This is a genomic window from Nocardia brasiliensis NBRC 14402, assembly GCF_000308475.2.
Classification (GTDB): domain Bacteria; phylum Actinomycetota; class Actinomycetes; order Mycobacteriales; family Mycobacteriaceae; genus Nocardia; species Nocardia brasiliensis.
Genome location: NZ_BAFT02000037.1, coordinates 57,672 through 101,870, shown reverse-complemented (window position 1 = coordinate 101,870; position 44,199 = coordinate 57,672). Strand labels below are relative to the sequence as shown.

General features: G+C 68.3%; 40 protein-coding genes and 2 pseudogenes (1 of these 42 cut by a window edge). 15 read left to right on the top strand and 27 right to left on the bottom strand.

Annotation, left to right across the window (positions count from 1 at the left end):
• From TY25_RS11425 to TY25_RS11415, 3 genes and pseudogenes are all read right to left on the bottom strand, one after another.
• Positions 1–307: pseudogene (locus TY25_RS11425) on the bottom strand (protein translocase subunit SecD); the annotation flags it as partial.
• A 99-nt stretch (positions 308–406) separates the two neighbouring features.
• Entirely contained in the window at positions 407–760 is a 354-nt protein-coding gene (gene yajC, locus TY25_RS11420) for a preprotein translocase subunit YajC (protein ID WP_042255890.1), read from the bottom strand.
• A 190-nt stretch (positions 761–950) separates the two neighbouring features.
• Positions 951–2,441: a flavin-containing monooxygenase gene (locus TY25_RS11415; protein WP_042255889.1), complete on the bottom strand. Its 1,491-nt coding sequence runs from the start codon at positions 2,439–2,441 to the stop codon at positions 951–953.
• Between the two features lie 36 nt (positions 2,442–2,477).
• On the opposite strand from TY25_RS11415, the gene TY25_RS11410 reads away from it, so the two are divergent.
• On the top strand, positions 2,478–3,143 hold the full coding sequence (locus tag TY25_RS11410) for a TetR/AcrR family transcriptional regulator (protein WP_081868814.1): 666 nt from the start codon (positions 2,478–2,480) through the stop codon (positions 3,141–3,143).
• Between the two features lie 148 nt (positions 3,144–3,291).
• Positions 3,292–3,888: a DivIVA domain-containing protein gene (locus TY25_RS44555; RefSeq protein ID WP_042255887.1), complete on the top strand. Its 597-nt coding sequence runs from the start codon at positions 3,292–3,294 to the stop codon at positions 3,886–3,888.
• Here the strand turns inward: TY25_RS44555 and TY25_RS11400 are convergent.
• Positions 3,885–5,081 carry a pyridoxamine 5'-phosphate oxidase family protein gene (locus tag TY25_RS11400; protein ID WP_052382927.1) on the bottom strand — a complete coding sequence of 399 codons (1,197 nt, stop codon included), beginning with the start codon at positions 5,079–5,081 and terminating at the stop codon, positions 3,885–3,887. The genes TY25_RS44555 and TY25_RS11400 overlap by 4 nt on opposite strands.
• Positions 5,082–5,486: 405 nt before the next feature.
• On the opposite strand from TY25_RS11400, the gene TY25_RS11395 reads away from it, so the two are divergent.
• Entirely contained in the window at positions 5,487–6,311 is an 825-nt protein-coding gene (locus TY25_RS11395) for a ribosomal RNA small subunit methyltransferase A (protein ID WP_042255886.1), read from the top strand.
• A gap of 64 nt (positions 6,312–6,375) precedes the next feature.
• On the opposite strand, the gene ruvB is transcribed toward TY25_RS11395, so the two are convergent.
• The 4 genes from ruvB to TY25_RS11375 all read right to left on the bottom strand — a co-directional run bounded on the left by ruvB (position 6,376) and on the right by TY25_RS11375 (position 9,434).
• On the bottom strand, positions 6,376–7,461 hold the full coding sequence (gene ruvB / locus TY25_RS11390; RefSeq protein ID WP_042255885.1) for a Holliday junction branch migration DNA helicase RuvB: 1,086 nt from the start codon (positions 7,459–7,461) through the stop codon (positions 6,376–6,378).
• A gap of 6 nt (positions 7,462–7,467) precedes the next feature.
• The gene (gene ruvA, locus TY25_RS11385) at positions 7,468–8,073 is read right to left on the bottom strand and encodes a Holliday junction branch migration protein RuvA (RefSeq protein ID WP_042255884.1); all 606 of its coding nucleotides are present in this window, start codon (positions 8,071–8,073) and stop codon (positions 7,468–7,470) included.
• On the bottom strand, positions 8,070–8,639 hold the full coding sequence (gene ruvC, locus TY25_RS11380) for a crossover junction endodeoxyribonuclease RuvC (RefSeq protein WP_014986573.1): 570 nt from the start codon (positions 8,637–8,639) through the stop codon (positions 8,070–8,072). The genes ruvA and ruvC overlap by 4 nt, the downstream gene beginning before the upstream one ends.
• A 363-nt stretch (positions 8,640–9,002) precedes the next feature.
• The gene (locus tag TY25_RS11375) at positions 9,003–9,434 is read right to left on the bottom strand and encodes an acyl-CoA thioesterase (protein ID WP_042255883.1); all 432 of its coding nucleotides are present in this window, start codon (positions 9,432–9,434) and stop codon (positions 9,003–9,005) included.
• Between the two features lie 367 nt (positions 9,435–9,801).
• On the opposite strand from TY25_RS11375, the gene TY25_RS11370 reads away from it, so the two are divergent.
• A complete protein-coding gene (locus TY25_RS11370) occupies positions 9,802–11,277 on the top strand; it encodes an alpha/beta hydrolase-fold protein (protein ID WP_226887252.1) in 1,476 nt (491 codons plus the stop codon).
• 279 nt (positions 11,278–11,556) lie between these two features.
• Here TY25_RS11370 and TY25_RS11365 read toward each other — a convergent pair.
• Positions 11,557–12,501: pseudogene (locus TY25_RS11365) on the bottom strand (GlxA family transcriptional regulator); the annotation flags it as partial.
• A gap of 200 nt (positions 12,502–12,701) precedes the next feature.
• Between TY25_RS11365 and TY25_RS11360 the strand changes: the two are divergent.
• From TY25_RS11360 to TY25_RS11350, 3 genes are all read left to right on the top strand, one after another.
• Positions 12,702–12,908, top strand: coding sequence for a DUF5988 family protein (locus TY25_RS11360; RefSeq protein ID WP_029901647.1), 207 nt, complete (start codon positions 12,702–12,704; stop codon positions 12,906–12,908).
• A gap of 133 nt (positions 12,909–13,041) precedes the next feature.
• Positions 13,042–13,398 (top strand): metalloregulator ArsR/SmtB family transcription factor, encoded by a 357-nt coding sequence (locus tag TY25_RS11355; protein WP_042255882.1) that lies wholly within the window; start codon positions 13,042–13,044, stop codon positions 13,396–13,398.
• On the top strand, positions 13,395–13,883 hold the full coding sequence (locus TY25_RS11350) for an SRPBCC family protein (RefSeq protein WP_042255881.1): 489 nt from the start codon (positions 13,395–13,397) through the stop codon (positions 13,881–13,883). The genes TY25_RS11355 and TY25_RS11350 overlap by 4 nt, the downstream gene beginning before the upstream one ends.
• A gap of 64 nt (positions 13,884–13,947) precedes the next feature.
• On the opposite strand, the gene TY25_RS11345 is transcribed toward TY25_RS11350, so the two are convergent.
• Complete coding sequence (locus TY25_RS11345) at positions 13,948–14,700, bottom strand: YebC/PmpR family DNA-binding transcriptional regulator (protein WP_042255880.1); 753 nt, start codon at positions 14,698–14,700, stop codon at positions 13,948–13,950.
• Positions 14,701–14,841: 141 nt separating this feature from the next.
• Positions 14,842–15,489 carry a pyridoxal 5'-phosphate synthase glutaminase subunit PdxT gene (pdxT, locus tag TY25_RS11340; RefSeq protein WP_275451568.1) on the bottom strand — a complete coding sequence of 216 codons (648 nt, stop codon included), beginning with the start codon at positions 15,487–15,489 and terminating at the stop codon, positions 14,842–14,844.
• A 220-nt stretch (positions 15,490–15,709) separates the two neighbouring features.
• Between pdxT and TY25_RS11335 the strand changes: the two genes are divergently transcribed.
• Positions 15,710–17,401, top strand: coding sequence for an APC family permease (locus TY25_RS11335; RefSeq protein ID WP_201773656.1), 1,692 nt, complete (start codon positions 15,710–15,712; stop codon positions 17,399–17,401).
• Positions 17,402–17,552: 151 nt separating this feature from the next.
• Here TY25_RS11335 and TY25_RS11330 read toward each other — a convergent pair whose 3' ends face one another.
• Positions 17,553–18,371: an acyl-CoA thioesterase gene (locus tag TY25_RS11330; RefSeq protein WP_042255879.1), complete on the bottom strand. Its 819-nt coding sequence runs from the start codon at positions 18,369–18,371 to the stop codon at positions 17,553–17,555.
• A 187-nt stretch (positions 18,372–18,558) separates the two neighbouring features.
• On the opposite strand from TY25_RS11330, the gene TY25_RS11325 reads away from it, so the two are divergent.
• On the top strand, positions 18,559–19,167 hold the full coding sequence (locus TY25_RS11325) for a nucleoside/nucleotide kinase family protein (RefSeq protein ID WP_169744336.1): 609 nt from the start codon (positions 18,559–18,561) through the stop codon (positions 19,165–19,167).
• Between the two features lie 129 nt (positions 19,168–19,296).
• On the top strand, positions 19,297–19,734 hold the full coding sequence (locus TY25_RS44660; RefSeq protein WP_081868812.1) for an HIT family protein: 438 nt from the start codon (positions 19,297–19,299) through the stop codon (positions 19,732–19,734).
• Between the two features lie 36 nt (positions 19,735–19,770).
• Here the strand turns inward: TY25_RS44660 and TY25_RS11320 are convergent, their stop codons facing one another.
• From TY25_RS11320 to TY25_RS11265, 12 genes are all read right to left on the bottom strand, one after another.
• Positions 19,771–20,265: a WKL family lipoprotein gene (locus TY25_RS11320; RefSeq protein WP_042255878.1), complete on the bottom strand. Its 495-nt coding sequence runs from the start codon at positions 20,263–20,265 to the stop codon at positions 19,771–19,773.
• Positions 20,266–20,489: 224 nt separating this feature from the next.
• On the bottom strand, positions 20,490–21,392 hold the full coding sequence (gene pdxS / locus TY25_RS11315; RefSeq protein WP_014986587.1) for a pyridoxal 5'-phosphate synthase lyase subunit PdxS: 903 nt from the start codon (positions 21,390–21,392) through the stop codon (positions 20,490–20,492).
• 555 nt (positions 21,393–21,947) lie between these two features.
• Entirely contained in the window at positions 21,948–22,991 is a 1,044-nt protein-coding gene (locus TY25_RS11310; protein ID WP_042255904.1) for an NUDIX hydrolase, read from the bottom strand.
• Positions 22,991–24,115, bottom strand: a complete 1,125-nt coding sequence (locus tag TY25_RS11305) for a glycosyltransferase family 4 protein (RefSeq protein ID WP_042255877.1) — start codon at positions 24,113–24,115, stop codon at positions 22,991–22,993. Before TY25_RS11305 ends, TY25_RS11310 begins: the two co-directional genes overlap by 1 nt.
• Positions 24,112–25,134 (bottom strand): phosphatidylinositol mannoside acyltransferase, encoded by a 1,023-nt coding sequence (locus TY25_RS11300; protein ID WP_042255876.1) that lies wholly within the window; start codon positions 25,132–25,134, stop codon positions 24,112–24,114. Before TY25_RS11300 ends, TY25_RS11305 begins: the two co-directional genes overlap by 4 nt.
• Before the next feature lie 43 nt (positions 25,135–25,177).
• On the bottom strand, positions 25,178–25,873 hold the full coding sequence (gene pgsA / locus TY25_RS11295; protein WP_042255875.1) for a phosphatidylinositol phosphate synthase: 696 nt from the start codon (positions 25,871–25,873) through the stop codon (positions 25,178–25,180).
• A 2-nt stretch (positions 25,874–25,875) separates the two neighbouring features.
• The gene (locus TY25_RS11290) at positions 25,876–26,469 is read right to left on the bottom strand and encodes an ATP adenylyltransferase (protein ID WP_042255874.1); all 594 of its coding nucleotides are present in this window, start codon (positions 26,467–26,469) and stop codon (positions 25,876–25,878) included.
• Positions 26,466–28,514 (bottom strand): threonine--tRNA ligase, encoded by a 2,049-nt coding sequence (thrS, locus tag TY25_RS11285; protein WP_042255873.1) that lies wholly within the window; start codon positions 28,512–28,514, stop codon positions 26,466–26,468. Before thrS ends, TY25_RS11290 begins: the two co-directional genes overlap by 4 nt.
• 181 nt (positions 28,515–28,695) lie before the next feature.
• Positions 28,696–29,310 (bottom strand): (2Fe-2S)-binding protein, encoded by a 615-nt coding sequence (locus TY25_RS11280; RefSeq protein WP_226887251.1) that lies wholly within the window; start codon positions 29,308–29,310, stop codon positions 28,696–28,698.
• On the bottom strand, positions 29,307–29,726 hold the full coding sequence (locus TY25_RS11275) for a TIGR02611 family protein (RefSeq protein WP_042255903.1): 420 nt from the start codon (positions 29,724–29,726) through the stop codon (positions 29,307–29,309). Before TY25_RS11275 ends, TY25_RS11280 begins: the two co-directional genes overlap by 4 nt.
• Before the next feature lie 93 nt (positions 29,727–29,819).
• Positions 29,820–32,072, bottom strand: coding sequence for a SulP family inorganic anion transporter (locus TY25_RS11270; protein WP_052382925.1), 2,253 nt, complete (start codon positions 32,070–32,072; stop codon positions 29,820–29,822).
• Between the two features lie 267 nt (positions 32,073–32,339).
• The gene (locus TY25_RS11265) at positions 32,340–34,571 is read right to left on the bottom strand and encodes a SulP family inorganic anion transporter (RefSeq protein ID WP_042255870.1); all 2,232 of its coding nucleotides are present in this window, start codon (positions 34,569–34,571) and stop codon (positions 32,340–32,342) included.
• 278 nt (positions 34,572–34,849) lie between these two features.
• Here TY25_RS11265 and TY25_RS11260 point away from each other — a divergent pair, with 278 nt between their 5' ends.
• Entirely contained in the window at positions 34,850–36,616 is a 1,767-nt protein-coding gene (locus tag TY25_RS11260; protein ID WP_042255869.1) for an McrB family protein, read from the top strand.
• 1 nt (position 36,617) lies between these two features.
• Positions 36,618–37,694, top strand: a complete 1,077-nt coding sequence (locus tag TY25_RS11255) for a 5-methylcytosine restriction system specificity protein McrC (RefSeq protein WP_042255867.1) — start codon at positions 36,618–36,620, stop codon at positions 37,692–37,694.
• 42 nt (positions 37,695–37,736) lie between these two features.
• Here the strand turns inward: TY25_RS11255 and TY25_RS11250 are convergent, their stop codons facing one another.
• Positions 37,737–37,934, bottom strand: coding sequence for a hypothetical protein (locus TY25_RS11250; RefSeq protein WP_042255866.1), 198 nt, complete (start codon positions 37,932–37,934; stop codon positions 37,737–37,739).
• A 218-nt stretch (positions 37,935–38,152) separates the two neighbouring features.
• Here TY25_RS11250 and TY25_RS11245 point away from each other — a divergent pair, with 218 nt between their 5' ends.
• From TY25_RS11245 to TY25_RS11235, 3 genes are read left to right on the top strand one after another with little or no spacing between them, the layout of a single operon-like run.
• Complete coding sequence (locus TY25_RS11245) at positions 38,153–39,970, top strand: hypothetical protein (RefSeq protein ID WP_146153921.1); 1,818 nt, start codon at positions 38,153–38,155, stop codon at positions 39,968–39,970.
• Positions 39,960–41,846: a TOMM precursor leader peptide-binding protein gene (locus TY25_RS11240; protein ID WP_042255864.1), complete on the top strand. Its 1,887-nt coding sequence runs from the start codon at positions 39,960–39,962 to the stop codon at positions 41,844–41,846. The genes TY25_RS11245 and TY25_RS11240 overlap by 11 nt, the downstream gene beginning before the upstream one ends.
• 11 nt (positions 41,847–41,857) lie before the next feature.
• Complete coding sequence (locus TY25_RS11235; protein WP_042255863.1) at positions 41,858–43,279, top strand: SagB family peptide dehydrogenase; 1,422 nt, start codon at positions 41,858–41,860, stop codon at positions 43,277–43,279.
• Between the two features lie 66 nt (positions 43,280–43,345).
• Here the strand turns inward: TY25_RS11235 and TY25_RS11230 are convergent, their stop codons facing one another.
• Positions 43,346–43,765 carry a Dabb family protein gene (locus TY25_RS11230; RefSeq protein WP_042255862.1) on the bottom strand — a complete coding sequence of 140 codons (420 nt, stop codon included), beginning with the start codon at positions 43,763–43,765 and terminating at the stop codon, positions 43,346–43,348.
• Positions 43,766–43,802: 37 nt separating this feature from the next.
• Positions 43,803–44,199 carry the 3' end of an MFS transporter gene (locus tag TY25_RS11225; RefSeq protein ID WP_042255861.1) on the bottom strand. Its footprint extends 806 nt past the window's final position, so the window shows 397 of its 1,203 coding nt (coding positions 807–1,203); its start codon lies off the right edge, out of view; its stop codon occupies positions 43,803–43,805.

Here is a 44,199-nt window from a genome sequence, read left to right as displayed (position 1 = left end):
CGTCGTCGCCCGGCACGGTGATCACCAGGTTGTCTCCGTCGATGACGACTTCGGAACCCAGCACACCGAGACCGTTGACGCGGTTCTCGATGATGGTCTGTGCCTTACGCAGACTGTCCTGGCTCGGCTTGTTGCCGTCCGGCGTTCGCGCGGTCAGCGTGACCCGGGTACCGCCCTGGAGGTCGATGCCGAGCTTCGGTTGCGGGGAGTCACCGGTGAAGAACACCAGCGCATAGATCACGGCCAGCAGCGCGGCGTAGACGCCGAGCAGCCGGAGCGGATGCGCCGATCCCTGGGAAGGTGGCACAGTACGTCATCTCCTAGGCGGGAAGTCGAGAGTGGAACAGGTGGGCACACCGGTGGCGCCGGGCACCACCGTAGCGGTGCCCGGCGCGCGGGCCGACGATCAATCCTTGGTCAGCCGGGTTTCGGTCTGCTCGGCGGATTCCTCGATGGCCTCGGCCGCAGGCGCGTCGACCGGGCTCTCGTCGGTGCTCGTCGCGTCGTCGTCGGTGCGTACCTCGCGGATGGCCGCGCGCAGCCAGGTGGTCACGACCTCCTCGGCGATCTCGAGATCGACCGTGGCGTCGTCGAGATCGACGACGGTGCCGTACAGCCCCGACGTGGTGATGACCTGGTCGCCGACCTTGAGGCTGTCCTGCATCTCCGTGACCTTGGCGGCTTCCCGCTTCTGACGGCGGACACCGAGGAACATCGGCACGAGCAGGGCTACCAGCAGCAGCGGAAACAGAAGTTCCATCGTCGAAGTCAGTCCCTAGTCTTGTGGGTGGGATGGGTAAGTACCCACAGTCTGCCAGTTCGTGTCGCCGCCGCCACACCGGCACACCCGCTGGGGAGCGGCGACATCGGTCTGGGGACCGCGGAACTCGTCGCGAACGGTGACGGGCCCCGCCGGAGAGGTCCGGCGGGGCCCGCGTCGTCGGCCCGTTTCAGGCGCTCTTGCCGTAGACGTAGTCGTCGAGCGGGAAGCTGACCGCCTCCCGGTGCGCGTTGAGGGTGCTGGTGGGACGCAGCAGAGCCGCTTCACCGTGCTGGTTGAAGTAGTAGCTGCGCGCGGTGGAGCAGTCGCCGCCGTAGAACACCGAAGAACCGAGTTTGTCGGTGACCCGGTCCAGGAACCCGGCGTTGGCCTGCTCGGTCACCTCGAAGGTCTGCTCGCCGCGGCGGCGCAGCTCGCCGAAGAGCCTGCCCATGTGCTTCATCTGCGCCTCGATGGTGGTGAAGTACGACAGGCCGCTGTAGGAGTACGGGCTGTTGAGGCTGAGGAAGTTCGGGAACTTCGGCACGGTGATGCCCTCGTAGGCCTGGAAGCGGTTGTCCCGCCAGAACTTTCCGAGGTTGACGCCGTCGCGGCCGATGATCTCGATGGCGGGGAAGTTCACGTCCCACAGGTTGAAGCCGGTGGCCAGGATCAGCGTGTCGATCTCGGTCTTGTGCCCGTCGGCGGTGACGATGCCGTCCGGCTCGATGCGCTCGATCGAGTTGGTCTCCAGGCGCACGTTCGGCTGGTTGAACGTGCGGAAGTAGCTGTTGGAGAAGGTGGGGCGCTTGCAGCCGAAGTCGTAGTGCGGGGTGAGCTGCTTGCGGGTTTCCTTGTCCCGCACCGAGGCCCGCAGGTGCGCCTTGGCGAGTACGCCCGCGCCCTTGTTCAGCAGCTTGGCCTGCTTGTAGTGCAGCACACCGACCACCATGAGCGCCTCGAGCAGGCTGGTGTTGAACAGCCGCGCCGCCTTCTGCGTGGCGGGGACTTTCTCGAAGAGCTTCTGCACCGGACCCGGAATCGCGGCGTCGATCTTCGGCACCACCCAGATCGGCGTGCGCTGGAAGACCGTGAGCGCCTGCGCCTTCTTGGCCACCTCGGGCACCAGCTGCACGGCGGTCGCGCCGGTGCCGATGATCGCGGCCTTGCGGCCGGTGAGGTCGAAATCGTCCTCCCACGCGGTGGTGTGGATGATCTTGCCGGCGAAGGAGTCGATGCCGGGGAACGGCGGGGTGTACGGCTGGGACAGGAAGCCGGTCGCGGTGAGCAGATAACGGCCCGTGAGGGTTTCGCCGCCGGCGACGGACACGACCCACTGCTGGTGCTCCTCGTCCCAGCGGGCACCGTCGACCACGGTGCCGAAGCGCATGCGCCGGCGCAGGCCGTACTTCTCGGCGATGTGGCTCGCGTACTTCTTCAGCTCGGCACCCGGCGCGAACAGCCGCGTCCAGTACGGGTTCGGCTCGAACGAGTACGAGTAGGTGACCGACGCGATGTCGACCGCGAGCCCCGGATAGTGGTTCACATGCCAGGTCCCGCCGAGGTCGTCCTCGCGTTCGAGGATCACGTAATTGCTCAGGCCGAGCCGATCGAGCTCGATGCCCGCGCCCATGCCACCGAATCCCGCACCGACCACGACCGCGTCGTACTGAGGCGCCACTCCGAACCTCCAGATTTGTGAACCGCTTCTCACGGAATGACACATCATTCCGTTTGTGACGACTGTATCATTGGCGTGGTGACGAAGCCATTGACGCGTGCTGAACGCCGCAAAGCCGAGCTGCGGCAGGAAATCATCGACACCGCTTTCGTCTGCTTTTCCGAGAAGGGCTATCACGCCACCGGCATCGCCGATATCGCCGGCCAGCTGGGCATCGGGCACGGCACCTTCTACCGGTACTTCAGCAACAAGCGCGACATCATCGACCACGTCATCGACGACCTCTCGGCGAAGATCATCGACACGCTCGGCACCGACAACGCGCCGGACGCCGCGACCACGCTCGACGAATACCGCGCGCAGACCGACCGGATCGGCCAGGCGCTGACGCACATCCTGATGGGCGACCGCCGGGTGGCCCAACTGCTGCTCGTGCACGCCCCCGGCATCGACGACGAACTCACCGCGCGCCTCTACGGCCTGCTCGACATGGCCGACGCGCTGACCGCCGGCTACCTCGAGCACGGCGTCGAACTCGGTTATCTGCGAGCGGATCTGGACACCGTCAACACGGCCCGCGCCGTCACCGGCATGCTGCTCGCCGGCATCGTGCACGGCCTGCGCGATACCGACGAAGCCACCTTGCGCGGATTGAACGAAGCGATCCGGCGGCTGCTGATCGATGGTGTCCGCAAAGATTGAGCACACGACAAGCCCCCTGACGCGCTCCCCCACGTTATGGTGAGGACAAAGTTCCGTCGCGTCGCTCAGGGGGCCGCTCGTGGTCACAAGAGACCAGGGAGTACGAAAACCGCACATTCCGTCGGCCGGGCGCATCGAGCCTGACAGAATGTCGCCCGTGACCCCCGAGGATGTGAGCCGGATCAGTTTCGCGACACCACCATTCGGCCAGCGTGGCTACCACGCGGACGAGGTGGACGCCTTCCTCGATCTGGTCGCCGCGACCATGGCGGGTCGCGGTGCGCTGGCCGCCGACGATCTGCGCCACGTCACGTTCGACGCGCCGCGCCCCGGCGGGCGCGGCTATCGCGCGGATCAGGTCGACGAATACCTGGACCAGGTGCGCATCGAACTGGAAATGCGCCAGCGCGGCGTGCGCCCGGCGCCCTCGGGCAACGGACCGGCGATGCTCACGCCGGATGATGTGCAGCGCATGCGTTTTACCCAGGCGCCGGTCGGTCGGCGTGGTTACAACGAAGAAGAAGTCGACGCGTTCCTGGATCTGGTCGCCGCGACGCTGGCCCACGGCGGGCCGGGCAGCCTGACCGTCGCGGACGTGCGCGCGGTGCGTTTCACCGAAGCACGCCTGGGCACCCGCGGCTATCAGCGCGACGAAGTGGACGCCTTCGCCGACCTGGTGGTCACCGCCCTGGAGCACGCCGAGCACCAGCATCACCGCTGGACCTTGCACCGCGACGCCGACTAGTCCGGATCTGGCTTACCGCGTTCACGACTCGGTGCCGGGTTGTTCTCGACCGGCTCCTTCTCGATGTCCTCGTAGCCCTCCTTGCGCAGCCCCGACCGGTAGGCGCGGTCGATGACGAACCGCACCAACCGATCGATGCCCGGCACCGCACCGAGGATCTTCAGCAAGAACCCCGGCGGACCGCCGGCGGCGGTCGTCGAATTCGCCGCGAGATGCCTGCCGCCCACGCCCATCAGATCCGGGACCGAGCCGCGTTCCACGAACGCCGCCGAATCCCACAGTCGCGAGCGCGTCACGGCGTCGCTGCCGAGCACCTCGGCGTCCTCGACCTCGATGAGCAGCGCCGCGTGCGGGGCGGTCCCGCGCAGGGCCAGCGTGTCCAGCAGTGCGCTGTCGTCGGTGATCGCACCGCGGCCGCGCACACGCAGGACATCGGTGCGCCCCGGGACGAGTGCCGCGAACGAAAGCCGATCGTCCTGTAGCAGGTTGTGCAGGGAGTCGGTCCGCTTGTTGCCCCGGCGATCCGGGATGATCAGCGTGCGATCGTCCAGGATCCGCGCCACCGTCTGCCGGTCGCCGCGCGGGCTGGTGTCACTGCCGCCGACGGTGTCCCAGGTGGATAACGCGAGAAACGGTGCGGCGGCGAGGAATTCCGCGACACCGGGCCGGGCCAGTGGGCCCGCGCCCGTGACTTCGGCGGCCGGCTCGGCCGGAAGCGGCGAGCGCCACAGGCGCGACCGGAGGATGGCCTGGGCGCAGTGCACATACGCCTCCTCGACGTCGACGATCGCCTGCGCGCCCTTGCGTCCGGCCGCAATCCCGTTGACGCGCAATAACTCTCCGACTCCGGGCAGGAGAAAGAACAACGAGACCGGGCCGCGGGGGTCGCCGGGCTCGCTCAGCGCGAACGACATCCGAGTCGCCGAGCGCACTCGCACGAATCCCGGTACGCCACCGACGAACGTCGTATGGCTGACGCCGTCGGCGTCACGGTAACCGAAGGCCGCGATCGGGCAGTGCGCGAGCACCGCCCGGCAGCCCTCGTCCAGCGCGCTGATCTGCTTCAGCATGATCATCGGCGCGGGGTGGCCGATGATCGACTCGAGTTCCTCGGCGGTCGTGAGGCGATGATGCACCCGGCCAGTGCCGTCGGTGACTCCCACGGCGGGGACGGACTCGTTGTCGCAGGTCATGCCACTATTGTGAATAATTGCTCAGGTTTTCGGTACTCGCTTTCGGGGCCTCGCCAAGCGCCCGCCGGGCCGCCGCCCGGCCGCACGTCGCGGGCCTCGCCGAGCCGTCGCACCGGTCGGCCCGGCCCTGTCCGCGGCGCTGTTGCTCGCATTTCGCGAGCGCGGGATACGCGGCCCCATCCGCTTGTCGCCGAGCCGGTGGCGATTAATTCGGTTGCGAGGTCGCAGGCGTCGTCCATAACGTGACCCACATGCATTGCTATGCCGCCCCGTACTTCATCCGTCTCCGCAGCGCCCGGGCTCTGGCCCGCTAGCGGACACGGAGAGAACTACTTCGGCGTCCGCGAGCGCGCCCAGGGCCCTTCGAGACTCATCCGACTCGAAGACCCGAAAGGGGCAAGCGCTGTGGCGCAAGATTTTGCATACCGGAATTACTCGCATACCCAGGGCAAGGTCAAGAACGGCGGCGGCGGTCGTCCGTCGAAAGACCGTGCCAGGCGGGCGCATTCCCAGAATTCTCTGGTGAGCCAGGAGGCCGTGGCATCGATCCTGGCGGCGGCCGACCCGAGCGGAGTAGTGCTCGAGCCCCATCCGGGTGACGGACTACTCACCCGAGCGCTGGCTGGGCGCGGTGCACAGGTCACCGCGTACGAACCGGATCCTTTGTCAGCCGCGAAACTCTCGGCACGCACCCGCGCAGACAACGGAATACGCGTGGTACGAGCCGATTTCACCAAAGCCAAACCGCCGCGTGAACCGTTCGCCGTCGTCGGGAGCATTCCGCTCACGGCAACCGCGCGGATCATCGACTGGTGCCTGACCGCGTCGGCGCTCACCTCGGCGACCCTGGTGGTCCCCGAGGAATACGCGCACACGTACGTCGGGAACAACGGACACTGGGATCCGGTCACCTCCACGAACTGGCCATGGTTCGACTGGCAACTACACGGGCGACTGGCCCGCACCGCCTTCCGACCCCCACTCCCCACCGACACCGCAATCCTGCACATCCACCGCCGCACGAAACCCTTGGTACATGACCAAGATTCGTACATCACCCTGGTGCATGCAGGATTCGCCAATCCAAACCTGCCGTTGCCCACCGCCCTGCGCCCACGTTATCCAGACGTGGACGAAGCACTGCACGCCACGGGCATCACCCCCGACACCCCCGCCGCTGCCGTGCACCCTACGGACTGGGTGCGGCTACACGAGCACCTGAACCCGTAACCGACGGGGCCGCTCTGCTCCGGTGGAGCGGCCTCGACGGGTGCGAGAAGTCTCGAGGCGGCGGCTATTCGAACAGGTCGAGGGTGGGTTGGGGGTCGCGGCCGCGGACTTCGATGGAGCCGAAGACGAGGTCGGGGGGTGGGACGAGGCCGAGGTGTTCCCAGGCGGCGGCGGTGGCTACCCGGCCGCGGGGGGTGCGCGCGACCATGCCCGCGCGAACGAGGAACGGCTCGCAGACCTCCTCGACGGTCGCGGCCTCTTCTCCTACTGCGACCGCGAGCGTCGAGACACCGACCGGGCCGCCGCCGAAACTGCGGACCAGCGCGGAAAGGACCGCGCGGTCCAGGCGGTCCAGGCCGAGCACGTCGACGTCGTACACCTCGAGCGCCGCCTGCGCGATCGGCTCGGTGATCATGCCGTCGGCGCGGACCTCCGCGTAGTCGCGGACGCGACGCAGCAGGCGGTTCGCGATGCGCGGCGTGCCCCGCGAGCGACCCGCGATCTCGGCGGCCGCGTCGTGGTCGATCTCGACGCCGAGGATCTGCGCCGACCGCTGCAGGATGCGCAGCAGTTCGGCGGGCTCGTAGAAGTCCATGTGCCCGGTGAAACCGAAACGGTCCCGCAGCGGGCCGGTCAGCGCGCCGGACCGAGTCGTCGCGCCCACCAGTGTGAACGGGGCGATGTCCAGCGGAATCGAGGTCGCGCCGGGACCTTTGCCGACCACGACGTCGACTCGGAAATCCTCCATCGCGAGATACAGCATTTCCTCGGCGGGCCGGGCGATCCGGTGGATCTCGTCGATGAACAGCACATCGCCGTCGACCAGGTTGCTGAGCATCGCGGCCAGATCACCGGCCCGTTCCAGCGCGGGCCCGGAGGTGATGCGCAGCGCGGTGCCGAGCTCCCCCGCGATGATCATCGCCATGCTGGTCTTACCGAGCCCCGGCGGACCGGACAGCAGCACGTGATCCGGGGTGCCACCACGCTGTTTCGCGCCGCGCAGCACCAGCGCCAGTTGCTCGCGCACCCGGGGCTGACCGATGAAGTCGTCCAGCGATTTCGGGCGCAGACTGGCTTCGATCTCGCCGTCGGATTTCAAATAGCTGGACGTGACCTGGGATTCGGGCGCTTCGTCTTCGTCGTGATCCATAGTCGATTACCGATTCTTGCCGAGCAGGTTGAGCGCGGCCCGCAGCGCCGCGGACGTGCCGGCGGCAGGCTGTTCGGCCAAGACGGAGTCGATCGCCTGCTCGGCCTGTTTGACGGGAAAGCCGAGACCGGTGAGCGCTTCGACCACCTGGTCGCGTACGGGCGTGACGACCGCGGCCGCGGTCGCGCCGGGCGGACCCGATTGCACCGGAACGAGATTCACTTTGTCCCGCAGCTCGACCACCATGCGTTCGGCGCCGCGCTTACCGATACCGGGCACGCGGGTGAGCGCGGCGACATTGCTTTCCGCAAGCGCCTTGCGCAGCGCCTCGGGTTCGAGCACCGCGAGCACCGCCATCGCCAGCCGCGGGCCGACCCCGGACACCGTCTGCAACAGGCCGAACAGGTCGCGGGCCTCGGTATCGGCGAAACCGTACAGCGTCATCGAGTCCTCGCGGACGATCATCGCGGTGTACAGCCGGGTTTCCTCGCCGCGGGTCAGCGTGGACAGCGTCGCGGGCGTGACGTTGAGGCGGTAGCCGATGCCCGCCGCCTCGATCACCGTGTGGTCGAGGGCGATCTCCAGCACCTCGCCGCGAACCGACGCGATCACCTCTGTACCGCCTTCCGTTGTTCGGCAAGCCGTTCCGCGTACTTGCGCTGCGCCTCGGCCGCGCGGGCCTCGGCCTTTGCCATGCGCTCCAGCAGCGGCGCCCGCCAACAATGGCAGATGGCCAGCGCCAGCGCATCCGCCGCGTCGGCGGGTTTCGGCGCGACCTGCAAGCCGAGGATACGGGTGACCATGGCCGTGACCTGCGCCTTGTCCGCGGTGCCGTTGCCGGTGACCGCGGCCTTCACCTCACTGGGCGTGTGGAACATGACCGGGATGCCGCGGCGCGCGGCCGCCAGCGCGATCACGCCGCCCGCCTGCGCGGTGCCCATCGCGGTACGCACATTGTGCTGGGCGAAGACGCGTTCGATCGCGACGGCCCCCGGTTTGTGCGTGTCCATCCAGTGTTCGGCGGCGTCGGCAACCTGCAGTAGTCGCTGCGCGAGGTCCATGTCGGCGGGGGTGCGGACCACGTCGACGTCGATCGCGGTCACCTTCCGCCCCAGCCCGCCCTCGACGATGCTGAGGCCGCACCGGGTGAGCCCGGGATCGACACCCATCACCCGCACGAATTCCCCTCTCGCAGACACGAACAACTGTTCGAGAGTGTAGCGGAGGCAAGGGGTTCGGTGCCCCAGCGACACGGGCGCCAGCGGGGCGGCGGGCCTTGATCACAACGCTCAGTGTGAGCACGACGCGCCACCGGACTCGGCACAACGCCCCGCCGCGCTCGGCACAACGCCCCGCCGCGCTCAGCACAACGCCCCGCCGCGCTCGGCACGATCACCGTTTCGGTCGTTGGCGCCGTGTCGCTTAGCTACGCCGCAGCGCTCGGCATGGTCGCCTGCGTCGGACTCGGCGGCCGGGCGCGGTCGAACGGCCGCCTGGTTCGGCGAGGAACTGCCGGGTGCGGAGAGGGGTGCCGTGCTCGGCTAGGCCACCGCGTTCGGTAGGCCGAGCAGTTCCGGGGTGTGGGCGCGGGCGGACCATTCGCGGGCCGGGTCGGTGACGAGTTTGCGGGCGGCGAGGTCGAGGAGGCCGCTCACGTGGGTGACCGTGGCAGCGTGGACGCCGTCGGCGCGGGTGAGCATGTGTTCGACGCGGTAGGTCTTGCCGGTCCCCCACAGCCACGCGCACGACACGTCGACCGTGTCACCGCCGCGCAGTTCCCGATGAAATTTGATGGTCGTCTCGAGATTCACCGGCCCGAAGCCCGCGGCGATCAATTCCTCCACCGAAACGCCCGCCGCCTGCACACACGCGAACCGCGCGTGGTCGGCGTACTGGTGATAGGCGGCACCCGTCACATGCAACTGCGGATCCAGATCCGACACCCGCACTTCGATCCGCGTACTGAACGACACGCTCGGCACTATGCCACTCCCCACCGACACATTTCCCCACCACGCCTCTCGTGCACCATCCGTCGCCGGAAACTCGTCTGCGCCCGCACCGGAACCCAGCGCGACGCGGTTCGATCAGGCGCGATCGCGCTGCGGCAGGTACTCCCCCACCGACGACACGTCCGTCGCCTCCCACATACCTCACCCCCGCAGACGTCGCCGTATCGCGCGCGACCGCAGCCTTCCGCGTCACGCCGGCCGCATCCGCACACCATGTACCGCAGGTCCTCGGTGTCGGTCTGCGCGGCGGGCCGGGGATCGGCGGCGCACAGGGGGCTGGTAGTCGATTCACAGGGAGTCTCGAGGAACGGTGTCGACAATGCCGTACGTGTCTGCCTTTGGTGTGCTGCCCACCGCGCCCGCGAACCCGGCGCCGCCGCCGGCTCCGCAGTTGCCGTCGGCGCAGCTGAATCCGGACTACCAGAACACTTTTCACCACGGGATCTCGCTGTTGCACGGCTGGCTGCCGCTGACGATCGAGCTCGTCGCGCTGGCGTTCCTGCTGGTCGCGGTGGCGCGGTGGACGCGGCGCTGGTGGCTGGTCCAGGTGCCGGTCTGTCTGCTGCTGGGTGTGACGGGCGCACTGGTCGCGCGGTGGTACGTGACCGATCAAGGGCTGGCGTCCGACCCGGCACCCGCAATGCTGTGGGCGTGCGCCGGCGGGACCGTCGCGGCACTGGGCGTACTGGTGCTCGGCTGGCGCGGCACGACATGGTGGCGGCGTAGCGTTGCGGCGCTTGCGATTCCGCTGACGCTGCTGAGTACCGGGATCGTGCTGAACCAATGGGTCGGCTACTACCCGACGGTGCAGTCGGCGTGGGGTGCGTTCACCGCCGGACCGCTACCGCAGCAGACCGATCTCGACGCGCTGGACGGATTGCGGAACACCGGCGTCACCACCGGCAAGATCGTGCCGGTCCGAATTCCCGACGCGGGCAGCGGTTTTCCGCATCGCACCGAATACGTCTACCTGCCGCCCGCCTGGTTCGCCGGTCCGACGCCGCCTGCCCTGCCGGTGGTGATGATGATCGGCGGCGAGTTCAACACGCCCGCCGACTGGATTCGCAGCGGCCAGATCATGCCCACCGTCGACGCGTTCACCACGGCCGACGGCGGTCGCGCTCCGATTCTCGTATTCGTCGATGCCAGCGGCAGTTTCAACAACGACACCGAATGCGTGAACGGTCCGCGCGGCGACGCCGCCGACCATCTGACCCGAGATGTGCCGAGCTACCTGGAATCCCGGTTCGCCGCGTCGGTCGATCCGGCGCAGTGGGCGGTGGTCGGCTGGTCGATGGGCGGCACCTGCGCGGTCGATCTGGCGGTGATGCATCCGGAATTGGTACACACCTTCGTCGATATCGCAGGCGATCTCGGACCCGCCTCTGGTACCAAGGACCAGACCGTCGCACGATTGTTCGGCGGCAACGCCGCGCAGTGGGCGGCCTTCGACCCGCTCACGGTGATGACCGCGCACGGCCGATACACCGGTGTCGCAGGGCTTTTCGACGATTTGACCCCACCCGACCGAAACTCCGCACACGGCAACCACGGTGCGGCAGGCGCAGCTGCGCGTCCCCCGGCCGAGGACGACACCGCCGGGATCGGCGGCCACGACGGCATCCAGGACACCGGCGAGGTCGGTGCGGCCGAAAAGCTGTGCGCGCAAGGGCGAGAGGTCGGGATCGACTGCACCATCCACACCACTCAGGGCGGGCACACCTGGCAATTCGCGGCCGCCGCGTTCACCTCGTCGTTTCCCTGGATAGTCGCCCGCCTCGGACTGCCCGTCCCGACCTCCTGAAACGCATCACACCCGACGTCGCGGTTTCTCCAAGCCGACGCCGCGGGTTACCCAGACGGCTCCGGCTTCCCTAGCCCGACGCCCGGCTTCTGCGAGCGGCTCTGGCTTCCCCAGCCCGACGCCCGGGCTCCCCGAGCGCCTCCAGGTTTTCCCAGGCGGCTTCGGTGGAAGTGCGGCAGCACACGCTAGCTCGCGCTGCCTGTTGCCTCGGCGCAGAACTGGCGCATGAGCACAAGGCCGGTGCGGACACGCTGCGGGGTGTTCAGCGCACTGCCCCGGCCGGAACGTCCGCCGATAAGCGTTGGGCGAGACGCCGATCGCGTCGTTCAAGTGCTGACGCAGTGACGTGCCGGTCGCGAAGCCGACCTCACCCGCGATCCGGTCGACGGTCAGGTCGGTCGATTCCAGCAGGTGTCGCGCACGGAAGAGGCGCTGCTGGATGAGCCAGCGTCCCGGGCTCATCCCCACCTCGTCGCTGAAGCGACGGGCGAAGGTGCGCTTGCTCATTCGCGCACGGGCGGCGAGTTCGTCGATGGTCAGCGGGAGGTGCAGGTTCGCCAGCGCCCATTCCCGGGCGACTGCCGTGCCCGCCGAGGTCGACGGCGGCACCGGCTGTTCGATGTACTGCGCCTGACCACCCTCCCGGAACGGCGGCACCACGCACCGGCGCGCCACCGCGTTGGCGACCGCGCTGCCGTGATCGCGCCGCACCACGTGCAGGCACACATCGAGCCCCGCCGCGGCACCGGCGGAGGTGAGCACGTCACCGTCGTCGACGTAGAGCACCTCGGGATCGAGCAGGACCTGCGGGAAGGTGCGCCGGAACCGCGCGGCCTCGCGCCAGTGCGTGGTCGCCGGTCGCCCGTCGAGCAGTCCGGCGGCCGCGAGGACGAAGGAGCCGGTGCAGATCGCCACGATCCTGGCATCGGGCCGGATCCTGGCGAACGCGGCACGCACCGGCGGGGGCAGTGCACCGTCGAGGGTCATCCGGATGTCGCAGGCCGGAACCACCACCGTGTCCGCGGTCGCGAGCAGACCGCTGTCGTGCTCGACGGCGATCGCGTAATCCGCGCTGGTGCGCACCGGTCGCCCGTCGATCGAGCAGGTGCGGATCTCGTAGCGCCCGCTCGCACTGCCGAAAACCCGGTTCGGGATGCCGAGTTCGAACGGATAGACCCCGTCCAAGGCAAGCGCGACCACCCGGTGCACTGCGGCAGACTTCATGGCACGATCATATCGAGAAACAGCAATCATGCCATTCGCCGCAACTGTAGACCGTTCGGCGGGCGCCGACGGACCTCGAGGCCCAAGCGTTCGGAACACCCCGACACTTACGGCCGCAGCGGTCTGAAACCGAATATTTTTCCGCGCGGCGCTTGCCTGAATCCGCCAAATCGGGGCCTGCACGCTTCTACCATCCGATGATGAGCACTGTTGTGAAGGCTGTCCTCGAGGGCGGGCCGAAAGACATGCCCGCGCGCATCGTTCCCATCACCCCGCCGGGGATCGAGTTGAAGGTCAAGCATCAAGGCGCGTACGAACACTTCAAGGTCACCGCGCGGGAGCAGGACACCCCCGAGGGGCGGTTGCGCGTCTACGAATGGTGCGATCGCACCCCGATCCCGGAGTGATGCGGGCGTAATCGACCAGCGCGGCCGGTCGTCATCGAGCGACCGGCCCGCCTTCCCGGAACTCCGCCGGTTCTGCACCCTGGACAAACGCGTAACCAAGTGGTTACGCTTTTGTCGTGGAAGAAGCAGTCCCGTGGACGAAATAGCAGGCGCGATAGCCGATCCGGTGCGCAGGCAGATCCTCGAGATGTTGCGCGACACCCGGCTCACCGCCGGGGATATCGCCCAGCAGTTCGAGATCAGCAGACCCGCGGTGAGCAGGCACCTGCGCGTCCTGCGCGAAAGTGGCCTGGTCCGTGCCGAACTCGTCGGCAGGCAGCGGTTCTACCTGCTCGACCCGGCCCCGCTCGGCGACCTCGCCGCGTGGATCGCTCGCTTCGACACCACGTCCGCGTGGGAGCGCAGGCTCGACGCACTCGACACCGAGGTCTACCGCACGCGCCGCGAGCACCGTGCCCGGCAGACCGAACCGAAGGAGAACACCGCATGACCCGCACCCCCACCGGCCGCGTCGATCGCACCGGCGGCCGCCGCGACCTCGTCCTCACCAGGACCTATCGCGCGCCGATCGCCGACGTCTGGGCCAGCGTCACCGAATCCGACCGCACCGCACGCTGGTTCGGCCCGTGGGAGGGCACGCCGGGCGCGGGCAGCCGGATCAAGGTGCAGATGCTGTTCGAAGAGGGCGCCGGCTGGTGCGACGCGAAGATCGACGCGTGCGAACCGCCTCGCCGCCTCGCGCTCACCACCGAGGACGATTTCGGCACCTGGCAGCTGGAGGTCGTGCTCACCGAGACCTCCGGCGTCACCGAACTGGTCTTCATCCACCATCTCGAGCCCGAAGCGCCGATCGGCCAGGTCGGCCCCGGCTGGGAGTACTACCTGGACGCGCTCGGGGCGGCCCGCGAAAACACGGACCGCCCCGATTTCGAGGAGTACTACCCCTCGATGCAGCAGTATTACGACGAGCTCTAGTCGTCGAGCTCGGCCAGTACCTCATCCGAGATATCGACCATATGGTGCTGCGACGTTCTGTACGTCATTCGTCGAGCTGGGCCAGTACCTCATCGGAGATATCGACGTTTGTGTACACGTTCTGTACGTCGTCGCTGTCCTCGAGCGCGTCGACCAGCTTGAACACCTTGCGGGCGCCGTCGGCGTCGACCGCGACCGACACCGACGGCTGGAAGCCGGATTCGGCGGAGTCGTAATCGATTTCGGCGGCCTGCAGGGCCTTGCGGACCGGGATCAGGTCGCCCGGCTCGCTGATGATCTCGAACGATTCACCGAGGTCGTTGACCTCCTCGGCGCCCGCGTCGAGCACGGCCATCAGCACGTCGTCCTCGGACAGGCCGTTCTTCTCGAGCGTCACCACGCCCTTGCGGTGGAACAGGTAGGACACCGAGCCCGGATCGGCCATGTTGCCGCCGTTGCGGGTCATCGCGACGCGCACCTCGCCCGCGGCGCGGTTGCGGTTGTCGGTGAGGCACTCGATCAGCACGGCGACACCGTTGGGGCCGTAGCCCTCGTACATGATGGTCTGCCAGTCGGCGCCGCCGGCTTCTTCACCACCACCGCGCTTGCGGGCGCGTTCGATGTTGTCGTTGGGCACCGACGACTTCTTCGCCTTCTGGATGGCGTCGTAGAGCGTCGGGTTGCCTGCGGGGTCACTACCACCCGTGCGGGCCGCCACCTCGATGTTCTTGATCAACTTGGCGAAGAGCTTGCCGCGCTTCGCGTCGATCCCCGCCTTCTTGTGCTTGGTGGTGGCCCATTTGGAGTGGCCGCTCATTCCCTACTTCCTTCAGGTCGATGGCACGTTTGGTGGTTGTACCGTACCGGCCGAGCCGGAAGGACAACTTCTCCAGCTTAGTGGACGCCACCGGACCGAGTCCGACCGCAGCCCTGCGGCGGAGTTCGGCGAGCATGCGGACTACGCGGCCCGCACCAGGTCGACGAACAGGCGGTGCACCCGCAGATCGCCGGTGACCTCGGGATGGAACGACGTCGCGAGCACGTTCCCTTGGCGCACAGCGACGATGCGCCCGGCGAACGGTCCGTCGGGCACGGTCGCGAGCACCTCGACGCCGTCGCCCGCGCGTTCCACCCACGGCGCGCGGATGAACACCGCCCGCACCGGGCCGTCGTCCAAGCCGGTGAACTCCAGGTCGACCTCGAAGGAGTCGACCTGTCGCCCGAACGCGTTGCGGCGCACCGTCATATCGATACCCGACAGGTGTTTCGCGTCCGGCCTGGTGTCGAGCACCTCGTCGGCGAGCAGGATCATGCCCGCGCAGGAACCGAAGGCGGGCATGCCGTCACGCAGTCGCGCCCGCACCGGCTCCAGCAGTTCGAAGGCTTCCAGCAGTTTGCTGATCGCGGTCGATTCGCCGCCCGGCAGCACCAGCGCGTCCACCGCGGCCAACTCCGACGCACGGCGCACCAGAACCGGCTCAGCGCCGCAGTGTTCGAGCGCCGCGATGTGCTCACGGACATCGCCCTGCAAAGCCAGCACGCCCACGGTCGGACGCGACGGCAGGGAGTCCGCGACGGTGGGTGCGGCGACCGGGGAAGCGTTCACCCGGAAAAGTTTACGATCCGCCGCGGTGTGGGCCTGCTCACGGTGTCCGTCAGGGTTCCGTCAACGCCGGGGTCGGGCGGCCGTGGGCGGGATGACACTCGACCGTGTGATTGCTGTGTTGCCGCGCAAAGTGCCCGCACCGCGCGGAGATGCGAGTCCCGCCCCGGCCCGCCGCGGACTCACCGTGCCGACCGGCCTGGCCGGACTGTCCCTGGACGCGATGGCGTCGGTGTCCTATGGACCGGAGGCGATCGTGCTGGTCTTGGCCGCCGCGGGCGGCGCGGGACTCGGCCTGACCTTGCCGGTGACGCTGGCGATCGCGGCGCTGCTCGCGGTCCTCGTCGCGTCCTATCGGCAGGTCATCGCGGCGTTCCCGAACGGTGGCGGGGCGTACGCGGTGGCGAAGGCGCACCTCGGGCATCGCACCAGCCTCACCGCCGCGGCCTCCTTGATCATCGACTACGTCTTGAACGTCGCCGTCTCGATCGCCGCCGGTGTCGCGGCATTGACCTCGGCCTTTCCGGCGCTTTTGCCGTACACGCGGTGGATCTGCCTGGCCGTGCTGGCCGGGATCACCGCGCTGAACCTGCTCGGGATCACCGAGAGCGCGCGGGCCTTCATGGTGCCGACCGTGATCTTCGTGACCGGCATCCTGACCGTTATTGTCGCCGGGTTGCTGCATACCGAACCCGCGAGCGTCAGCCAGGGCACCGCGACCGTGCTCGACGCGCACACCGTCGGAGTTCTGTTGTTGCTCAAAGCGTTCTCCAGCGGATGCGCCGCACTGACCGGCGTCGAGGCGATCGCGAACGCGGTACCCAGCTTCGAAGCGCCGAAAGTGGTTCGCGCGCAACGGGCCGAGGTCGCCCTCGGCGCGCTGCTCGGCGTCATGCTGATCGGGCTCGCGGTACTGATCGAGAAGTTCCAGGTGCGTCCGATCGACGGGATTACGGTGCTGTCCCAGCTCACCGAGGCCGCGCTCGGGCACGGAATCGGTTACTACGTGGTGCAATTCGCGACCGTGGTACTGCTGGCGCTGGCCGCGAACACCTCCTACGGCGGGCTGCCCACCCTCACCAAGATCCTCGCCGACGACAATTGCCTGCCGCACCGGTTCGCGGTCCGCTCGCCGCGACAGGTGTACCGGTACGGCGTGCTCACCCTCGCCGTCGCCGCCTGCGTGCTGCTGGCCGGTGCCGACGGCAATATGAACGCGCTGGTGCCGCTGTTCGCGATCGGGGTGTTCGTCGGCTTCACCATCGCGCAGGTCGGCATGGTGCGGCACTGGTGGATCGCCAGGACGACGCACTGGCGAGCCCGGCTGGCGCTCAACGGATTCGGCGCGGCGCTCACCTTCGTCGCCGCGATCGTCACCACCGCAATGAAATTCACGGCGGGGGCCTGGCTGATTGTGCTGATCCTGCCCGCGCTGGTGGTCGGCATGGAACGAATTCGCGGCGCCTACCGCAAGATCGGCGCATGCCGGCGCTCCGACGAGGTGCCGCCGCCACCGCGCGCCCGCGAAGCCGTCATCGTGGTGCCGGTCTCGGAAGTCTCCGACCTCAGTTGCGAGGCGCTGTCCGCGGCCATGTCGATCGGCAAAGACATTGTCGCGGTGCATGTCTGCTTGCCCGGCGAGTCCGCGAAAGCCTTCACCAAAGCGTGGGAGGCGTGGCATCCGGAGGTCCGGCTGGTGCTGCTCGAAGACAGCGACGCCACCGTCGGCGGGCCGGTCGCGCGCTACGTACGGGAGAACTTCGCGGGCAGACGCAAGGTCGTCGTCATCGCCGAAGTCGACCCGCCGGCCGGCTGGAACCGGGTCCTGCCCAGTCACCGCAGCGATGAACTCGAACGCGTGCTCCGCCGTATGTCCGACACAGTGGTCTGCCACCTGCGCGTCCAGGTGGGCTGAAAACCTGAGTGAATTCAGGCGGCCGCGGTGGTGTGGGTCGGCCACACCCACACCCCGCGGTCGACAAACGTCCGCTCACGCGCGGGTTTCGCCACGGCGCGCACCAATTCGCCGACGAAACAGCGCGCGGGACGCGAATATGTGCGCGGGGCTACTCGCGCAGGGTGCGGATCAGGCCTTCCTGGACGACGGCGGCGACCATTTCGCCGCGGAGGTTGAAGATCTTGCCGCCGGTGAGGGCGCGGCCGAAGCCCGCGGACGGGGAGGACTGGTCGTAGAGCAACCATTCGTCGGCACGGAAGGGGCGCAGGAACCACATCGCGTGATCGAGTGACGCGTTCTGCGTCTGCTCGTCCGGGTGGGTGACCTTCGACGAGCCCAGCAACGTCATATCGCTCATGTACGCCAACGTGCAGACGTGGAACAGCGGATCGTCGGGCAGCGGATGCCGGTACCGGAACCACACCTGCTGCTGCGACACCGCACCGTCGCGGCGCGCCACCTGCTCGTGCGGCACGGTCCGGATGTCCCAGTGCTCCCACTCCCGCATCGCCCACAGGCGTTCCGGGCTCATCGTGATGCTCGCGTCGGGCAGATCGTCCGGCGCCTGCACCGCCGGCATCTCGTCCTGATGCTCCGGGCCCTCGTCGCCGATGTGGAACGAGGCCGACATGGTGAAGATCGCGGCACCGTCCTGCACGCCCGTCACCCGCCGGGTGCAGAACGAGCGGCCGTCCCTGATCCGCTCCACCAGATACACCGTCGGCTGATCCGGGTTGCCCGGACGCAGAAAGTACCCGTGCAGCGAATGCACCTGGAACCGTTCCTCCACCGTGCGCACCGCCGACACCAGCGCCTGGCCGGCAACCTGCCCGCCGAAGGTGCGCGGGAGCTGAGTCTTCGTGGACGCGCCACGGAAGATGTCGCGCTCGAGCCGCTCGATCTCCAGCGCCTCTTCGATTGTCGCCATGGGCTGAGATTAACTCCCCCCGCCGCCCAGCCCACCCCCGGCTACCAGGTCCCCCACACACTCCCGCACCCCATTCGACGCCGAACACGGCGAGTCACGCGGCGAGTCACGGTGCGGGAACACGAAAAGGGTGCGGGAACCCTGGACACCGCGGCGAGCTCGCTTCGGGTTCCTGTTGGATGGGGTGGTGCCGCAGTTCGTTCCGATCACGCAGGAAGCTCTCGTCGCGCAGGTTGTCGATCGGTTGCGAGAGCTGGGCGGGCATCGGGTGGTCGCCGTGGACGGGGCGGATGCCGCGGCGCCCGTCGAGTTCGCGCGGCGGATCGCCGACGCACTGCGCGACACAGGCCGGCCCGCGGAGGTGGTTTCGCTGCACGACTATGTGCGTCCGGCTTCGCTGCGCATGGAGTTCGGCAGCGACGAATTGTCCTACCGCACCGCGTGGTTCGACTATGACGCGCTGCGCCGCGAAGCGATCGACGCGCTGCATGCCGACGGCCGTTGGCTGCCCGCCCTCTGGGACGAGACCACCGACCGTTCCGCCCGCGCCACCATCCGAACCGCCCTCCCCGCCACCGTCCTACTGATCGCGGGCCCCATGCTGCTCGGCCGCTCCCTCCCCTTCGACCTCAGCATCCGCCTCGACATGTCCGAACCGGCCCTGCGCCGCACCACCCCACCCGACCTCCACTGGACCCTCCCCGCCCTCCGCCACCACCACGAAACCCCCACCACCCCAACCTTCTTCACCCGCTGGGACCACCCCACCCGCCCAGCCCTCCGTCTCCCCGACTGACCTCCCTGCTTCTTTTCGCCTTTCACCTGATCACGCAATGCCGCGTAGACATAGTCAGATGCGAATATCTAGGTAACAACATGTTCTCGACGATCTCCCCCGGGCATCGAGCCTCGGTACTGTGACGCCGTGGAGAGCGAATGCCAGGTCTGCACCAAACACCGGGGACTCAGCCCTCTACTACGTCCGCTGATCTATACGGACGACCTGGTGATCGTCACCCATAGATCGCTCGGCAGACGGCAACCCGTCCCCGGCTATCTGCTGATAGAAACCCGTAGGCACACGCCGAACCTCGCGTCGCTCACCGACCAGGAAGCGGCTGCGGTCGGCCGCGCGACAACCCGCGCCGCCCGAGCGCTACAAGAAGAACTAGCACCAGAATTGGTCTTCTCAACGGTCACCGGGCGGTCGGTCCCGCACTTCCACCAACGCGTATTCGCCCGTCCCCCAGGCACTCCGGCGGCTATCCCATGGCACGACGTCGACTCGTGGCCCGACGGGCCGCGCATCACTGCAACAGACCTGATCTCCTTGTGCGCACGCCTTTCCACGCACTTTCGCTGACGGACAACGTGAATGACGCCGGGTGTCCGGTAGGGGTCAGGCTGCGCAGGCTGGGGATTGCTGGCCGAGGGTGGTTAGGGCTTGGCAGGCCCAGGTTTTCTGGACCTTCCATTTGCCGCCGTCGGCGACGAAGGGGACGTCGACCATGTTGGTTTGGTCGCCGATGGTGAATTTCGCTTGGGCGCTGACGGATTCGCCGAAGGCGGTGACGCCGACGACCTCGGCCTTGGCGTTCGCGTCCTTGTAGGCCTGGGCGAGGCGGTTGGGCAGGTCGGGGTCGGCTTCGATGCCTTGGACGAGTTCCAGCTTCTCCGCGCTCGGCACCGCGGGGTCCAGGGCGCGCTGCAGCAGGGCGTTGAGCTGGTCGGCGGTGGGCGTGACGGGGAGGTTCGGCGCGGCGGTCGCGCTGGTAGTGGTGCGCGAGGGCTTGGGCGGATCTTTCGGATCGTCGCTACCACAGGCCGTGAGCCCCAGGGCGGCCACCACGGCCAGGCCGGCGATCGCCATACGTCCGGTCTTACGAAGCTTCAACTACTCGTCCTTTGCGCTCGGCTGGTACAGGTCACCTGACAGTGATGCGGCACCAACCACCCAACGGCGTCGACGGGCATCGAAACGCGAAGGTAGTCAACGCAATTGTGGAAACAGTAAGGCCCGTCTGTGGCCGGGGACAGAGTCGCCGCCGAAACGCAGAACGAGCAGGGACCTGGCAGGCCCCTGCTCGTGCGCATGTCATGCCCGCGTCGGGCGAGCACTCACCAGCCGCGTTCGGCCAGCCGGTGGTCGACGGGCAGCTCTTCGACGTTGATGCCGACCATCGCCTCGCCGAGTCCGCGCGAGACCTTGGCGAGCACGTCGGGATCGTCGTGGAAGGTGGTGGCCTTGACGATGGCGGCGGCCCGCTCGGCCGGGTTGCCCGACTTGAAGATGCCGGAGCCGACGAACACGCCCTCGGCGCCGAGCTGCATCATCATCGCGGCGTCGGCCGGGGTGGCGATGCCGCCCGCGGTGAACAGCACGACGGGCAGCTTGCCGGTCTCGGCGACCTCACGAACCAGCTCGTACGGCGCCTGCAGCTCCTTGGCGGCGACGAACAGCTCGTCGGCGGGCAGCGAGGACAGCCTGCGGATCTCCTGCCGGATCTTGCGCATGTGCGTGGTCGCGTTGGAGACGTCGCCGGTGCCGGCCTCGCCCTTGGAGCGAATCATGGCCGCGCCCTCGGTGATTCGGCGCAGCGCCTCACCGAGGTTGGTGGCACCGCAGACGAACGGCACGGTGAAGTTCCACTTGTCGATGTGGTTGGCGTAGTCGGCGGGGGTGAGCACCTCCGACTCGTCGATGTAGTCGACGCCGAGGCTCTGCAGGATCTGCGCCTCCACGAAGTGGCCGATGCGCGCCTTCGCCATGACCGGGATGGAGACGGCGGCGATGATGCCGTCGATCATGTCGGGGTCGCTCATCCGGGACACGCCGCCCTGCGCGCGGATGTCGGCGGGCACCCGCTCCAGCGCCATCACCGCGACCGCGCCCGCGTCTTCGGCGATCTTGGCCTGGTCGGGGGTGACGACGTCCATGATCACCCCGCCCTTGAGCATCTCGGCCATCCCGCGCTTCACACGGGCGGTACCGACGGTCTGGGTGGTCTCGGGCGTCGTCACGGCAAACTCCTGGGTCATCTGCGCCAATCGGGTCGCAAGGGATCGAATCGACCCAATTCTATGCGGGCCACCCAGGCCACTTGATAGCCAGTCGGAGATGACTGGCCTTGTCGGCTACCAGCGAGGATGCCCGCCGAGGCCCGTACTGGACCGGTCCGATCGCAGCTTCCGCGGGTCGCTCGGCCGCTTCGCTAACTTCCAGCGCGCCGACCGCCCCGGGCACCGATCCGCACACACGCAGAGTCCCGGCTCTCACCGCATGCGGGATGAAAAGCCGGGACTCGCGAGACGTACTACCGGGAACCGCTCACAGCGGGCCGACCACGAAGATCGAAGCCCAATACTCGGCGGCGGACGGGCCGATGATCGGCAGCAGGAAATCGAACAACAGGTAGGACATGTACTTGGTTACCTCCGCGAGCCCAACGTTCTCCCCGCGGTGACGCGGGGACCGCAGCACCGAGCGTGCCGTTCCAGTAGCACTACCCATGCCGCGCCGATCCAGTCGCGACCGTAGCACGATCGTGAACCACATCACACCCGCCGACGCGAAAACTAGCGAATGGAGCGGACTTCCGGATCGGTGGTGGCGGAGGCCGCCGCGGCCGCTTCAGCGAGCAGCTCATCGAGGTTGTAGGGGTAGACGGTTTCGCCGGAGCGGTCCAGCGCGACGATGTCGGCCGCCGTGCACCACTTGTTGCCGGTGATCGAACGACGTTCTATCGCAGTGAGATTCGTGGCCTGCGGTTCGTAGCCCGGGACGCGCAGCGCGAAGAAGAGTTCTTCGGAGCGGATGAGGTCGCCGTCGAAGGGAAACACCGCGACCCGGCGCCAGAGGGGTCCGCGCAGACTTTCCGGGTCCGCCTTGTACCCCGTCTCCTCGTACAGCTCGCGCACGGCCGCGTCGCGCAGGCTCTCCCCCGGCTCCACGCCGCCGCCGACGGTGAACCAGAACGAGGTATCGGGCGTCTTGGGATCGTTGCCGCGCATCAGCAGGGTGCGATCGTTCTCGTCGAACAGCACGATCCGGGCGGTGGTGCGGGTCGTGTCGACGTCGAGCCCGGTCGCGGCGGCCGGGGTGGCCCGCTCGGTGATCTCGAAATACGTGGGCAACGGGGCGGTGCCGCCGAGGTGCAGGATGCGGACCGGCCTGCGGGTGCGCAGCGCGAGCGTGTCGCGGACCGCGTCGTTGTGGAACCGCCGGGCGATGAGCACGCGGGCTTCGGCGTCGGCGAGCTCGGCCACCATCTGCGGCCGCAGCTGTGCGCTGTCGACCGCCGAAAGTGCTGCGGAGAGCTGGTTTTCCACCGCTTCCCGGTCGAGGCGCCCGGCGCGCTCGGCCCGGTCTGCGAGTACCGCCAAGAGCTTGGCCCGGTCGAGCGTCGCCGGATCCGAACCCGGATCGGCGAGCGCGGAGGCGACCGCCCTGGCCACCACCGCCCGCCGCGACAGCGCGGCGTCGAGCGCCTGCCAGGATTGGTCGGAGCGCACGTGCAGCCGGTCGAGCCGGTTCGCGGTCGAGTACGCCCAGAGACCGATCGCGATGACGACCGCGGCGATCAGCGCGAGAACGAGGACCGTGGTCGCGGAGAAGGTGATCATCCGGCGGCCCGCACCCTGGTGTCGCCGACGGTCACCGTCTCGTAGACCCGCAGGATCTGCTCGGCCACCACCGGCCAGTCGTATTCGCCGACCACCTGGGTGGCGGTGTGCACCAGCGCCGCGCGCCGTGCGTCGTCGGTGAGCATGTCGTCGATGGCGGTCGCCAGCGCGGCCGAATCACCCACGGGCACCAGCACTCCCGCCGCGCCGTCGCGCAGCACCCGGCGGAAGGCGTCCAATTCGCTTGCCACCACCGCGGTTCCGGCCGCCATCGCCTCGATCAGGATGATGCCGAAGCTTTCCCCGCCGAGGTTGGGCGCGACGTAGACGTCGGCGCTGCGCATCGCCGAGGCCTTCTCCGCGTCCGACACCTGCCCGAGGAAGCGCAGATGTCCGGCATTCGTGCCGGCCTCGCGGCGCAGCCGTTCCTCGTCACCGCGGCCGACGATGAGGATCTCCAGGTCGGGATGCTTGCGCACCAGCGCGGGCAGCGCGCCGAGCAGCACGTCCATCCCCTTGCGCGGCTCGTCGTAGCGGCCGAGGAACAGCACGCTGCGACCCGGGCGCGGATAGCCGGGCAGCATCGGCGCCCGTGCGAACGCGGGCACGTCGACGCCGTTGGGAATCTCCACGGCATCGGAGCCGAGCGCCTCCACCTGCCAGCGCCGCGCCAGCTCGGAGACGGCGATGCGGCCGCTGATCTTCTCGTGATAGGGCCGCAGCACGCCCTGAAAAGTGCTGAGCACCAACGATTTCGTGGTCGAGGTGTGGAAGGTCGCGACGATCGGCCCCTCGGCGATCTTCAACGCGAGCATCGACAGGCTCGGCGCGTTCGGCTCATGGATGTGCAGCACGTCGAAATCGTTGCCGTCGATCCAGCGCCGAATCCTGGTGTAGGCCATGGGCCCGAAGGACAGCCGCGCCACCGACCCGTTGTACGGGATCGCCACCGCGCGACCGGCGGACACCACGAAATCCGGCAGGGGGGTGTCCTCGGCGGCGGGCGCGAGCACGCTCACCCGATGGCCGCGCTCGATGAACACCCTGGCCAGCTCGACCACGTGGGCCTGCACGCCGCCGGGGACGTCGAACGAATACGGGCAGACCATGCCGATTTTCATGCGGACCCATCCGTCGGCGCCGTCGTGTCCGTGCGCGCCGCCGAATCCTCGGCCGGGGCCGCGCTGCCGGGTGCCGGCACGCCGTGCTCGCGCTGCGCCGCCGCGATCCGGGCCAGCCGCTCTTCGGACAGATCGCCCTCCCACATCGGTTGCAGCATATGCCAATCCGCCGGATGCGCCGCGATGTTCGCGGCGAACCGGTCGGCCAGCGTCTGGGTGGCGACCGCGACTCCCTGCGAAACATCCACGGGCGCCTCGACTTTCATACCCCAAGCTTCCACGCCGTCGGCGGTGAACCAGGTGTGCACGGGCAGCATGGCCGCGCCGGTCTGCGCGGCCAGTTTGGCGGCGCCGGCCGGCAGCCAGGTGCGCTCGCCGAAGAAGGTCACGGGCACGCCGCGCCCGGTCAGGTCGCGCTCCCCCATCAGGCAGACGACCTTGTTCTCGGCCAGCCGCGCGGTCAGCTGCACGAACGGCGGCTGCTCACCGCCGGTCAACGGGAACACCTCGAACCCGAGACTCTCCCGGTAGGCGAGGAATCGCTTGTACAGCGACTCCGGCTTCAGACGTTCGTTGACAGTGGCGAAGGTGCCGTGGTTCTGCACCAGCCAGACCCCGGCCATGTCCCAGTTGCCGGAGTGCGGCAGCACCAGGATCACCCCGCGTCCGGCGGCCAGCCCCGCCTCGAGGTGTTCGGTCCCGGCGACCGGCAGCGCACCGATCGCGGCGTGGTCCATCGACGGCAGCCGGAAGGCCTCGCGCCAGTATCGGGCGTAGGAGCGCATGCTCGCCTGGATCAGCTCGTCCGGCACGTCGGCCGGAGTGCCGCCGAGCACGCGAGCAAGATTGCGGCGCAGCTGGTTCGGCGCACCGCCCGCGCGGAAGGCGCGATTGGCCTTGCGCGACACCCGATCCGCACCCCAGTCGAACAATCGTCGCGCCGTGGATTCGGGCAATGCCCGCACCAGCCGCCAGCCCGCTGCGTACCCGGCGTCGCCGATCCGCTCCCCGAATGTCATACCCCTGCCTCCCACACCACGCCACCGGCACCCGGCGGCAGTCTCACGACGGCAGCTCCGTCGCGTTCGCCGTGCCCGCCGTGGGGTTTTCCGGCCGCGCGGGCGTGATCACGTCCCGCGCGCCCGGGGATCTACGGACCGCGAGCACCCGCTGGAACACCGTGACGATGCTGAGCACCGCCAGGATCCACATCGCGACGTGCACCGCGTAGGTGAGCCAGTCCAGTCCCCAGTATCCGCCGATTCCGGTGAATCCGGCACCGACGAGCACGATGATCAGCCGGTCCGGGCGCTCGATGATGCCGCCGTCGGCGGACAGCCCGCTGGCTTCGGCGCGCGCCTTCGCGTACGAGATCACCTGGGAGGTCACCAGCACCACGAGCGTCGCGGCGAACAGCGGCTGATGGTGCTCGTGATACACCGCCCACCAGGCCAGACCGCCGAAGATCGCGCCGTCGGCGACCCGGTCGCAGGTGGCGTCGAGCACCGCACCGTATTTCGTGCCGCCGCCGCGCGCTCTGGCCATGGCGCCGTCGAGCATGTCGAACATGACGAAGAACCAGATCACCATGGTTCCCCAGAACAGATGCCCGGTGGGGAACAGGGTAACCGCGGCGAGGATCGAGGCGGTGGTGCCGATGACCGTCACCGCATCCGGGGTGAGTCCGGTGCTCACCAGCGCTTTGCCCAGCGGCGCAGTCGCTTTGGCGAACGTGTCGCGGCCGAAGAAGCTCAGCACTTCTAGTCGACTTCCTTCCAGGCCGCCGACAGCAGCGCGCGCGTCTCGCGCAGCAGCTGCGGCATCACCTTCGCGCCGCCGACCACGGTGATGAAGTTGGCGTCACCACCCCAGCGCGGCACGATGTGCTGGTGCAGGTGGTCGGCCAGCGAGCCCCCGGCCACGCCGCCGAGATTCAGCCCGACATTGAACCCGTGCGGCCGCGACACCCGCTTCATCACCCGGATGGCCTGCTGGGTGAACGCCATCAGCTCGGCGCTCTCGGGATCGGTGAGATCCTCGAGGTTGGCGACCTTGCGGTACGGCACCACCATCATGTGGCCGGGGTTGTACGGGTAGAGATTGAGCACCGCGTACACCAGCTCGCCGCGCGCGATGACCAGGCCGTCCTCGTCGGACATCTTCGGGATGTCGGTGAACGGATGCCCGGTCGAGCTGGGATCGGTGGCCGCGGCCTCCGCGATGTAGGACATCCGGTACGGCGTCCACAGCCGCTGCAACCGATCCGGTTCGCCCGCACCGCGATCCACGATGCTGCCCTGTTCGCCGGCGTCGTTCAGTTCGCCGAGGCCATCCGGCACCGTGCGTTCGGTCATCCTGTGCCCTTGATCTCGAAGCCCTCAGCGGTCGGTGACGCGTTCTCCCGGTGCTCGAGCCACGCCACGATGGTGGCCACCGCGTCCGCGACCGGCACCCCGTTGACCTGGGTGCCGTCGCGGAACCGGAAGCTCACCGCGCCGGCCGCGACGTCACGCTCGCCCGCGAGCAGCATGAACGGCACCTTCTGCGCGGTGTTGTTGAAGATCTTCTTCTGCATCCGGTCGTCGCTGCGGTCGACCTGCGCCCGCACGCCCGCGTCCTGCAGCCGCTCGATCACCTGATCCAGGTGCGGCGCAAAGGCTTCCGCGACCGGGATGCCGACCACCTGCACCGGCGACAGCCAGGCCGGGAACGCGCCCGCGTAGTGCTCGGTGAGCACGCCGAAGAAACGTTCGATGGAACCGAAGAGCGCGCGGTGGATCATCACCGGCCGCTGCTTGGTGCCGTCGGACGCGGTGTACTCGAGGTTGAACCGTTCCGGCAGGTTGAAGTCCAGCTGGATGGTCGACATCTGCCAGGTGCGGCCCAGCGCGTCCTTGGCCTGCACGGAGATCTTCGGCCCGTAGAACGCGGCGCCGCCCGGATCCGGCACCAGCTCCAGGCCGGAGGCCGAGGCCACCTTGGACAGCGTCTCGGTGGCCTCCTCCCAGATCTCGTCGGAGCCGACGAACTTCTTCGGGTCCTTGGTGGACAGCTCGAGGTAGAAGTCGTCGAGACCGTAGTCCTTCAGCAGACCGAGCACGAACTCCAGTGTGCTGGTCAGTTCGGCGTGCATCTGCTCTTTGGTGCAGTAGATGTGCGCGTCGTCCTGGGTCATGCCGCGCACCCGGGTGAGGCCGTGGATGACGCCGGACTTCTCGTAGCGGTACACCGAGCCGAATTCGAAGAGCCGCAACGGAAGTTCCCGATACGACCGGCCGCGCGCACGGAATATCAGGTTGTGCATCGGGCAGTTCATCGGCTTGACGTAGTAGTCCTGGCCGGGCTTGCGGACGGTGCCGTCTTCGTTCAGCTCCGCGTCCAGGTGCATGGCCGGGAACATGCCGTCGCGGTACCAGTCCAGGTGACCGGAGACCTCGAACAGGTGGCCCTTGGTGATGTGCGGGGTGTTGACGAATTCGTAGCCCGCCGCGACATGCCTGCGCCGCGAGTACTCCTCCATCTCCTTGCGGATGATGCCGCCCTTGGGATGGAACACCGGCAAGCCGGAGCCGAGCTCGTCGGGGAAGCTGAACAGGTCGAGTTCCAGGCCGAGCTTGCGGTGGTCGCGGCGCTCGGCCTCGGCCAGCAGGTGCAGGTACTCGTCGAGCGCCTCCTGCGACTCCCATGCGGTGCCGTAGATGCGCTGCAGGCCTTCCCGGTCCTGATCGCCGCGCCAGTAGGCGGCCGAGCTGCGGGTGAGTTTGAATGCCGGGATGAACTTGGTGGTCGGGATGTGCGGGCCACGACACAGATCGCCCCACACGCGTTCCCCGGTGCGCGGGTCCAGGTTGTCGTAGATGGTCAGCTCTTTGCCGCCGACCTCCATCACCTCGGGATCGTCGATCCCGGACTTGTCGCTGATCAGCTCCAGCTTGAACGGCTCCTTGGCCAGTTCGACGCGGGCGTCCTCGACCTCGACCACGCGGCGCGAAAACCGCTGCGCGCCTTTGACGATCTTCTTCATCCGGGATTCCAGCTTGGCCAGATCCTCCGGGGTGAACGGCTTGTCGACCTGGAAGTCGTAGTAGAAGCCGTCCTTGATGGGCGGGCCGATGCCGAGCTTGGCCTCGGGGAACTCCTGCTGCACCGCCTGGGCGAGCACATGGGCGGCGGAGTGCCGGATGACACTGCGGCCGTCCTCGGTGTCGGCGGCGATCGCCTGCACCTCGACGTCGGTGTCCGGGGTCCAGGACAGGTCCTTGAGACCCTCGGCGTCGCGCACGACGACGATGGTGTCCGGTCCCTTGGTCGCCAGCCCGGCCTCGCGTACCGCGGCGCCCGCCGTCGTCCCGGCCTGTACAACGACAGTCACCGGGCTGTTGCGGGCTGAGGTGGTCACGGCAGTGCTCTCCTTGGCTTTTCTCGGGTGCGGGAGGTTCCCGCGGATCATGGCCGGGACAGCAGTTGTCCCGGCGCGACCATGCTAGCTAGCCCGGCTTCCCACGTCTTGCGCCGGTTACTGGGCGCGTCCAATCTTTGCATTGCGGACCGACAGTCGTGCAATTGATCAGGCGGGCACGTCAATTCTCCCCGGCCAGGCGCTCCAGCATGGTGGTGCGCTCGGCGGCGGGGCGCTTGGGGCAGCTGGTGCACATCTCACAACTGGGGACCTCGTAGACGAGGCAGCAGGAGATCCGTTTGACGAACGTGCGGCCGCCGATCTCGACGAACCGGGGTATCGGCAGCTTGCCGCCGATCGCGGCAGCCAACCGGCCGCCCGCCGCGCCGTCACCGGCGTCCAGCGCCCGGTTCCCGACCGCGTCGGCGACGATCGCCCACAGCGCAGGCACGCCCGCGCCCGACACCTCGGCGACCGGACCGATCACCGCCGTAAGGGTTTCCCGCAAGGACGCGCCGGGCTCGGCCGCGGCGTCCGGCTCGGCGAGCACGTGAATGCGCTCCACCCCGCCGTCCGGCCGGACCTCGCAGTCGAACCGGTCCAGCACCGGTTCCACCGCGGGCTGCCCCTGCGCGTAGGCGCGGGCGACCTGCTCGACGAGCGCGGAGGCGACCATGCACCACCACAGCGTGCCCGCGATCCGCGGCGAGGTGGTCCCCCAGGAATGCCCCATCTCCGCGATCCGCGCCGCCAGCCACTGCGGCTCGGTCAACGTGCGCCCGGGGACGGTGTTCACCACTTCAGGGGACTGCGTAACCATTGCCACTCGACTCCGATCCAGCTGCCGACCATCCCGAACGTGCCCAATATCCAGAGCGTCGCGACGACCAGCGCGAAGGTGGCGGCGGCCGCGAACACCCGCATGGCGAGACCCCGTTCGGAATACCACGCCATACCCTGCCGGTACTTGTCGCGCAGCCAGCCGAGTGCCCGGCGCGCCCAGGCGAATTCGGTGGCGAGGATGCCAAGTCCGGCGAAGACGATCGCCCAGCCGGGTCCGGGGTACGGAATCGCCAGGATCCCGAGCGCGAGCACCGCGACACCGGCCAGCGCGACCCCGATCCGGTAGACCAGGTTCAGCGTAGGGCGCTCGGCGATGCGGGCACGGAAGGCGCGCCAGCCTGTTGATCGGGTTTCCAGCTCCGCGGTCATCTTTCTCAGCTTACGAGTCGGCGGGCCGCGCCAGGGCGGCCCGAACGCGTCGAACCCGCCCGGTGGTAGCGGGCGGGTTCGATGCGCGTGCGATCAGACCAGTTCGGGCATGACCCGCTGGCCCGCTTCGTCATCGATGTGCGCCAGGCCGTGCTCGGTCACCTCGATGACCCGCCCGCTGGCGATATCGAAGAACAAGCCAGACACGGTGACTCCGCGCTCGTCGACCGCCTTGCGCACGGCCGGGTGCCGCTGCAGGTTCTCCAACTGCACCGCGACGTTCACCATGCTCAGCTGATCGACCTCGCCGAAGCCGGCGCGCGCCGCGGCCACCGCCACCGGGTGGCCCCGGTGCATCCGGTCCAGGCTGGGCCGGGCGTGGGCGAGCCACTTGTCGATCTCCGGACCCGCCTGCGCGCCCGAGTGCAGTGCCTTCATGGCGCCGCACGACGAATGGCCGCAGACCACGATCGAGCGCACATTCAGTTCCTCCAGCGCGAAGACGAGCGCCGCGTCGACCGACGGATCACCCACGGCCGGAACGAGATTGCCCACATTGCGGACGGTGAACAGGTCGCCGGGACCGCTGTTGGTGATCATGTTCGGCACGATGCGCGAGTCGGCGCAGGTGAGGAAGAACGAATCCGGATCCTGGCTGTGCACCAGCTCGTCCAGATGCGGCCGCACCACGTGCGCATGGCTGCGGTGGTAGGCCGCGACGCCGGCCGCGATCGGGTCGTCGTGCTCGTCGCGCCGCCACGGACCGAGGATGTCGCTCAACACCGCGCGGCCGAAACCGCGCGACGGCGGACCCGAGGTGGCGTGCGCCATCCTGGCACTGCCGATCTCCACGAAATCGACACTGCCGCCGTTGCTTTCCTGCTGACGCACCCAGTCCTCGATGGCCTCGAACGCGGCGTGATCGAGGAAGTCGACGGTCATCTCGACGGTGACGTCGGCGTCCGAGGGCACCTTCATGAATTCCGCGGACAGCTTCGGCAGCGCGAGGAACGTGCAGGAGCCGTCGATGGTGATCATCCAGCGTTGCGAGCCCGGGATCTGCCTGGCGTTGATCGCCACTCGCACCACGCGCCACAGCAGCAGCCCGAACGCCAGCGCGAGGCCGATCAGCACGCCCTCGAGCAGGTTGAGGAACACCACGCCGGCGATGGTGGCGGAGTAGACGAACAGGTCACCGGTGCGCCGGGCGAGCCGGATATGCGCCAGCTTGACCAGCTGCGTGCCGATGACGATCAGCAGGCCGGCCAGCGCCGCCTTCGGAATCTGCTGTACCACGGCGGCCAGGGCCACCGAGAACACCAGGATCCAGATGCCGTGCAGCACCGCGGAGGCGCGACTGCGCGCACCCGCCTGCACGTTGGTGGCGCTGCGCACGATCACGCCGGTCACCGGCAGGCCGCCGAGCAGGCCCGAGAGCACGTTGGACGAACCCTGACCGATCAGCTCACGGTCGAAATTGGTGCGCCGACCGGAGTGCATCTTGTCCACCGCGACGGCCGAGAGCAGGCTCTCCACGCTGGCGATCAGGGCGATGGTGATGATCATCAGCACCACGGCCGACCAGTCGCCGCGCGGCAGTTCCGGCAGGCCGATCGCGTCGAACAGCGAGCCGTTCAACACGATTCGCTCGGCGCCGGTGGGCAGCACCATGGCGAGCAGCGTAGCCGCGACCACCGCGACCAGCGGTCCGGGCACGGCACGCACCTTGGCGGGCATGTACTTCCAGCCCAGCATGATCGCGATGACCACCGCGCCGATGAACGCGTCACCACCGTGCAGCGACATCAGCTGCCCGGGCAGCTGGGTGATGTTCTTCCACGCGGAGCTGTGCGACGAACCGCCGAGCAGCACGTGAATCTGTTGCAGCGCAATGGTGATACCGATACCCGCGAGCATCGCGTGCACCACCACCGGCGCGACGGCCAGTGCGGCACGCGCGATCCGGCTGAGGCCGAACAGGATTTGCAGCACACCGGCCGCGACGACGATGAAACCGGTTACCTTCCAGCCGAATTGGCTGATGGACTCGGCAACCACGACGGTGAGACCGGCCGCGGGGCCGCTCACCTGGAGCACGGAGCCGCCGAGCAGGCCGGCGACGATGCCGCCGATGACGGCGGCGATGAGACCCGCCATGACCGGCGCACCGGAGGCGAGGGCGATGCCGAGGGACAGCGGCAGCGCGACCAGGAAGACCACAATCGAGGCGGGCACGTCATGGCGCAGAATCGATTGGACACGTTCGGACATCTGTCCGGAACTTCGACCCGAGCCCGCGGGGACTGGCGGTGACATCGGTGGGGCTAAATCGTTATCGATAGCCATGACTTCTCCTTCGCCGAACCCGGTCCGGGGGACCGAGGTCGGTTGACGATCAAATGTCCAGCAGGGCAAGCGACCGCGAACCGGCATTCTCGCGGTGAAGCAGCTCTCCCGACACGGCAACGGGTCGGGATGTAAACCGAATCAAGATTATTAGTAAAGACTTAGCAAAGCCTGAGAACTACGCAAACTATGCGTAAATTCGCAGCTCCCAGGGCTATGGCCTGCCTCACAAGCTTGCGAAGGCGGTATCGAGGCCCGTCGCGGGGGTTACACCGGCTGTGCGGCGACACGGCGCCCCTCATCGTCGAACTCCGCGATGCCGTCCACGGTCACCTCGATCACCCGGGCGGTGGCCAGGTCGAAGAACAGACCCGAGACCGCGACGCCGCGCTCCTCGATCCCCTGCCGGACGGCGGGATGGGCGTGCAAGGTCTCGAGCTGCGCCGCGACGTTCACCATGCCGAGCTGGTCCACCTCTCCGAAGCCGGCGAACGCCGCCGCCTCGGCCACCGGATGCCCGAGCCGGAACCGGTCGAGGCTGGGCCGCGCGTGCGCCAGCCAGTCCCCCAGGCCGGGGCCGGTCCGCACGTCGCGGTACAGCGCCTCCATCGCACCGCAGCCGGAATGCCCGCACACCACGACGGCGCGCACGTCGAGCTTCTCCAACGCGTAGATGAGCGCGGCCTCCACCGAGACGTCACTGCCCGCGGTCGGCACCAGATTGCCCACATTGCGGACCGTGAACAGATCGCCGGGGCCGCTGTTGGTGATGACGTTCGGGACCACGCGCGCGTCGGCGCAGGTCAGGAAGAACGAGTCGGCATCGGGACGATGCTGCAGACCAGCCAGATGCGGCCGCAGCAGGTGCGCGTGCCCGCGGTGGTAGGCGGCGATGCCGGCCGTGATCGGATCCTCCCGGTTGCCGCTGCGCCGCCACGGCCCGATCGCCTGATCGAGCACCTTCCTGGAGTGTCCGCGCTCGGGCGGCCCGGCGGTCGCCGTCGCCATCCGCGCGCTGCCGATCTCGACGAATTCGACTGCACCGCCCTCGGATTCGCGACGCGCGGCCCACTCGGTGATCCGCTCGTAGGAGGCATGGTCCAGGAAGTCCACGGTCATCTCGACGGTCACCTCCGCGTCCGCGGGCACCTTCGCCAGCTCGGCGCTGAGTTTCGGCAGCGCGAGGAAGGTACAGGTGCCGTCGATGGTGACCACCCAGCGGCGGGTACCGGCCACCGGCGCGGCGGCGATCGTCACCCGGACCACCCGCCACAGCAGCAGCGCGAACGAGAGCACCAGCCCGATCACCATGCCCACCAACAGGTTCAGGAACACCACGCTGAGCACCGTCGCGACGTAGACGTAGAGATCACCGGTGCGCCGGGCCAGCCGGATGTGCGCCAGCTTGACCAGCTGCACGCCGATCAGGATCAACAGCCCGGCCAGCGCCGCCTTCGGGATCTGCTGCACCAGACCGGCGAACGCGACCGAGAACAGCAGGATCCAGATCCCGTGCAGCACGGTCGCCGCCCTGGTCTGCGCGCCCGCGTTCGCGTTGGTGATGCTGCGGACGATCACCGCGGCGATCGGCAGGCCGCCGAGCAGGCCGGACACCGCGTTCGCCGTGCCCTGGCCGATCAGTTCCCGGTCGAGGTTGGCCGCGCTGCCGGGGCGCAGTTTGTCCACGGCGACGGCCGAGAGCAGGGTCTCCACGCTGGCGATGAGCGCGATCGTCACCATGGTCAGCGCGATCGCCGTCCAGGTGCCCGACGGCACCGCGGGCAGTCCGATCGCGTCCAGCAGCGAACCGTTGAGCACCAGGCGCTCCACCTGGGTGGGCAAGACCAGCGACAGCACGGTCGCGACCACCACCGCGACCAGCGGCCCGGGCACCGACCGGACCTGACGCGGCAGAAACTTCCAGCCGACCAGGATGACGATCACCACCAGGCCGATCACCAGGTCGCCGCTGTGCACCGACATCAGCTGGTGCGGCAGTTGCACGAGGCTGTCGAACGAGGAGCTGAGCGAGGCGCCGCCCAGCAGCACATGTACCTGCTGCAGCGCGATGATCACGCCGATACCGGCCAGCAGCGCGTGCACCACCACCGGCGCGATCGCCAGCGCGGCCCGCGCTATGCGACTGAGCCCGAACAGGATCTGCAAGAGGCCGGCGCCGACGGTGATGAAACACGTGGCAGCCCAGCCGAATTGGTGCACGCTCTCGGCGACGATCACGGTGAGGCTGGCCGTCGGCCCGCTCACCTGCACCGCCGAGCCGCCGAGCAGACCGGCGACCACGCCGCCGACCACGGCGGCGATCAGCCCGGCGGCGACCGGCGCACCGGAGGCGACCGCGACGCCGAGGGAAAGGGGCAGTGCGACAAGGAAAACCACGATCGAAGCGGGCAGGTCGTGGCGGCCGAGAATGGCCAGGCGTTCAGGTAAAGAGGCAGTGCGCGGCAACGTCCGTGGTGCAGGATCGGTGTCGGTGGACATATTTCTCCTTCGCCGGGCGAACGCACGCCGTCCCGGTTCATCGGTGGAACATGTACTGGCATCGAAAGCGAGCAGCGGGCGAAGCTCAACCGCCCGAGAGCGGCAAACCCGAGTGACGCGAAGGTCGGGACAATAGTAAAGACTTCGCAAAGCATATGAAAAGGTTTCCAACGGAATCTTTCCCGCCGTCACCAAATTGTGACCGTGGTCACATATTGCTCTCAGGCTTCGCTCGGCGATCCCCGGTCGCCAGAGATTCGCCCTGCCGAGGTGACCGGATGGGTCAGAATCGACGGGTGGCCGAGGAGCAGCTCTCACTGGGACGGTCGGGGTCGGCGCGGGTCGAGGCGGTGGCACGGACGATCATGCGGCGGTGCCTGGTGGACGACGATTCGCTGTTCACGCCGGGCCGCGCGATCTGGACACCGGAACACCTGGCCGAGTTGCACCGTGCGTACGTGGACGCGCCGGATGCCTCCGGGGCCTCCTTCGTCGCCAAACTGGAGCACCAGCTCGCCGAGGTCGCCCCGCCCGCACGGCAACTCTTCGCCGAGATCTACACCCTGAACGTGCTACCGCTGGTGAACCTGTTGCCGACGACCAAGATTCGGGCCGTCGAGCGGATACTGGAGCCGCTCGAAGAGGCGGTGGGCATACCCGGCGAAGTGCTCGCGGCCTTCCAGGACGGGGTCTTCAACGGTGGCCGCGCATTCAACAGCAGACGCTGGGCACAACTGGCGTACCTGGTGGAGTTCGCCGAGTACTTCAAGAGCCACGACCCCGCACAGCGACAGGCCGCCCGAGCCGATCCGTTCGCCTGCCGCGCCATCGTTCGCGGCGCGCCCGGCCCGCGCGAACCCGCGCAACGACAAGCACTGCTGTATCTCTTCCACCCCGAGTACTTCCTGCCGATCGTGTCCGGCGCACACCGGACCGCGTTGCGCGACGGCCTGGCCCAGGCCTATCTGCCGTCCGGCGCCACCGACGATCTCGATCGAGACCTGCGGGCCATCGACGACGCGGTGCGCGCGGCGACCGGTGCGCCGGTGGATTACTACCTGTCCCCGTGGCGGGAAATGTGGCAGTCCGACAACACCGGCGGCTCCGTGGTCGCGGCGGAGGTCGTCGCCGAAAACGACGCCGACGCGGTAGAAACCACGCCGTACACCGTGGCCGAGATCATCGCGGACGGCTGTTTCCATTCCGCCGAGGCGCTGCGGCAGATGCTGGCACGATGGTCGAGCAAGAAGAACCTCGTGCTGCAAGGTGCGCCGGGCACCGGAAAGACCTGGCTCGCAAGGCGATTGGCCTACGCGCTGATCGGATCGCAGTCGCCCGAGGCGATTCGCTCGGTGCAGTTCCATCCGAATACGTCCTACGAGGACTTCGTGCGGGGCTGGCGGCCGGTGACCACCGAGGACGGCTCGGGACGGCTGGATCTCGTAGACGGCCCGTTGATCGCCCACGCGGAACGGGCACGGCGGCAACCCGATATCCCGCACGTGCTGGTGATCGAGGAGATCAACCGCGGCAATCCCGCGCAGGCCTTCGGCGAGATGCTGACCCTCATCGAGGCGACCAAACGGAGCGAGCACGACGCACTCGAGCTTTCGTATTCACCCGTCCCCGGCGAGCGCTACCACCTGCCCGACAACCTGTATCTGATCGGCACGATGAACATCGCGGACCGGTCCTTGGCGCTGGTCGATTTCGCGCTGCGCCGCCGGTTCGCCTTCGAAACACTCGCGCCCGCCTTCACCGAGGCGTGGGCGGCGGAGCTGCGGTCGAAGCTGCCGATGTCCGGCGACCTCGTCGCCCGTATCCACGACCGGGTGGCCGCGTTGAACACCACCATCGCCGAGCACCGGATGCTGGGCCCCTCGTTCCAGATCGGCCACAGCTTCTTCACCCCGAACGAGGCCCAATCCGATGGATGGCGTTGGTTTCTCGGCGTTATAGAGAGCGAGATCGAGCCGCTGTTGCGCGAATACTGGTTCGACGAACCGACGACCGCGGACGACGCGGTCGCCCGGTTGAAGGCCTGACGTGCTCGTCGTCGGCGAGAAGAAGACGCGCATTCCGGTGCGCAGCCTCTGGTTTCTGCTCATCTACGAATCGGGTCTGCTCGATCAGCTGTCGACCGGCCGACGCGAGGCGATGTTCGGCGGCGACCGCGACGACCACCTCTCCGACATCATCGTCGACCTGTTCGTCGGCGATGTCGAAGCGCGGCTGCGCAGGCAGCTCACTCCCCAATACCGGGATCGCGCAGCCGATCTCACCCGGGTGCGCGGACGCATCGACCACCTGCGCACCCAAGGGCGGCGCCTGCTCGACCGAGGCACGGTCGCCTGCCGCTTCACCGAGTTGATCGTCGACACCCCGCGCAACCGGTATATCGCTGCGGTCCTGCGCAAGTCGGCGGCGCTCGTGCAGAGCGAAGAACTCGCGCACCGCTGCACCGCTGCCGCGTTCGCCCTGTCCCGGCTCGGGGTGGGCACCCGGACGCCCACCCGCGCGGAGCTGTCCCGCGACCGGGTCGGTGCCCATGATCGGGCCGACCAGCATCTGCTGTCCTTGGCCAGACTGGTCGAGGACATGGCTCTGCCGGTGCACGAGCCCGGCCACATCCACCTGCCGGAAATCGACACCGGGGCGCATGGTCGCCTACGTGCGTTATTCGAGAAAGCGATCCGCAATTACTACTGCCGGCACTTGAATCCGGCCGACTGGACCGTCTCCGCACCGATACTCCGCTGGGATCGGGATGCCAACGCTTCGGGTGCCGCGTTGCTCCCACGAATGCATACCGACACCGTGTTGACGCACCGAAATACCCGACGCCGCATCATTATCGAGACAAAATTCACCGACGGGTTGACCGAGCACTACGGAAAGACCCGCATCAAAAGCGAGTACCTCTATCAGCTCTACGCGTACGTGATGTCCCAGTCCCAACCGGACACCGAGGGTGTATTGCTTTTCGTCACCACTGCGGGACGAACACCTATCGCCGAGTCGGTGACCATCCAGGGCCACCGAATCCGCTTCATATCCTTGGACCTCGCCCAACCCCTCGCACGCATCCGGCAGACGCTCGACAGTGTGCTGTCCCAGGAATGATCCCCCGGTAATCACTACCGGGGGATCCGTTCCGGCAGACCGTTACGCTTCGAGCCCGTCGAGGGGATTGCTCGTGTCGCGGCCGCAGGTGCTGCACACGCAGTAGCCGCAGGTGCAACAGGCGGAGCAGTCGCAGGGCGGGATCAGGCCGGCCGGGGTCGAGCGCTCGTCGGCCATGGTCAGATTTTCCGGTTCGAGATTCAGTAATTCGAGGGCGAGATTCGCCGAGGTGATGGGCATGTGCCGGTCCTCTCCTGGATGGATTTGTGCAGGAACTTCGAATATGCCTGCCGCGCTTTCCCTTCCGACAGGGCAGCACTCCCGGCAGGGCCGGGAAGAATTCCCGGGTCACCGGTCGAGTGCGGCCGGGAAGATTTCCCGCCCGTTCGGGAATTCGTGCTCTGTCGGTGTGACCGGCACACGTGTGATCGTGCTCGAGGAGGCGAAAGGAGTCCGGTATGCGTCCACGCTTGCACCCGGCCGTGCGCTATGTGGCCTGTCCCGACGGGGTGTACCTGTTCGGCGATCGCGGCGCACGCACGTTGCGCGGCGCCCGGGCCTTCGACTGGCTCAGCCGTCTCGACCCGTATCTGAACGGCGCGTTCGAACTGGACGAGCTGACCGCCGCGCTACCCGCCGAACAGCGCTCGACGGTCGAGGGCATGGTGACGGCGCTGCACGAGCACGGATTCGTGACCGACGCGCAGGACGCTCTACCGCACCAGCTTTCCGACGCGGACCTGCGTATCTACGCGCGGGAGATCGCCTTTCTCGCCTGCGCGATCGATGCACCGGAACACCGCTTCCAACGTCACCGGGAGGCGCGGGTGACCGTGCTCGGCGCGGCGGGCACCGAGCGCGTCGTCACCGCGGTCGTCGCGGCCGGGGTGCGATCGGGCTGGGCGAATGTGCGTGTTGCCACGGCCGGGCCGGAGGCCGAGTTGATGCGCGCCGTCGATGCCGCGCGACGAGACGAGCACCAGCGCGTCTCCCTGACCCCGGATCCAGAATTGCGGGATACCGATGTCGTCCTGCAAATCGCCGACACCACGGCGGAATTGACGTCGTTCGCGCAGCGCTGCCCGGATCATGTGGCGCTCGCGCAGTTGCTGCTCGGCAGCGAGGAAGCCTGGATCACCGAGACCAGCGCTCCCGCCGACACCTCGTGCTGGAAACGCCTGCGGGCCAACCGTAAAGGCGCGACCGCGCCGGGCCCGAACCGCTGGCTGACCGGGCCGGTGCCCGCGATACTGGCGGCGCACCTGGTGCTGGGCGTCTTCCGCCACCGCACCGGGTTGGCCGCGCTGCCCGCGCCTACGCCCGGCGGACCGCGCGTGACCCGCATGGATCTGCGCACCCTGGACATGACAGTGCACCGCGTCACACCGATCAGTGCTGTCGCCGAACATGATTCACGCTCGCCCGCGCCACTCGGTAACCAGATCGCCTCATCTCCTGACGAATTGCTCACCAAGGCCGCAATGCTCGTCGACGAGCACACGGGTGTGCTCTCCGCCTTCGGCGAAGGCGACTTGCCGCAGTTCCCGCTCTCGCTCTGCCGGGCGGTGGTCTCCGATCCGGCCGCGGTGATCCCGTCTCCGGCTCCACTTCCTGCGGTGACCGGATGGGGTCCCGATCAGCACACGGCCCGCACCCGTACGGTGCTGCGCGCACTGGCCGTGCACGCCTGGCTCACCGCACCTGCGATCTCGGCCGTGGATCTCGTGCGGGGCGAGCTGATCGCCCCGCCGGTGTTATCGGCGCATGACAGGGCGAATCCGCGGGCCACCGGCGTCGCGGCCGGACTCACCCGCTCGGACGCCATCGAGTGGGGCCTGCGCCAGCAGTGCGAGGCACTGCTGGCGCAGCGCCGAGCGGAATGGACCGCGCGGTCTCCACTGGCGGACGCCCGAATACCGCTCGATGACAACGGTATTCGGCTCCTGCACCAGCTCGGCGTAGTCGGCGGCGAGACGTCGGTACTGGACCTGAGCGACATCCTGGGCGTCCCGGCCTACGCGGTGCGCACGGCGCACGGTCACGAAGTCGTGAGTTGCGCGACCACCGCACCCGACGCCCTCCGCGACGGACTGGAGCGCGCTCTCCTGGCCTGGCAAGGACATCCGGACACCTGCGCCGCCGCGGCGGGGACGTCCGAGAACCCCGATCTCCTCGCCAAGGCCCTGCACGAGTCCGGATTCACTGCTGTCGCCGTGGAACTAGCCGACGAACTCGCACTTGTGCACTGCGTCCGGGTGGTGCTCGATGCCGCATGACATCGCTGTGCTCGGCGCGGGGCTACTGGCCACGGCGGTGCGCGACGCGATCACCGCCACCGGCCATCGAGTCCGCGCCACCGACGACACACCGTACGACGCACTGGTCGTCGCCGATGCCGCCTCGGCGGCGACCGCCGCGGAAGGGCAAGCGGTGCCGTGGTTTCCGGTGCGGCTGAACCACACTCACGTCCTCGTCGGACCCGGTGGTCTCCCCGGCCGGCCAGGGTGCCCGACCTGCGCCGACAGGCGGCGCGAGCACAATCGCGTCGACGCGCCGCAACGCGCGGCACTGTCCGAACGATTCGGCGCGGACCTGCTCCGACGACCCTCACCCCTGCTCCTGGAGACCACCGCAGCAGCCGCGGCGGCGCTGGCGATCGCCGAACTGGAAAAGCTACTGGCAGGTGTGCCGAATTCCGTTCAGTGGAGCCTGGATCTGGAAACCGCGGTCACGACAACCCACCGCATCATGGCCGATCCGCTGTGCCCGGACTGCTCGAACCTCCCCGGCGACGACCCGGGGATCGCACGAAACCTGTTCGCGCCGAACACCGGACGGCGCGGCCTGCGCACCCGCGACCTCACGGCCGCGCTGCCCGAACTGCAGCGGATCTACGTCGACGCGGACACCGGGATGATCCGCGAGCTCACTACCTGGACCACGGCGACGTCTCCCATGTCCAGGGCCGCCATCGAATCCGAACAGTCCCCCGCGAGCAGCCACGGGTACGGTCGCGGCTTCGGTGTCGACGCGACCAAGGCCGCCGCGGTGGCCGAGGCGCTCGAACGGCTCGGCGGACAACGTCCACGCGGTCGGCGCACCACGGTCCGCGCCGCGTACACCGAAGTCGCGGATCGCGCCATCGATCCCCGCGCCTTCGGCCTGTACTCCGACGCGCGCTACGACGCCCCCGGGTTCTGGTTCCATCGCTACCACCCGGACCTGGAAATCCCTTGGGTGTGGGCCTATTCGTTCGCACGTGCCGAAGCCGTGCTGGTGCCGGAGTGCCTGGCGTACTACGGCGTGCACGACCGCCGTTTCGCCTACGAGACATCCAACGGTTGCGCCGCCGGGAGTTCGCTCGCCGAGGCGGCGCTGCACGGGCTGCTGGAGGTCACCGAACGGGACGCGTTTCTGCTCACCTGGTATGCCCGGCTGCCGGTACCGCGCGTGGATCTGGATTCCGCGACAGATCGGCGGATTCCGTTGCTCGCCGATCTCGTCGCGCACGAATTCGGCTATGAGGTGGCGGCATTCGACTGCACGACCGAGACGCGCGTTCCCGCGTACTGGCTGATGGCGGTCGACCAGAAGCCTGGCGAGAACAGGCCGGCGGTCCTCTGCGGCGCGGCCGCGCATGTGTTCCCGGAGCACGCGTTGCTGAGCGGAATACAGGAAATGCTCACCATGCTGGAGGGTTTCATCGCTCGATACGACCCGGAATCGGCACGGCGGATGGTGGCCGACAGCGACCGCGTCGGTGACATGGACGATCACAGCACCCTCTACGGCCACCCAGACGCCTTCCCGCGCCTGGGTTTCCTCCCTCTCGACGGACCGCGGCAGCCGATACCGCCCGCCGCGTGGCCCGAATTCGCTGACCTCACCCAGGATCTCGTGCACCTGGCCGAGCGGTATCGCGCGTGTGATCTCGATGTCCTGATCGTCGATCAGACCTCGGGAGAGCACCGGGCGGGCGGGTTCGCCTGCGCCAAGGTGCTCGTGCCCGGCACGGTGCCGATGACGTTCGGGCACCGGAACCGGCGCGACCACGGCCTGCCGCGCATTCGCACGGCGCCAAGGATTCTCGGCTACACCGAGCACGACCTCGGCGCGGACGAGAGCAATCCGTATCCGCACCCCTTCCCGTGAGGGAGCAGTTCATGGACGCCGACACCGGTGCCGCGCTGACCACGTTCCTGGACCGCAGCCGCGGCCCCGCCCGCGGGCCGATCGACTGGAACGCCGCCCCTGCACGGTACAAACGCTATCCCGACGCCGCCCGCATCGAACTGCCGTGGGGCGATGAAGCGGCCGCTACCTCGCTGATCGGCGCCCTGCTGCTCGACATGTGCGGTATCACGCGCTTGATGTGGACCCCCGTACTCGATCACGACGGCGTACCCACCCCCGGCGCGTTCAAGGTCCAGCACGGCAGGTCCGCGCCGTCAGGCGGCGCACTGTATCCGCTCGAAGCCTACGTCGCCGTGCAATCACCCGAACCCGGCCTCTACCACTATGATCCGGCACATCACTGCCTCGAACTGTTGCGGCCGGGCGATCACCGAGCAGCCTTGGCCGCACTGGTTTCCGACGCCCCGGGCCCCCTTCCCGCCGCAGTGCTCGTGCTCACCGCACGGTTCTGGCGCAACGGATTCAAATACGGCGAGTTCGGATACCGTTTACAGACACAGGAAATCGGCGTGCTCGCCGCCCAAGCGGCAGCGGTGGCCGCGCGCCTCGGCACCAGCGCGGACACGCGCCTGCATTTCGCCGACGATCAGGTGCACGAACTGCTCGATCTCGAGCCGCGTGCGGAAGCCGCCCTGGCGATGATGTTCGTAGGCCAGGACGCCGCGGCTGCGAACGCCCCGACATACCGCGAGCTGATCGCCGCAACCCCGGCGGTCGCCGCGGAACGAACTCCCGCGATCACCGAGAAACTTCCCGCCATGGCCGCCTTGCATACCGATTCAGGTGTGCTGCCCGAGGATTCGACGCCATATCCGGTGGAGGCCGGGCACGAACTTCCGCTGCCCCGGGTACGAGTAGCTGTCGAGGCGGGCATAGCGGGCCGGTCCTCCCCTGCCGACGGGTTCCGTCCGCGGGCCATCGAAGTGATCCGACTGGCCGGACTGATCGGCGCGGTCGCCGACGGCTGGGCCGGATTCGGCCGCGGTGCCGCGCTGTACTGCCTTGTCGCCCGCGTCGACGGGATCGCACCGCGCATGTACCGCTACCATCCGGCGCACCATGCCCTCGTCGAAATCACCTCCGGCATAGCCGATTCGGTCCGGTGCCACCCGATCGTGGGCGAGGCCGCCGCGGTCCTGCTGCCGGTCGGTGACCTGCACGCGGGCACCGGAGCACGCTGGTATCGAACGGTGCAAGCCGATGCCGGCGTGGTCCTGCAGCGCGGGGCACTCGCCGCTGCCGCACTCGATCTGGCCGCGCGTATCTACTCCGGCGAAACGCCCGATTTCTCGGCCGATCTCGCGGGCACCCGAAGCGCGCTCGCCGCACTGCTGATCGGCGTCCCGCGCGCGGTTTCGACACTGGAGCAACGAATCCACCCGGGTAGGTGAAGCACCGGAGAACAACGCGAAAGCCCCTGGCGGACAATATGTCCGCCAGGGGCTTCGGGCCGGGTACTACTTCTCGCCGTGCGCGCCGGGTGCCGCGCTACCGCTGTATTCGCCGAGATCGGAGACCAGCTTGGTCAGCTCCGGGTCGCTGTCGTAGCGCCGCTGGTGCAGTTCGGCGATCTTCTTCCCCATCTCCGGATCCGCGTCGTCGGTGATGTCGAACGAGGCGAACTTGTCGACCAGCGGCAGCCCGACGCGGTCGGTGTTGCGGTGGGCGGGGTGGATCAGGTACTCCCAGTAGCCTTCCAGATCCTCGATGACGAACACCGCGCCCCACTGGTATTCGCCACCGAAGTCGGGGCCGACGACGAAGGACTTCACCGAGGGGATGACCCGGCCCTGGTTGCGCAGGCTCTCGAGGGCTTCCTCGACGGCCTCGGGGGTGGCGTCGGCGCGGAGGGTGAAGCGGTTACCGTGGTAGATCATTTCTTTCAGCTTTCTCTGTGGTGGGAAATCGGTTGTCTTACTTGGCTTTACGGACCAGAGGCAGCGCCAGGGCGGCACCCGCGAGCATGGCGAAGCCGGTCCAGAGGAACGCGCCGCCGATGCTGGTGGCTCGGATGAGCGGCTGGAGGATCAGTGGGGAGACGAACTGGCCCAGGAAGATTCCGGTGACCAAGCCGCTGAGGATGCGGCCGCGGGTGGCGGCGGGGGCGAGGTCGCTCAGGCGCAGATTCAGATTGGGCACCGCGAGACCGACACCGAAGCCGCCCACCAGCAGGCCCGCCACCACCTGCGCCACCGAATGCGCGGTACCGACCAGCACCCAACCCGTACCGAGCAGGGCGACACTGGCGGCGGTGACGGCGCTGGGCGTCCACCGCACTCGCAGCGGCGAGAAGGCCAGTGCGCCGGCGACA

Coding starts and splice junctions, on each gene's coding strand:
- yajC (WP_042255890.1), bottom strand. CDS start 760: ATGGAACTTCTGTTTCCGCTGCTGCTGGTAGCCCTGCTCGTGCCGATG.
- TY25_RS11410 (WP_081868814.1), top strand. CDS start 2,478: ATGACACATCATTCCGTTTGTGACGACTGTATCATTGGCGTGGTGACG.
- TY25_RS44555 (WP_042255887.1), top strand. CDS start 3,292: ATGTCGCCCGTGACCCCCGAGGATGTGAGCCGGATCAGTTTCGCGACA.
- TY25_RS11400 (WP_052382927.1), bottom strand. CDS start 5,081: ATGACCTGCGACAACGAGTCCGTCCCCGCCGTGGGAGTCACCGACGGC.
- ruvB (WP_042255885.1), bottom strand. CDS start 7,461: ATGGATCACGACGAAGACGAAGCGCCCGAATCCCAGGTCACGTCCAGC.
- TY25_RS11360 (WP_029901647.1), top strand. CDS start 12,702: ATGAGCACTGTTGTGAAGGCTGTCCTCGAGGGCGGGCCGAAAGACATG.
- TY25_RS11350 (WP_042255881.1), top strand. CDS start 13,395: ATGACCCGCACCCCCACCGGCCGCGTCGATCGCACCGGCGGCCGCCGC.
- TY25_RS11345 (WP_042255880.1), bottom strand. CDS start 14,700: ATGAGCGGCCACTCCAAATGGGCCACCACCAAGCACAAGAAGGCGGGG.
- TY25_RS11335 (WP_201773656.1), top strand. CDS start 15,710: ATGGCGTCGGTGTCCTATGGACCGGAGGCGATCGTGCTGGTCTTGGCC.
- TY25_RS11330 (WP_042255879.1), bottom strand. CDS start 18,371: ATGGCGACAATCGAAGAGGCGCTGGAGATCGAGCGGCTCGAGCGCGAC.
- TY25_RS11305 (WP_042255877.1), bottom strand. CDS start 24,115: ATGAAAATCGGCATGGTCTGCCCGTATTCGTTCGACGTCCCCGGCGGC.
- TY25_RS11300 (WP_042255876.1), bottom strand. CDS start 25,134: ATGACATTCGGGGAGCGGATCGGCGACGCCGGGTACGCAGCGGGCTGG.
- TY25_RS11290 (WP_042255874.1), bottom strand. CDS start 26,469: ATGACCGAACGCACGGTGCCGGATGGCCTCGGCGAACTGAACGACGCC.
- TY25_RS11275 (WP_042255903.1), bottom strand. CDS start 29,726: ATGACCGCGGAGCTGGAAACCCGATCAACAGGCTGGCGCGCCTTCCGT.
- TY25_RS11270 (WP_052382925.1), bottom strand. CDS start 32,072: ATGGCTATCGATAACGATTTAGCCCCACCGATGTCACCGCCAGTCCCC.
- TY25_RS11265 (WP_042255870.1), bottom strand. CDS start 34,571: ATGTCCACCGACACCGATCCTGCACCACGGACGTTGCCGCGCACTGCC.
- TY25_RS11260 (WP_042255869.1), top strand. CDS start 34,850: ATGGGTCAGAATCGACGGGTGGCCGAGGAGCAGCTCTCACTGGGACGG.
- TY25_RS11250 (WP_042255866.1), bottom strand. CDS start 37,934: ATGCCCATCACCTCGGCGAATCTCGCCCTCGAATTACTGAATCTCGAA.
- TY25_RS11245 (WP_146153921.1), top strand. CDS start 38,153: ATGCGTCCACGCTTGCACCCGGCCGTGCGCTATGTGGCCTGTCCCGAC.
- TY25_RS11240 (WP_042255864.1), top strand. CDS start 39,960: ATGCCGCATGACATCGCTGTGCTCGGCGCGGGGCTACTGGCCACGGCG.
- TY25_RS11235 (WP_042255863.1), top strand. CDS start 41,858: ATGGACGCCGACACCGGTGCCGCGCTGACCACGTTCCTGGACCGCAGC.
- TY25_RS11230 (WP_042255862.1), bottom strand. CDS start 43,765: ATGATCTACCACGGTAACCGCTTCACCCTCCGCGCCGACGCCACCCCC.